General features: G+C 64.3%; 37 protein-coding genes and 1 pseudogene. 17 read left to right on the top strand and 21 right to left on the bottom strand.

Annotation, left to right across the window (positions count from 1 at the left end):
- Positions 1 to 351, bottom strand: a pseudogene (locus tag DL240_RS18910) (hypothetical protein); the annotation flags it as partial.
- A 481-nt stretch (positions 352 to 832) separates the two neighbouring features.
- On the opposite strand from DL240_RS18910, the gene DL240_RS18905 reads away from it, so the two are divergent.
- From DL240_RS18905 to DL240_RS18880, 6 genes are all read left to right on the top strand, one after another.
- Positions 833 to 2,305: a sensor histidine kinase gene (locus DL240_RS18905; protein WP_111731460.1), complete on the top strand. Its 1,473-nt coding sequence runs from the start codon at positions 833 to 835 to the stop codon at positions 2,303 to 2,305.
- Complete coding sequence (locus tag DL240_RS18900; protein WP_111731459.1) at positions 2,302 to 3,714, top strand: sigma-54-dependent transcriptional regulator; 1,413 nt, start codon at positions 2,302 to 2,304, stop codon at positions 3,712 to 3,714. Before DL240_RS18905 ends, DL240_RS18900 begins: the two co-directional genes overlap by 4 nt.
- Positions 3,714 to 4,232: a hypothetical protein gene (locus tag DL240_RS18895; RefSeq protein ID WP_111731458.1), complete on the top strand. Its 519-nt coding sequence runs from the start codon at positions 3,714 to 3,716 to the stop codon at positions 4,230 to 4,232. Before DL240_RS18900 ends, DL240_RS18895 begins: the two co-directional genes overlap by 1 nt.
- A gap of 62 nt (positions 4,233 to 4,294) precedes the next feature.
- On the top strand, positions 4,295 to 5,689 hold the full coding sequence (rimO, locus tag DL240_RS18890) for a 30S ribosomal protein S12 methylthiotransferase RimO (RefSeq protein ID WP_158542788.1): 1,395 nt from the start codon (positions 4,295 to 4,297) through the stop codon (positions 5,687 to 5,689).
- A gap of 41 nt (positions 5,690 to 5,730) precedes the next feature.
- Positions 5,731 to 6,045, top strand: coding sequence for a rhodanese-like domain-containing protein (locus DL240_RS18885; protein WP_111731456.1), 315 nt, complete (start codon positions 5,731 to 5,733; stop codon positions 6,043 to 6,045).
- Between the two features lie 341 nt (positions 6,046 to 6,386).
- Entirely contained in the window at positions 6,387 to 8,159 is a 1,773-nt protein-coding gene (locus DL240_RS18880; RefSeq protein WP_158542786.1) for an RCC1 domain-containing protein, read from the top strand.
- A gap of 185 nt (positions 8,160 to 8,344) precedes the next feature.
- Here the strand turns inward: DL240_RS18880 and DL240_RS18875 are convergent, their stop codons facing one another.
- The 8 genes from DL240_RS18875 to DL240_RS18845 all read right to left on the bottom strand — a co-directional run bounded on the left by DL240_RS18875 (position 8,345) and on the right by DL240_RS18845 (position 21,254).
- Complete coding sequence (locus DL240_RS18875; protein ID WP_111731454.1) at positions 8,345 to 9,622, bottom strand: polysaccharide pyruvyl transferase family protein; 1,278 nt, start codon at positions 9,620 to 9,622, stop codon at positions 8,345 to 8,347.
- A gap of 73 nt (positions 9,623 to 9,695) precedes the next feature.
- Positions 9,696 to 11,231: a lipopolysaccharide biosynthesis protein gene (locus DL240_RS18870; protein WP_111731453.1), complete on the bottom strand. Its 1,536-nt coding sequence runs from the start codon at positions 11,229 to 11,231 to the stop codon at positions 9,696 to 9,698.
- Positions 11,232 to 11,624: 393 nt separating this feature from the next.
- Positions 11,625 to 12,401 (bottom strand): hypothetical protein, encoded by a 777-nt coding sequence (locus DL240_RS19830; RefSeq protein ID WP_146618427.1) that lies wholly within the window; start codon positions 12,399 to 12,401, stop codon positions 11,625 to 11,627.
- Positions 12,402 to 12,442: 41 nt separating this feature from the next.
- Positions 12,443 to 13,975 carry a matrixin family metalloprotease gene (locus DL240_RS21025; RefSeq protein WP_430673513.1) on the bottom strand — a complete coding sequence of 511 codons (1,533 nt, stop codon included), beginning with the start codon at positions 13,973 to 13,975 and terminating at the stop codon, positions 12,443 to 12,445.
- A gap of 382 nt (positions 13,976 to 14,357) precedes the next feature.
- Positions 14,358 to 14,702, bottom strand: a complete 345-nt coding sequence (locus DL240_RS18860) for a hypothetical protein (RefSeq protein WP_111731451.1) — start codon at positions 14,700 to 14,702, stop codon at positions 14,358 to 14,360.
- A gap of 9 nt (positions 14,703 to 14,711) precedes the next feature.
- The gene (locus DL240_RS18855) at positions 14,712 to 14,924 is read right to left on the bottom strand and encodes a hypothetical protein (protein ID WP_111731450.1); all 213 of its coding nucleotides are present in this window, start codon (positions 14,922 to 14,924) and stop codon (positions 14,712 to 14,714) included.
- Between the two features lie 114 nt (positions 14,925 to 15,038).
- Positions 15,039 to 15,467 (bottom strand): hypothetical protein, encoded by a 429-nt coding sequence (locus tag DL240_RS18850; RefSeq protein ID WP_111731449.1) that lies wholly within the window; start codon positions 15,465 to 15,467, stop codon positions 15,039 to 15,041.
- Between the two features lie 216 nt (positions 15,468 to 15,683).
- Complete coding sequence (locus DL240_RS18845; protein ID WP_111731448.1) at positions 15,684 to 21,254, bottom strand: protein kinase domain-containing protein; 5,571 nt, start codon at positions 21,252 to 21,254, stop codon at positions 15,684 to 15,686.
- Positions 21,255 to 22,212: 958 nt separating this feature from the next.
- On the opposite strand from DL240_RS18845, the gene DL240_RS18835 reads away from it, so the two are divergent.
- Positions 22,213 to 23,037 carry a hypothetical protein gene (locus DL240_RS18835; RefSeq protein ID WP_111731446.1) on the top strand — a complete coding sequence of 275 codons (825 nt, stop codon included), beginning with the start codon at positions 22,213 to 22,215 and terminating at the stop codon, positions 23,035 to 23,037.
- Positions 23,038 to 23,270: 233 nt separating this feature from the next.
- Here the strand turns inward: DL240_RS18835 and DL240_RS18830 are convergent, their stop codons facing one another.
- The 3 genes from DL240_RS18830 to DL240_RS18820 all read right to left on the bottom strand — a co-directional run bounded on the left by DL240_RS18830 (position 23,271) and on the right by DL240_RS18820 (position 25,606).
- Entirely contained in the window at positions 23,271 to 23,477 is a 207-nt protein-coding gene (locus DL240_RS18830) for a hypothetical protein (RefSeq protein ID WP_111731445.1), read from the bottom strand.
- Between the two features lie 132 nt (positions 23,478 to 23,609).
- The gene (locus tag DL240_RS20150) at positions 23,610 to 23,762 is read right to left on the bottom strand and encodes a hypothetical protein (protein ID WP_158542784.1); all 153 of its coding nucleotides are present in this window, start codon (positions 23,760 to 23,762) and stop codon (positions 23,610 to 23,612) included.
- Between the two features lie 383 nt (positions 23,763 to 24,145).
- Complete coding sequence (locus DL240_RS18820; protein WP_111731443.1) at positions 24,146 to 25,606, bottom strand: restriction endonuclease; 1,461 nt, start codon at positions 25,604 to 25,606, stop codon at positions 24,146 to 24,148.
- A 558-nt stretch (positions 25,607 to 26,164) separates the two neighbouring features.
- On the opposite strand from DL240_RS18820, the gene DL240_RS21020 reads away from it, so the two are divergent.
- The 3 genes from DL240_RS21020 to DL240_RS18805 all read left to right on the top strand — a co-directional run bounded on the left by DL240_RS21020 (position 26,165) and on the right by DL240_RS18805 (position 28,266).
- On the top strand, positions 26,165 to 26,710 hold the full coding sequence (locus DL240_RS21020; protein ID WP_199589869.1) for a hypothetical protein: 546 nt from the start codon (positions 26,165 to 26,167) through the stop codon (positions 26,708 to 26,710).
- 233 nt (positions 26,711 to 26,943) lie between these two features.
- Positions 26,944 to 27,828 (top strand): hypothetical protein, encoded by an 885-nt coding sequence (locus DL240_RS18810; protein WP_146618426.1) that lies wholly within the window; start codon positions 26,944 to 26,946, stop codon positions 27,826 to 27,828.
- A gap of 42 nt (positions 27,829 to 27,870) precedes the next feature.
- Positions 27,871 to 28,266, top strand: a complete 396-nt coding sequence (locus DL240_RS18805; protein ID WP_111731441.1) for a hypothetical protein — start codon at positions 27,871 to 27,873, stop codon at positions 28,264 to 28,266.
- Between the two features lie 724 nt (positions 28,267 to 28,990).
- On the opposite strand, the gene DL240_RS18800 is transcribed toward DL240_RS18805, so the two are convergent.
- The gene (locus DL240_RS18800) at positions 28,991 to 29,494 is read right to left on the bottom strand and encodes a helix-turn-helix domain-containing protein (RefSeq protein WP_199589868.1); all 504 of its coding nucleotides are present in this window, start codon (positions 29,492 to 29,494) and stop codon (positions 28,991 to 28,993) included.
- Positions 29,495 to 30,869: 1,375 nt separating this feature from the next.
- Here DL240_RS18800 and DL240_RS18790 point away from each other — a divergent pair.
- The 3 genes from DL240_RS18790 (at position 30,870) to DL240_RS18780 (ending at position 33,646) form a co-directional block, all read left to right on the top strand.
- Entirely contained in the window at positions 30,870 to 32,117 is a 1,248-nt protein-coding gene (locus DL240_RS18790) for a hypothetical protein (protein WP_146618424.1), read from the top strand.
- A gap of 26 nt (positions 32,118 to 32,143) precedes the next feature.
- Entirely contained in the window at positions 32,144 to 32,779 is a 636-nt protein-coding gene (locus DL240_RS18785) for a hypothetical protein (protein ID WP_111731439.1), read from the top strand.
- A gap of 153 nt (positions 32,780 to 32,932) precedes the next feature.
- Positions 32,933 to 33,646 carry an MOSC domain-containing protein gene (locus DL240_RS18780; RefSeq protein WP_111731438.1) on the top strand — a complete coding sequence of 238 codons (714 nt, stop codon included), beginning with the start codon at positions 32,933 to 32,935 and terminating at the stop codon, positions 33,644 to 33,646.
- Positions 33,647 to 33,948: 302 nt separating this feature from the next.
- Here DL240_RS18780 and DL240_RS18775 read toward each other — a convergent pair whose 3' ends face one another.
- Positions 33,949 to 34,332, bottom strand: coding sequence for a nuclear transport factor 2 family protein (locus DL240_RS18775; protein WP_111731437.1), 384 nt, complete (start codon positions 34,330 to 34,332; stop codon positions 33,949 to 33,951).
- 355 nt (positions 34,333 to 34,687) lie between these two features.
- Between DL240_RS18775 and DL240_RS18770 the strand changes: the two genes are divergently transcribed.
- From DL240_RS18770 to DL240_RS18760, 3 genes are all read left to right on the top strand, one after another.
- On the top strand, positions 34,688 to 35,383 hold the full coding sequence (locus tag DL240_RS18770; RefSeq protein WP_146618423.1) for an alpha/beta fold hydrolase: 696 nt from the start codon (positions 34,688 to 34,690) through the stop codon (positions 35,381 to 35,383).
- The gene (locus DL240_RS18765; RefSeq protein WP_199589867.1) at positions 35,383 to 36,345 is read left to right on the top strand and encodes a DNA cytosine methyltransferase; all 963 of its coding nucleotides are present in this window, start codon (positions 35,383 to 35,385) and stop codon (positions 36,343 to 36,345) included. Before DL240_RS18770 ends, DL240_RS18765 begins: the two co-directional genes overlap by 1 nt.
- A 101-nt stretch (positions 36,346 to 36,446) precedes the next feature.
- Entirely contained in the window at positions 36,447 to 36,893 is a 447-nt protein-coding gene (locus tag DL240_RS18760; protein WP_111731435.1) for an uL4 family ribosomal protein, read from the top strand.
- A 14-nt stretch (positions 36,894 to 36,907) separates the two neighbouring features.
- On the opposite strand, the gene DL240_RS18755 is transcribed toward DL240_RS18760, so the two are convergent.
- The 7 genes from DL240_RS18755 to nikR form a co-directional block, all read right to left on the bottom strand.
- Positions 36,908 to 37,816 carry a PfkB family carbohydrate kinase gene (locus tag DL240_RS18755; RefSeq protein WP_111731434.1) on the bottom strand — a complete coding sequence of 303 codons (909 nt, stop codon included), beginning with the start codon at positions 37,814 to 37,816 and terminating at the stop codon, positions 36,908 to 36,910.
- Positions 37,816 to 38,580, bottom strand: a complete 765-nt coding sequence (locus DL240_RS18750) for an SDR family NAD(P)-dependent oxidoreductase (RefSeq protein ID WP_111731433.1) — start codon at positions 38,578 to 38,580, stop codon at positions 37,816 to 37,818. Before DL240_RS18750 ends, DL240_RS18755 begins: the two co-directional genes overlap by 1 nt.
- A gap of 89 nt (positions 38,581 to 38,669) precedes the next feature.
- Positions 38,670 to 40,535 (bottom strand): iron-containing alcohol dehydrogenase, encoded by a 1,866-nt coding sequence (locus DL240_RS18745; RefSeq protein ID WP_111731432.1) that lies wholly within the window; start codon positions 40,533 to 40,535, stop codon positions 38,670 to 38,672.
- A gap of 132 nt (positions 40,536 to 40,667) precedes the next feature.
- Complete coding sequence (locus DL240_RS18740) at positions 40,668 to 42,797, bottom strand: TonB-dependent receptor (protein WP_111731431.1); 2,130 nt, start codon at positions 42,795 to 42,797, stop codon at positions 40,668 to 40,670.
- Complete coding sequence (locus tag DL240_RS18735; RefSeq protein WP_111731430.1) at positions 42,797 to 43,543, bottom strand: hypothetical protein; 747 nt, start codon at positions 43,541 to 43,543, stop codon at positions 42,797 to 42,799. Before DL240_RS18735 ends, DL240_RS18740 begins: the two co-directional genes overlap by 1 nt.
- 1 nt (position 43,544) lies before the next feature.
- Positions 43,545 to 44,312: a hypothetical protein gene (locus DL240_RS18730; protein ID WP_111731429.1), complete on the bottom strand. Its 768-nt coding sequence runs from the start codon at positions 44,310 to 44,312 to the stop codon at positions 43,545 to 43,547.
- A complete protein-coding gene (nikR, locus tag DL240_RS18725) occupies positions 44,312 to 44,737 on the bottom strand; it encodes a nickel-responsive transcriptional regulator NikR (RefSeq protein WP_111731428.1) in 426 nt (141 codons plus the stop codon). The genes DL240_RS18730 and nikR overlap by 1 nt, the downstream gene beginning before the upstream one ends.
- A 259-nt stretch (positions 44,738 to 44,996) precedes the next feature.
- On the opposite strand from nikR, the gene DL240_RS18720 reads away from it, so the two are divergent.
- On the top strand, positions 44,997 to 45,892 hold an 896-nt coding region (locus DL240_RS18720; protein ID WP_199589866.1), incomplete at its 3' end, for a cytochrome c oxidase assembly factor Coa1 family protein.

Raw genomic sequence — 45,892 nt, 5'->3', positions numbered from 1 at the left:
TTCGTCGCCTTCGTCGTCGTCGCCGTCTTCTTCAGCGAAGGTGGAGTCGTCTTCGCCCTCACCTTCGTCGTCGTCGCCGTCGTGTCCTTCGCAGGCGAGTTCTTCTTCGTCGCCTTCGCCTTCTTCGTCGCCGTCGTGTCCTTCGCAGGCGAGTTCTTCTTCGTCGCCTTCACCTTCGTCGTCGTCGCCATCTTCTTCGGCGAGGGAGTCGTCGCCCTCGTCACCGCCGTGTCCGTCGCAGGCGATGGTGGTGGGGGCTTCGGGGGAGGCGGCGAAGGCCGAGGTGGCGGGAAGCGCCAGGGCAAGAGCACAGAGGGCAGCGGTCAGGCGGGTCGAGAGCTTGGTAGACATGATAAAATCTCCTGCGTTTCTCTTTGGGGAGCCGCACCAACTGGGCTCCGCTGAATAAGGTGTGCGGTGACGATGTGTGGGCGTTCGGGAACCACAGTGTTGTCGATACGTCGTCACCGGCACATTTGAGGAGAAGCCCCGGGAGGAACCTCTCGAAACATCGGCCAGCGGGTGGCGTCGCCGGAACTGGCGAGCGTCGTGGCTGACGGGATGTGGGTTATACAAGCGCTGTGCCAGCGCACAAAAAACGACAAAAAAAGACGTCTGTTTTTCGTATCATGTTGCGGTGTAAGGGTTTTTTGTGTCGAGGCCGCGGGGGCGGCGAGTTTCGGAGTGGTGCCGAGCGGGCGAAAAGAGCGTGGAGATGGGCCACATGTATCAAAATGCCACACTTTCTAAGGGGAGGTGACGAGGGCGTTTGCGCCGGAAGGGGGCGTGGGGGAGAATGGCCCGGTTCGGGACGCGCGCTTTCGAGGACGGAATGCGTCTTACTTTTAAGATCACGCTGCTCTTCATCGGCGGGATCTGTCTGATCATGGCCTGGCAGGGCTACTCTCGGATCGACCGGGAGTCGGGGCTCTTTGAGGCACAGATGCGGCGGGACCATTATGCGCTGGGGCAACCTCTGGCGGTGATGGTGGGGTATGCGCGCGAGGAGTTCGGGGAGGATTTCGCGTTGGAGCTGGTGGAGCGCTCCAACCAGGCCAGCGAGCGATTGCGGGTGCGCTGGGTCTGGGCGCAGCGGGGGACGCTGGAGCGATTGCGGCCGGAGGCGCCCCTGGAGCTCAACGGACTTTTAGAGCAGGGCCGCGCGGTGAGCTGGATCGATCGCGATCAGGTCGAGGCCGGGCGTCTCTACACCTATGTGCCGGTGGTGGTGGAGGGGGGGCGGATCGGGGCGGTAGAGCTCTCGGAGTCCTTTGAGCGGGAGCAGGCCTATGTGCGCGCCTCGAAGTGGCGGATTATGTGGACGACGCTCTTGATGCTCCTGATGGCCGCGGGGCTGGCCACGGTGACCGGGCTGCTCTTTATCGCCCGGCCGGTCGATAGGCTGGTGGCGCGGGCTCGGGCCATTGGTCAGGGGGATCTGAAGAGCCCGCTGGTGTTGGAGGGGCATGGCGAACTCAGCGTGCTGGCCCGGGAGATGAACCTGATGAGCGGGCAGCTGGCTGAGGCCAGCGAGAAGCTTGAAGATGAGACGGCGGCGCGGATCGCGGCGTTGCAGCAGCTGCGCCACGTGGATCGCCTTAAGACCGTGGGGACGCTGGCGGCGGGGCTGGCCCATGAGCTGGGCACGCCGCTCAACGTGATTTCGATGCGTTCGGCGATGATTGAAGACGGGGAGGTGGAGGGCGATGAGGTCACGCGCAACGCGCGGATCATCAGCGAGCAGACCGAGCGCATCACCCGGATCATTCGTCAGCTGATGGATTTTGCCCGGGTGCGTCACCTGAGCAAGACCCGGCTGGAGGTGGGGCCGGTGGTGGAGCAGGCCATCGAGTTGATCCGGCCGCTGGCCGAGAAGGCGCAGGTGCAGATGGCGTTGCAGGCTGAGGCGCAGGCGTTTGCCAGCGATGTGGACGCCGATCAGCTCACGCAGGTGTTGACCAACCTGCTGGTCAACGCGCTGCACGCCTGCCGGGGGCAGGGCGGCGGAGAGGTGAGGGTGGATCTGGGCGCGGTGCGCCGTCGTCACCCGGAGTTGGAGGATGCCCCGGAGCGCGATTTTGTGCGGGTGGAGGTCAGTGACGACGGGGTGGGGATGAGCCCGGAGGCGTTGGAGCAGATTTTTGAGCCCTTTTTCACGACCAAGGCCGTGGGTGAGGGCAGCGGGCTGGGGTTGTCGGTATCGTACGGGATCGTGCGGGAGCACGGCGGCTGGATTGAGGTCACAAGCATCGAGGGGCAGGGGAGCACCTTTGGGGTGTATCTGCCGATTGAGGAGCGCGAATGAGTCAACGAGACGTAGTGATCGTGGATGATGATGCCAACATGGCTCAGGTGTTGATGGAGCGCCTGAACAAGCGCGGCTATCGGGCACGTTTTTACACCAGCGCCGAAGAGGCCTTTGGCGGGCTGGAGGTGGAAGATGCCCAGGTGGTGCTCACCGACCTGAACATGCCCGGGGTCAACGGCATCGAGTTCTGCCGTCGGCTGGTGGATCACCGGCCGAACCTGCCGGTGATTGTGATCACGGCGTTTGGCACGTTGGAGACGGCGGTGGCGGCGATTCGCGCCGGGGCCTACGACTTTTTGACCAAGCCGGTGGACATTGAGGCGCTGACCATCGCGTTGAATCGCGCGTTGGAGCACCGGGAGCTGCGCGACGAGGTCAAGCGTCTGCGCGAGCAGGTCGACGGGGAGCGCGGTGGCGATCAGGCGATGATTGGCGAGAGCGCGCCGATGCGGGAGCTCTTCGGGATGATCGACCGGGTGGCGCGTTCGCCGGCCTCGGTGCTGATCACCGGGGAGAGTGGCACCGGCAAGGAGCTGGTGGCCGGGGCTCTGCACCAGCGGAGCGAGCGCAGCGAGCGGCCTTTTGTGGCGGTGAACTGCGCGGCGCTGCCCGATTCGCTGCTGGAGAGCGAGCTCTTTGGTCACGTGAAAGGGGCGTTTACCGATGCCCGTGAGGATAAAGACGGGCTCTTTGTGCGGGCCCACGGCGGGACGCTCTTCTTAGATGAGGTGGGGGATCTGCCGCTCTCGTTGCAGCCGAAGTTGTTGCGCGTGCTGGAGGAGCGCAAGGTGCGCCCGGTGGGCGGGAGCCAGGAGGTGGAGGTGGATGTGCGCCTGGTGGCCGCGACCCACCGCAACCTGGAGGAGCGGGTCAAGGGCGGGGAGTTTCGCGAAGATCTCTACTTTCGATTCAACGTCATTGAGATGGCGCTGCCACCGCTGCGGGATCGGGGCAAGGATGTGCTCTTGCTGGCGCAGCATTTCATTGAGCGTTTTGCCCGGCGTAGCGATAAAGCGATTCGGGGGCTCTCGGCCGAGGCCGGGCGCGCGCTGATGCAGTACGGCTGGCCGGGCAATGTGCGGGAGCTTCGCAACTACATTGAGCGGGCGGTGGTGCTGGCCCTGCAGGAAGAGATCACCCCTGAAGATCTGCCGCCCCGGGTGCGGGGGGCGGGCAGCGATGGTCGCGCCTCGGCGGATCTGGACCTCTTGACCTGGCAGGCGATTCTGGGGCTCGACGGGCTGCCCTCGATGGAAGAGCTGGAGGCGCGCTACATCGCCCACGTGCTGGGACGCACCAGGGGCAATAAGTCGAAGGCGGCCGAGATCTTGGGCATGGATCGGACCACGCTCTACCGGCGTATTGAACGCTACGAGATTGTGCCCGAATCCCTGGAGGAGTCGTGATGCGAGGGGAATGGCTGGCGAGTGTGGGGGTGTGGGCCACGCTGCTGGGCTGTGCGCCGGAGCGGGAATCGGCCGAGGCCACACTCGAAGCCTACCCTGTGGTCTCTCCGGCCCACTCGCCGCAGGCGTTGGCGGATGAGTCGCGGGGGCTGGAGCGCTTTCTGCCGGCGACGCAGCGCGCCGAGAGCGAGGCGCAGTGCGTGACGGTGCTCAAAGAGGTGGCGTTTTGCAGTGAGGAAGATGTGTTTCTGGCCACGCTGGGCCAGACCCGGGCGCTTTCCCGGGAGGCGGCCCGGGAGGCTTTTCTGGGGCAGGCCGAGCGCTGGTTCGATCCGGGCGAGGCGCGCCGGGATTGTCAGCGCATCGTGCAGGCCACCGGCGGCTCCACGGGCCCGGGGCGCGCGCTCTGGGGGGCGGCCTCGGTCGGTAGCGCGCGGGTCTGCTCGGAGTTTGCGCGCACGCTGGTCGAGGTGAGTTTTTTTGACCACGTGGGCCAGGAGATCTGGGGAGCGCGTTGATTTATCGAGGGGATTGGCCTATGAGGCCAGCGGCAGACTTACCCTTAGAAGAAGAGCCACCGATGGTAAAAAAAGTACATATGATCTCGTTGGGGTGTCCCAAGAACCGGGTCGACTCCGAGGTGATGGTCGGCATGATTCAGGGCGATGGCGCCTTTGAGATGGTCGCCGATGTCGAGGACGCTGAGATCGTGGTGGTCAACACCTGCGGTTTTATCGACGCGGCCAAAGAGGAATCGGTCGATACGATCATGGAGATGGTCGACCTGAAAAAGCGCGGCAAGCTGGGCAAGGTGGTCGTCACCGGGTGCCTCTCGCAGCGCTACTCCGGGGATCTGGAGCGGGAGATTCCCGAAGTCGACGCGATTCTGGGCACGCAGACCTTCACCGCGATCAATGAGGCCCTGCACGGTCGTCTCTCGGAGAAGACCTACATTCGGCCGGGCAGCTTCATCATGGACCACGAGGTCGCCCGCACCAACACGGTGCGCGGAGGCACGGCGTATTTGAAGATCGCCGAGGGGTGCTCGCGCTCGTGCAGCTTCTGCATCATCCCCTCGATTCGCGGTACGCAGAAGAGCCGCACGATCGACGACGTGGTGGCCGAGGCGCGCAAGCTGGGGCGTTCCGGGGTTAACGAGATCATTCTGGTTGCGCAGGACATGACCAGCTACGGCATCGATCTCAACCCGCGGGAGAATCGCGATTACCTGCTGCGCCTGCTGCGTCGGCTGGATGAAGAGGCCGAGGAGATCAGCTGGGTGCGGCCGCTCTACATGTACCCGTGGAACTTCACCGATGAGCTCGTGGAGTTTTTCCAGACCTCGGAGAAACTCCTGCCCTATGTGGACATGCCGCTGCAGCACATCAACCGGCGCATCCTCAAGTCGATGAAGCGCAACATCCAGCGCGATGCCCAGGCCCGGCTGATCGAGCGGCTGCGGGGGATCGATGATCTGGTGCTGCGTACCAGCCTGATCGCGGGTTACCCCGGGGAGACCGACGCCGAGTTCCAGGAACTCTACGACTGGGTCAAAGAGGTGGAGTTCGACCGGGTGGGCGTGTTTGTGTACAGCCCGGAAGAAGGTACCGCGGCCGGGGCGATGGAGGATCAGGTTGAGGAACACGTCAAGATTGAGCGTCGCGATGCGTTGATGGAACTGCAGCAGGGCATCAGCGAACGCAAGAACGCCGAGTGGGTCGGACAGACCACCGAGGTGATCGTCGATGGCGTGAGCGAGGAGCACGAGCTGGTGCTCGAAGGCCGCCACTACGGGCAGGCTCCGGATATTGACGGGGTGGTTTACCTCTCGTTTGATTACGGCGGAGAGATGCCGGTGCCCGGGGAGTTTGTGGAGGTGGAGATTCAGCAGGCCGGCGCCTACGACCTGACCGGTGTGGTGATCCCCAGAGATCCCCTGGGGCTTGCCGAGGGTAAGCTGAACCTGCGATCCTGAACCTGAAACCTTTTGCGATCTGAGCCACAAGGGAGAGCACGATGAAAGAGCTGAGTTTTCGGGAGTTTGTCGAGTGTCGTCAGGCTGAGAACCTGCGCCTGATCGATGTGCGCGAAAGCGATGAGTTTGCGGCGGTGCATGTGCGGGGGGCGGAGCTCTTTCCGCTCTCCGAGATTCGGGCCGGCGAGCTGCCCGCGGAGGATGAGCGGGTGATCGCCGTGATCTGCCGCTCGGGCGGGCGTAGCGCGATGGCTGCCCAGATCTTCGAGGCGGCGGGGTTTAAGGAATGCATCAACGTGGCCGGCGGCACGCTGGCCGCGGTGGAGGCTGGCGAGGAGCATGTAGAGCGGGGGTAGCGCCCGGGTAAGGGGAGGGGATTACCCGTGAGGCCGGCGCGTCATGCGCCGGCCTCACTGCGTTTTTAGCGGGGGAAAGGGGCGCGTGGCGGCGAGGGGCGCGGTTGCGTCAGCGGGGCAAATCCTTCATCATCGTGGCCTTCTTTCGATCAAAAAGCGGCGTCACGCGGCGCCCACTTCAACGCGCGCTTAGGTCCAGGGTTTGGGGACGACGCCCGGGGTCAGGTCTACGCTCGATGTCACCTGTGAAGGCGGAGGGAACAGCTATGAGTCGTGCATTCAACGTTACAATCGTGTTTTTGCTCACCTCAACGGGCTGTATTTTTGGTGTCGACACATCGGTGTGTGAAGACTCTGAGCCCGGCTGCGTGAACGGCGTCTGGGTGGACTTGAGCGACGCCGAGGGGGGAGACACCGATCCCGATGTGGGGCTTGATGCCGATGTCGATCCGCATCCCGACACCGACACCGGGGAGCTTTCGCTGACGATCACCGCCACCCCGGAGAGCGGGGGAGAGGCGTCGGTGTTTGCCGGGGAGACGACCTCGGTGGAGGTGCGCTTTGAGTGCGGGCCGGCCGAATGCGTGACGGAGTGCTCGCATAACGACGGGGCCTTTGTGGCCTGCCCCGACGGGCGTTTTGAGCTGGAGGTGGGGGAGGGCGAGCATCAGGTGGTGGTGCGCGCGTCGTTGGGAGAGGAGCGCGTGGAGGAGAGCACGTCCTTTGTGCGAGTGCGCGACTTTGGGGTGAGTCTGGAGGCACCCCTGAGTGGGGAGCGTTACTACAGGGACCTGGGCCTGGTGCGTGGTGCGTGCGATCGAGAGGATTGCGTCTTGAGCTGCGAGTTCTGCGCGGTGGTGGACGGCACCGAGAGCTGCGTGGCGGTGGAGAGCTGCGAGCAGGGCGCCGCGCTGGAGCTCAGCGCGGTGGAGAGTCGCCTGAAGGTGCAGGGGTGCGTGGAGGTGGCTGGCGAGTCGTACTGTCGGGAGGAGGTGCGAAGCTACGCGATGGTCGACCCGGTCTGGACGCAGCTCAGCGTGGGCGGTGCTCACAGCTGCGGGATCCTCGCTGACCAGAGCCTGTGGTGCTGGGGAAGCAACAGCGCGGGGCAGCTGGGGCAGGGGGCAAGCGGGGGCTCGGAGTCTCAGGCGCAGCGTGTGGGTGGGGCGTGGGAGGAGGTCAGCGCCGGCAGAGAGCATACCTGCGGGATTCAGGTCGATGGGAGCCTGTGGTGCTGGGGGCAGCAAGAATATGGTCGGGTAGGGAATGGAAACGCTGAGTATGGAAGCGTCGCCGCGCCGCAGCGTGTGGGAAGCGCGACGGACTGGGTTGAAGTGAGCGCCGGCGGGCAGCATAGCTGCGGGCGTCGGGGGACGAATCTCTTCTGCTGGGGGCACAACACGGGGGAGCGTCTGGGGGTGGAGAGCAATGAGTCAGAGGTGACGACGCCCTTACTGGTGGGCGGTGGGCTGAGCTGGGAGCAGGTGAGCGCGGGCGGGGAGCATGTCTGCGGGATCAGCACGCAGGGCAAGGCGTATTGCTGGGGCCGGGGAGATTCGGGGAGGTTGGGCAATGGGGCCGATGAGGCAATCAGGACGAGTCCGACGGAGGTGGACGCGTTATCTTCCTGGAGTTTTCTGCAGATCTCCGCAGGTGGGGAGCATACCTGTGCGGTGGTACATACCGGGAGTGCCGGACGGGCGTACTGCTGGGGAGCGGGGTCTTATGGGCGCCTGGGAACCGAAGTGACGGACCATGATGCGCACTACCACGAGCGCAGCCCGGCGTTGGTGGACGGCGGTGCGGAGTATTCGCAGGTATCCGCTGGCGTACGACATAGTTGTGGTGTGGATGCAGAGGGCCGAGGTCAATGTTGGGGGAGTAACTCCGATCGTCAGCTTGGAGATGGAAGGACGGGGGACGCGGCTTCCCCTTCGGCCGTGAATCAGGGCGATGGTTTTGCGTGGATAGGCACCGGCGAGATGCACTCCTGTGCGCTCACGCAGGTGGGCGAAGCGTGGTGCTGGGGACAGGTGGTAGACGGCCGTCTGGGGCGCGAGAGCGACGCGGCACCGGGGCCCATCGCCTGGCCGCATGGCCTCGCTCAGGATTGAGCGGCCCGCGAGGGTGAGTAGAGCTAGTTCGTTGAGCTGCGCGCGGGCCCCTTCGGGGCCCGCTTTTTTGTGGGGCCGGGGGCGCTGGCGAGTGACAGGCCCCTCCGGCCCGAGGAGAGGAGGCATCGCTGGCAGGAGCCCGATGATGCGGGACCTCGCCGCTCAAGCCGACGCTTACCCCGGCGTCAGGAGCGGATGAGCTCACCGACCTTGCGCGCTCCTTCCAGAGCGATCTCGCGCTCTTCGGCGACGCCCTTTGCGAGCAGCGCTTTGACGCCGTCGAGGTCGGCGAGCAGGGCGTCGAGCTTCTGAATGAAGGCGTCGGCTTCGATGGTGTTGATGTCTTCCACCCACTGCCCGGCGCCCAGGCGTTCGAAGAGCTCAGTGGTCTTGAACTCGTAGGAGACGGGCAAGACGGCGGCGCGGGCGATGAGCGCGAGAATCGCCATGTGCATGCGGGTGGCGATGACGGCGTCGAAGGTGGCCAGCGTCGCGACGAGCTCTTGAGGGGAGTGGAAGGCCTCGTCGACCTTGACGTGCTCCCGTATCGCTTCGGGGAGGGTGTCGACGATGGCGTGGGCGGTTTTGCTGTCGTGGGTCCAGTACTCGGGGATGCCCTGGCAGGTGGAGAGGAAGGTCACCTCGGCCTGATGCTGCTCGACCAGGTGGGTGACGCCGGCGGCGATGGCGTCGCAGTAGCGCTTCATGCCCTCGTCGGTCGAGAGCGCTTCAAAATGGCTCCAGTGGCGCACGGAGACGGCGACCTGGAGCGGGCGTTCTTCGGCGCTCGTTTTCGGGGGGGCGGCCGTCTTTGCCGCGGGGAGTGCGTCGGTATCAAGGGCGAAGACGGCGTCGGCGCAGACGTGGAGATGGTCAGGGCGCACGCCGATCTCAAGGAGGTGCTCCTTTGAGCGGGCATCGCGCAGGAGGACGAGTCTTGCCTGATTAAAAATATCGCGCACGCGCTGCTGGTTTTTGGGCTCGCGGAAGGGCCCCAGCGACTGGGTGTAAAAGACAAGGGGGCGGCCCAGTGCCAGCGCGATCTGAAAGTCGAAGAGGCGCGGCTCAATGTCGTAGTTTTCCACGAGGTAGGTGCCGCCGGTGCTCACGATGAGGTCGGCCTCGGCGTAGGTCTGGAGCGCGGCGGCCTCGGCGCGGCTTAAGAGCAGCCGGGCGGCGGCCTCTTTGCCCTGGCCCCAGAGCCTGGCCGCTGTCTCAAAGCGGCGGCGCTGCAGGGGGCGGATCAGGGGCCCGAGGCCGTTGGGGGCGCGGGAAACCAGGAGGTAGAGGAGCTTTTGAAAGTCGAAGGCCGGGTAATAACGCCGGGCGATCTCGGGCTGACTGTCGAAGACGCTAAAACAGGTGTCCTCGCCGAGCACATCGGTGAGGGCGTCGACGATGGCCTGCAAGATCGCGGCGTCGCCGCCGTTGAGGGCGACGGTGTTGGAGATGATGACGTTCAACGAGAAACCTCAAACGATGCGGTGCTTTGTGAGAATCGAGGGGGCCGGGGCGCCAGGCGCCTGACCTACCACATCAGGACAAGGGCTCTCCAGTGGATTCGCTGATGTCGCGGCCGGCGCGCAGGTAGCCGACAAGCGCGATGAGGTCGCGCATGGCGAGTCGGCCTTTGGGGAGCGAAGCCAGGGTGAGGAGCGCGCCGATCAGGCAGGTGGGGACGGCCAGGGCGAACATGGCCACTGGCGAGTTAAGCGGGAGGTAGATGCGCAGCGCGAGCATGGCGGTGGCGCCGCCGAGCGCGGCGATAAAGGGGATGAAGGCGGTGCGGTAGAAGTCGCCCATCTGGATCGGACCGCGACGGGTCACAAACCACAACAGCAGCGGGGTGCGCAGGACGATGCCCAGCGCGGTGTAGGCAATCGCCACACCCAGCGCGCCCCAGTAAATGCCCAGGGCAAAGGAGATGGCGACCAGCCCCGAGCTCAAGAGCCCCCAGTGCAAGAGCTCCCGGGTGCGGTCTTGAGAGACGAAGAGCCAGCCGGTGGTGTTGCCAATGGTCTGCGTAAAGATCGACAAGCCCAGCGCCGCGAAGATTGGGATAGCCGGGGCCCAGGCGTCACCGAGTACGCTGAGAATGATCCAGTCGGCGCCGGCCACCAAAATGGCCCCCAGGGGCATGGTGACGAGGAGGAGCTTTTCGAGCACGCGCAAATACATCTGGCGGTAGCGCACCGGGTCGCTGACCACGCGGCTGAGCGCGGGGATGGCGATCTGCCCCACGGGGTGGTTGATCTGGCGCAGCGGGATCATCAGGATCTTGTAGGCCATCTGATAAAAGCCCAGCTGCGCGGCGCCGTGAAAGCGCCCGATGAGGAAGTCGTCAAAGTTGCGCGCGAAGTAGTTGACGAAGTTAAAGCCGGTCATATCCGCGCCAAAGGCCAGCATGGAGCGCAGGCCCTCGGCCCGGGCCGGGCGCGCGGGGCGCCAGCCGCAGGCGATCCATACGCCCAGGCAGCTGGCCACGGCCAGCGCCACCGAGTTGACGACCAGCGCCCAGTAGCCGCCGCCGGCCAGGGCCACCGCCACGGCCAGGCCCACGCTGATGGCCATCGCCGTGACCTCGACGGCGGCCAGGCGCCCAAAGCGCATCTGGCGGCGCAGCAGCGCCTCGTGCTGGACGGTCAGCCCCCCGAAGAAAAAGGCCCCGGCCAGCCCTAAGGCGATGGGCACCAGCCTCGGTTCGTCAAAGACCCAGGCCAGCACCCAGGAGGAGCCGGCGGTGACCAGGGAGATCAGCGCGCCCAAAAGCAGGTTGATCCAGAAAAGCGCGCTGACCTGGGCGTGGGTGATCTCTTCGCGCTGGATGGTGGCCATCGCCAGGCCCAGGTCTTTGAACATCGTCAGAAAGCCGGTGACGATGATGACCATGCCGAAGAGGCCAAAATCTTCGGGAGAGATGAGCCTGGCGAGCAGAAAGGTCGAGCCCATCTCCAGGAGCGATTTGAGGATCTGGGCCAGCGCGGTCAGGGTGCCGCCGCGCACCGATTGGCCCTCGAGGTCGTGCTCAAGATGCTCGGTGCTGATGTAGGCGTCGGGGTTAGAAGGGGCCATGGTGTGCTGCGGGGCGGGGAGGGAGAGAAATGCGAACTTCTTTCTCCGCTGTTTAGCAGGACGCCTTGGCCGACACCAGCTTCGATTGGTCAGTGTTAAATAATGTTGGAGGTGTTGTTATATGTGCAATGGTGTTGCCGATGTTTCGTCTTTTTTGTGGTAAAATGCATGGCGAATGACAGGTTTAAAGTATGCCTTATGGCTTTGCCTCTAATGCGTAAATCTTAAATTGGGTGTGTGTGGAAGGTTTGAGTGGAATGGTGTTATGTGAATGTAGGGGTTTGGCGGTTTAAAGGAAATGGTATTTTAGTTGAGTGTTTTGCGGAGGAGGGCCTAAACAGGTCCTCCTCCGCTGTTGCAGGTTACAACAAACCCGCGAATTACAGTGCCTGATTAAGGCTGAACAGAGGGAAGGTATCCTTTAAGAGACGGATCATTTGAAACCTCGCAGTTTGCTTGTGACTTGCGTGCCTCTAATAAACTATTTCTGAGAGAGGTTATTGGCGTTCCTTCGGGGAAGAAATGCTGACCGTTGGAGTACAGGTTGTCCGAAACCTCGCGGAAGATCTGTAGATGGTTTGTGAGTTGATGGTAACCGTTATTATAAAAACCATGCTTCTCAGAACGCTCTACATCGTAAAAGAAAGCGGCTATCACTTCACCTTTCTCTAATGAAACCCTCGGCGGCAGATATCGCCCATCTGGAAAGTAACCTCCAGAGATACGGGCGACCACCGTTTGGGGGCTGTTGTTAAACCAATCACTGATAAGTTTGAATGTAATATACGTGGAAGGTGCTTCTTTTGATGACTTTTTGTCCGATTCATATGAAGAGCGAATCTCGACAACCTCAAACTCACCTCCAATATCGTAAAGTTGAGAATATTCACACAGAGAAACTTCTCGGACCATTGCGTGTGCGCCCACAATCTCTGTCATATTCATGGAGTCGACAATTAAACGATTGCTCGCTTGAGCTTGCATAAAGTCTGAAGATTCAGACTTAACCTCGTTATGTGGCGGGTGGTCTTCGTGAATATTTGAAGACTCTAGTGCGAGCTGGCTAGAACTGTCTGAGTTTTCCTCCGGCAAACACCCGCTCAGCGCAACCAGCATGAGTGACGTCGTTAATATGAAGTAACTCGGGAAAACGTGTTTTGCTTTTGACATCTATGGGCCTCGGTTTAAAGGTCGTGTTAGAACTATAGGTTTTAGTGGATATATAGAAGGTAAGAGTCAAGATACTCATAACCTCCCGCGAGCGATGCGTTGTGAAACACATCTCCAGCGGTTGCGTAGTCCCATAAGAACCCATCAAAATAAACGGGATTGGAGGAGCTGTTGTGATAGCGAATTCGACCATGCCCGTTTGCTCTATTTTGATTCGTGCCTGGATTATGTATCGTCGTCATCCATTCATTGATACCTCTAGAAATGGTAGTTGGACGTTTTTGAAGTCTGGTAAACTCTTGTGTATAGTTTCCGAGCGAAACGTAACCAGTAGTTGGGTTTACGTTGATTTTTCTGGAAACTAGCCAGGGGTCGGATCCACTCGCGCGCATATAGGACATGGTGCAAGAGGTTGCGTCGCATGCTATGCTGGGAGTGTCGAGCGAGGATATAGATAAGGTTTGGGGGGATGTCCACGAAGCGCCGCCATTGTTTGATGTCCTGAGTACAATGCGATTTTGAATTCCGCTTGGTGTGGCTCCTTCGATGTAAGCAAGGATGAAACGGTCAGAGTTATGGTCATAAGCAAGCTCTGGTGAAATATTTGTACAGTGAAATAACCTCGAATAGGTGCCTGATACAAGTGCGTCGGATGAGCTGTGCAATATATCGATGTATCCACAATCATTATAGTCGTTTTGGGCAACGGTCCATGCGCTGACCCACTGCTGGGTCACATAACCACTACTCGCGACTGCGGGACGATGCCATGTAGGATGATTGACTACTGTAGTTGTCCATGTTGGCGCTACAGTGGGGTCGGTTGTTGCTCGAGTAAAGTGTATGGCATCTCCGTTCTTCGTATTAGATGCTACGACTAATCGATCAAGATGAGGTAGAGTCTCATTGGGAATATATGAATAACCAACAGCTCCCGACGGTTCGAGCCAATAAGATGTCCCGGGAATTGACTGCCAGTTGTCCCAAGAGTTAGTTGCATGATCATATCGTCTGTATCGCCGGTCACGTTCCACAGGAGCGTTTCCTGGAAAAGCGGCTCTTACTGCTTTAATGTCATCGCCATACAGGTTTCGTAGAAATCGATTCCCAGGGTGCATAACTGAATATACGTTAGAGTCGTCAATTCCTAACGCGTGGCCAAACTCATGTACTAGAACTGAAACGAGATCGAGTTCGTTAGTGCCAAGGCTTGTCCCTGCCAGCGTCCAAGACGGGGAGGAAGTCGAGAGTCCTAATATACAAATATCAGCTTCAGTCCTGTTGCCAAAAATAGAGATGATAGGCGAGGTGTATGCTAACGTGGTACATCCAGGCTCTTCACAGCCATATCCGCCTCCAATTACGCTATGCCCGTCGCCGTGAGCAGATCCAGCACATGGGCTGAGCGAAGTTGTTCCGTTGTATTGGTGGTCCCATCCTGTTCCCGACTGAGCGGACCATTGGGCAAGCGCGTAAAGAGTCCAGTTTTCATACTGGGTCTGAGAAAGGGATAGATTAGAGTTGTTTTGAGAGGAAGCGTTTAGCCGTGAAGTGAAGGAGCTTGTGTTGATCATGAAAGTGAATGAGTTGTGTGATGGCCAAGGGGTAGATTGGAGGTTATAGCTCCATGCATGAGAGGATAGTGTTATCAACAGGGTGAATGTGGTCGCGACGACGACCCCTAAGGGCATTCTTTTCATTTGGACTTACTCCTTGTGCGAGTCTTTTGCTGTATGTGGATATGATTACGCTATTTTAGAAATTTTAATCGCGCAAGAGGGGTAGGTTTTTGTTTCAAATGTTTACAGATGATGGGTCCAGGTGGTAAATCTAAGGTTTGTGTTGCTAGTGTGCTTGGTGTGAACGTAGGACGGTTAGGGGAGATGACTATCGTGAGCGCCGGTATATCACGAGCATCCATCCGTGCTCGCGTAAGCCTCAAATCCGCATAAACACTCATTCTCCAACACCTCGCAAATCCAAAAGAATGTCGCTGGAACGCCCTCGTATCAGGTTTGGATCGACAGCCTCGTAAAGCAGCATCGCAAAGATTTCGATGTCTTCCTGACGCCAGTGAGCGGTGAGTTCTAGAAGAAGCAGGTACGAAACCGTGCGGTAAACCTCCGCAAATCGGGTCGTCGGCATCGCTCGTCCGCGAGCTTTTTTACCCAGATATTCGAGTAGGCGGTTGGAGAGTGCCAGCGCCAGAATCGCCCCGTAAGTCAAGGCTTTAACGATATGTTCTTTGCTCGAAGGAATTTCGCCGAGGCGCCCGATCTGATGGAGTTGTTTGAAGAGCAACTCGACCTGCTAGCGCAGCGCGTAGACGTCGGTGATGTCCCCGGCGGTGATCTGCTCGGCGTCGGTATTGGTCACATAGACGTGGTAGGTGTTGGCCTCCTTGTTGCGCACCGCGATTAACCCGAAACGGCGGCGCATAAAGCGTTTTTGACTTTTGTAGGAGCGCTTAAAGAACCCGATTTCGACAATCGCTTCAAAGGTCTTGCGTCGAAGCCTTCGCAAAACCTCCTGAAGCCGTTTTCCGGCAACATCGATGCGATGGCGCGCGCCACCGCCCAGATCTTTTATGACCCGCGGGTTGGCATTGGTCTTTAAGCGGTTGAGAAAGTAGCCCCTTTACCGCGTGATCCGGTGGAAAAAATGGAAGGGGTAGTAGCCCAGTTCGAAGCTCAGCAGCGAGCCTTTCACCCACGAGCCGATGCGCCTCCAGAACACAACATCGCCGGTGCGCTCATCGGTGAGCTGGATGTGGTTGGGCGAGCCATCGACGACGTTCATCACCATATGGAGCTTAGCCGAAGTCGGGCTGTGGTTGGTGCGGCAGACCGGGAAGGCGTCCCTGCGCAGTTGATGCAGTCGCAGCACGGTGGCATCTATCGTCAGGATGCGCTGAAAGCCGCGCATGCGCTCGCCAAAGACTCTGGGCAGCTTTTCGCGCAGCTGACGAAGCACTTCGTTAAGCGGGAGCGAGAGCGGCTCTGTCAGCTGCCGGGTGAAGCGATCGAAGAACGCCGCGCGTGTGTGAAGTGCTCCAGACGAACTCAAGGTAGCTCGGGAGCATTATTTTTTGGTCTGGTACCAACGTAAGGGAGCTCGTGAGCATCAAATTTTAGTATCAGACCATCGTGGGAGACCCTGGGAGGTGGATGAGGATGGTCCAGACTACCTCAGAGGACCTCTGGGAGGTGGATGAGACTGCTCGGGACAACCCGCGAGGACCTCTGGGAGGTGGGATGAGTCGGGGCGCCTGGGGCAAAAGGATCATTCGACCATGCTTTGCAGGGCCAGGAGATCGGGGTCGAGGGTGGGATCGATGCGGATGGGGAGCTTGATGGTGAAGGAGGTGCCTTTGCCGGGGGTGCTTTCGACGTGGATGGATCCGCCCATCAGGTCGCAGAATCGGCGAGTGATGGTGAGGCCCAGGCCGGTGCCGCCGTGGCGGGAGATGGAGCGTTGGTCGGCCTGGTAAAAGGCTTCGAAGAGGCGTTCGAGCTGGTCGGGAGTCATGCCGATGCCGGAGTCGGAGACGGTGATGGCGAGCCAGTCGTGTGAGGGGGCGTTGTTGGCGTTGTCGGCGCGCGTGGGGGCGTCGATGAGGGTGATGGTGAGGGCGACGTCGCCGTCTTCGGTGAATTTGGCGGCGTTGCCCAGAAGGTTGAGGAGGATCTGGCGCAGGCGAGTTTCGTCGTTGAAGAGGGTGACGTCGGGGATGGGGGAGAGGGAGAGGGTGTTGTGGTTGCTTTCGACGAGTTGACGGGCGGTGGCGGCGACGTCGTCGATCATGGCGCGCAGATTGAAGGTGTGGGGGGCGAGTTCGATGTGGCCGGCTTCGATTTTGGAGAGGTCGAGGATGTCGCTGACCAGGCGCAGCAGGTGTTTGCCGGCGACCTGGATGCGGTCGAGGTCGGCGACCAGGTCGGGGAACTCGTCGGGGGAGTGCTCTTCCAGGAGCATTTCGGCGTAGCCGATGATGGCGTTGAGCGGGGTGCGCAACTCGTGGCTCATGTTGGCCAGAAAGGTGCTCTTGGCGCGGTTGGCGCTTAAGGCCTCTTCGGTGGCGAGTTCGAGGTCCTGGTTGAGGCGCGCCCGCTCTTCGCTGGCCAGGATATGGGAGGTGACGTCGCGGATTAAGAAGACGTGATGCTGGTCGTATTCGTGGAGCTGGTGTTGGGCGCCGGTGTCGGTGAGTTCAAAGACGCGGCGCTGGTTGTCGGGGGTGCGGATGTCGGCCAGGGCGCTCTTAAGGTTGAGGCCGGAGGCCAGGCCGGAGTCGCGGTTTTTCCAGTTGGAGGCGTCAAAGGCCCGGGCCCACCAGCGGGAGAGCGAGCCCCAGGGCTCGGCCATGGCGTGGAGGGTGGGGGTGGCGGTGGAGAGGTTTCCGTGGGCATCGACGATGGCCATGCCGAGTTGCACGGCGCTGGTGGCGTGTTCCAAAAGTGAGGCGCTGCGTTCGGAGGCGCGGGCGACCTCGGCCTCCAGGCGAGTGGTGCGGGCAGCCTCCAGGAGGATGGCCAGGGAGTTGGTCAGGCCCTGGAGGGTGCGCAGGTCGCTTTGCGCGAAGACGCCCTCGGAGAGGGAGGAGTCGAGGTAGACGACGCCGCGGGGTTTGCCGCGGGAGATCATGGGGACGGCGATGGCGCTGCGCAGGTGATTGCTAAAGGCCTCCTGATCCCAGCGGGCGCCCTCGCGCACGTTGTGCACGACCAGGGGGCGGCCGGTGGCGAAGACCTGTTGAACCAGGCCCTCGGCCCAGTCGTGGTGGAGGGGGACCAGGTCGGCGTCGTCGTGCTGGCGATGCTCCACATGGCGGGAGGCCTCCAGCAGCAGGTGGGAGTCGTCGTCGGGGTTGACGTGAAAGAAGAAGCCGCGTTGGGCGCCGAAGATGGCGATGAGTTCGTCGAGGACCTGGTTGAGTTTGGTCTGCGGGGTGCCCAGATCGCTCAAGACCTGGTGGATGCGCAGCAGGGCCTCAAAATGCTGCTGCGTGCGCGCGCTCATGGTCTGCGAGGAGGTCAGGGAGTTGCGGGTGCCGGTGTGGGAGGAGCGGGGCAGCGAGGAGCTGGTGGCTTCGCGGAGTTCTTCGGAGAAGTCGGCGCGCAGGCGGCGCAGGCGCGGCGCCCAGCCCTGGTCCTGGGCGAGCTGGAGGGCGTGGCGGAGGTAGCGCAGGGTGACATCGGGGGAGTTCTGCCGGCGGTGCAGGAGGGCGAAGCAGCGGGCGATCTCGAAGTGGACCAGGGGGATATCGGCCTGGTCGGCCAGGTGTCGGGCCTGGTCGAGGAGGGGGGGGACCTCCTGGAGGCGGCCGCGGTGGAGTGCGGCGAAGGCGCTAAAGAGGGCGTGGTAGGCGCGGTAGAGCGGGACGCTGGCGGCCTGGTCGAGCTCCGCCAGGGCGTGGTCGAGGTTGGCAAAGGAGGGGAGCGCGCCCTGGTCGAGGGCCTCTTCCACGCGCAGCAGGTAGAGCCAGGTCTTCCAGATGTAGAAGGAGCGCAGGTAGAAGGGGATGCGGGGGAAGTTCATCGGGAGGGATTCAAAGCCCTCGATGTGGCGGTCGACCTCGGCGTCGAGGAGGTGGCGCTCAACGCTGTACACGAGGAGCGCGTGGTGGAAGAGCGCGTGGTAGTAGAGGCGATCGCTGGTGTGCTCAAAGTAGCGCTGGATGGCGTCTTCGTGGGCGCGGCGGTCGCCGGGGTCGGCGGTGGCGACCATGCCAACCAGGGCGGTGGCGGCCAGGGGGGTGGTGGCGAACTGGCGGTCGGCGTTGTCTTCGCCCAGGCGGGCGCGCAGGGCGCGGATGGCCTGGCGAGCCACCGAGAGGGAGCGGCGGTGATGGCCGCGCAGGGCGTAGGTCTGCGCCAGGAGGGTGGCGCCGGAGGCGTACTCCCAGGCGTCGAGCCACTGGCCCTGTTCCATGACGGAGGCCTCAAAGGTCTTGGCGGCCTCCAGGGGGCGTCCGGAGAGGTCGTCGACCATGGCGTTCATGAAGTTGACCATGGTGATGGTGGTGCGGTCCCGGGTGGTGCGGGCGTGGTCGATGGCGCGTTGGGCGTGGTCTTTGCTCCAGTAGGGGCGCCCGGCGGCCGCGGCGATAAAGCCCAGCAGGCTGTGGGTGCGAGCCAGCAGGGCGTGGTCCTGGAGTTTGACGGCGACGTCGTGCTGGCGCAGGCCGATCTGGAGGAGGAGGTCGTCTTCGAAGGTGAAGTAGCCGATGCGCGAGCCGAAATCGTAGAGATCGGAGAGGACGCGCATGTGTCGGCGCTGAGCTTCGCTCAAAGGTTTGCGCAGCAGGCGGCCCAGGCGAGGCTGGCGCGTGGCGAGTTCGCCCAGGGCCCAGGCGCCCAGGCTGGTGGCCAGGTCGGCGGGGCGGGGGCGAGGGATGGTTTCGCCGATTTCGGCCAGGGCCTTCTGGAGTTGCTGGCGCGCCCGGGCGATGTCGAGGTTAGTGATGTCGACGTTGGCCAGTTCTCCGCGGAGTTCGGCGCGCAGGTAGGGGTCGGAGGCCTGTTCAATGGCGCGGGTCAAGTGGGTCTGGGCCAGGACCAGGTTTCCGGTGCGCGCGGCGATGCGCCCCAGGTCGGCGTCGAGGGTGGGGTGCGGGACGTTGAATTCGTGGGCGATGCGGGCGGCGTCGCGCAGGAACTGGAAGGCCTGGAGGTAGGCGAAGCTGGCTTCGGCCAGCTTGCCAGCGCGGTGGTTGATCTCCAGGGCGCGGGCCGGGTTGAGGTGGGGCTGGCCCAGGGCGTAGTGACGGGCCAGGTCGAAGAGGCGCGCGTGGGCCTGGTCGTCGTCGAGGGTGCGGGCGATCTCCTGGTGGCGTCGGGCGCGCTCGTCGGGGTCGAGGTTCTGGAGGAGGCGCTGGCGCAGGGAGTTGTGGATCAGGGTGTAGCCCTGGTCGCTCAGGTTGCGGAGCAGGCCGGCCAGCGAGGCCTGGGCGAAGGCGTCTTCGACGCTGGCCAGGGCCAGGCCGGCGCAGCTGGCGAGCTGTTCGGGGTGGTCGACCACGCCGAAGAGGGCGATCCAGGAGAGGACCTCGCGGGTTTGTTCGGGGAGCTGGTCGAGCTGGAAGTGCAAGAGCTCGGCCATGTCGTCGGGGAGGTCGAGGCCCTGGAGGCGTTCGGCATCAAGGACCCAGCGTCCCCAGAAGGGGCGGAGCACGGCGGCGTCGAGGAGGGTGCGGATGAAGGACTCGACGGCGTAGGCGTTGCCGGCGCTCACGGCGAAGATGCGCTCGACGAGTTCGACGTCGACGTCGGCGCCGGCCAGGCGCGCGCGGATCAGGGCGTCGACCTCCCGCAGCGAGAGCTGGGCCAGGGTGATGCGGGTGTGGAGGATCGAGCGCAGGGAGCCGGCGAGTTGGTTGGTGCGGGGGGAGGCCTGTCGGGAGTCGTCGGCGCCCAGGAGGATGAGCAGCGGGGCCTGGTCGCGGGCCAGATCCAGGCGTTGGAGCACGCGCTCGGTGGCGTCGTCGAGCCACTGGGCGTTGTCGATGGCGATCAGCGCGCCCTTCATCACCCGGGCGATCTGGCGGAGGATGGCCGCCAGGGAGTCGTAGACCACGTCGGAGCGCAGGTCGAGCCCGGGGGAGGCTTCGGCCGCCGTGTTCTGATCGAGCTGGAGGGCCAGGCGAGGCACGGCCAGATGCAGGGCGTCGAGGCGGTGATCGACGATGTCGAGGAAGAAGGTGGTGGTGGCGCGGAGCTCGTCGCCTTCCAGGCGGTCGATGTAGTCGCAGATGGGGTCGAAGAGGCGTTGCAGGGGGGCGAAGGGGTGGGATTCTTCGGCCTGGATGGTGATGAAGAAGGTGCCGGCGCCTTCGGCGCCGGCGCGGGTGACGAGCTCGTGCATCAGGCGCGATTTTCCGCTGCCCGAGGGCCCCTCGAGCATGGCCAGGGTGGTGCGGTGTTGCTGGGAGCGGTCCCAGGCTTCCAGGAGCTGCTGGAGCTCGGCGCGGCGGCCCACGAGCTCATGGACGCCGTGGTCCAGGGGCATCGAGGTGGGGCGCTGCCCCAGGTGCTGGAGCTGGTTGAGCAGGGCGGCGGCCGAGCCCGGGCGGTCGGAGGGGTCTTTGGCCATCAGCCACCGAATGATCCCGGCGAACTCCGGGTCGAGGTCCACTCGCCGCGCCCGCGGATCGGGGATGGGGGCGGTGGCGTGCTGCGAGAGGATGGCGCGGGGGTCTTTGCCCTCGAAGGGAGGTTCGCCGGTGGCGGCGAAGTAGAGGAGGGCACCCAGGCTGTAGAGGTCGGAGCGGTGGTCGACCAGGCGCTCAAGCATGCCGCCCTGCTCGGGGGAGAGGTAGTGCAGGGTGCCCTCGAGGCGTTGGGCGTCGTCGACGTCGACGTCGGCGGCCAGGCCAAAGTCGATGAGGCGCGGGCGGTGGTCGTCGTCGAGGAGGACGTTGGCCGGGTGAATGTCGCGGTGAATCAGGCCGTGGTCGTGCACCTGGGCCAGGGCGTCGGCCAGCTCCGTGGCCAGCGCCAGCAAGAGCTCCCCACTCAAGGGCTCCCGGGTCACACGCTCCTGGAGCGTCTCGCCCTTCACATACTCCAGGACGATGTAAGGGGTTTTGTGGGACTCCCCGACCTCATAGATGCGCGGCAGCGCCGGGTGGGTGAGGCAGGCCAGCAGGCAGCCCTCGCGCAAAAAGCGTCGGCGGCGGTCGTCGCTTAAGTGGGCGCCGGGCTCCCGGGAGGTCTTGACCGCGACGGTGTCGACGCCGCGGCTGGCCAGAATCACGACCGAGTCGGCGCCGCGCCCGATGGGTTTGTGCAGGCGCACGCCTTCGATGGTGGGGGCGTGGGAGAGGGAGGCCAGCGAAGGGGGGAGCGTCTGCATATGTCGGGTCTGTGGCGAAGGCAGGTCAGGCGGCGGGCGGGGGGAGGGGCCTGGTGGAGCGCGAGGGGGAAGGTTGGGAGGTCGAGCGGGTCGGGGGGGGAGTGCCGGGAGGTCGAGCGGGTTGGGGGGGAGTGCCGGGAGGTCGAGCGGGTTGGGGTTGCAATTTTTAACGACGGAGGCCCGGTCGATCAAGGCGGGTGAGGGGGTGGGAGGGGAAAAAGATATAGGGAGGGTGAGGGGTTAGGGGGTGCCGAGCGCCCCCAGGACAAAGCCAGCGTCGTCGCTGCGTCGTCGCGGTAGCGTTGCTACAGCTTCCTCCTGGCTCCTTGCTGGACTTTGCCCTGGATTTCGCTCGGGTTTTTTGGTGTGCGGTGTGCCGAGCGCCCCAGGACAAAGCCAGCGTCGTCGCTGCGTCGTCGCGGTAGCTAAAGCTACAGCTTCCTCCTGGCTCCTTGTCAGGCGCCGCCCTGGATTTCGCTCGGGTTTTTTGGTGTGCGGGGGGAGGAGTACTTTAAAGCACTTATTACGCCGTGAACTCTCGTCGATGTCATGTCTGCTGCATCGAGAGCACCGCAGTCCGGGGGGCTGAATTTTAATGTTGCATCCGCTGGCATCAGTTTCTGCTCACTGCGTAGTACGGGGGGGCTTGTCTTGTCTCTTCGCAGGGACAAAAGGGACGAAGTGTGTCCTGCCCCGTGACTCTGTTGAGAGAAAAGAGAGGTGCTTGAAGCCGGCAGAGTTCTGGCGTAGAAGCTCAGCTCATGTGTACGCTGTAAGTTAACGTCGATGTCGCGCGTGTTTCGTTGAAAGCGCCTTGAACTGCGTTGCAAAGCCTGGACGATGCCTAAAGCATCGCCTGCGTTTGGTACGTTGCCCGAGGTGTTTTCCATGTCGCATCCATCGATGCCGACGTCTGCTCACTGTGTGGTAATATCACGCTGAAAATAAGGGAGAGCTCATGTGTCGAAACTATCGTTTGATTGTTGGTCGTGTGGCTATGCTGCTTGCGCTGGTGATTGGATTATCGTGCGGCGGCGAGGAGCCGAAGGGCATTGTCGCCGATGCCGGGAGTGATTCCGGGGGCAATGGCGAGGTGTCTGATGGGAGCGAGCGGGAGGGTTATACCTGGCGGAAAAGTTCGATGCGGGTTCAGGTGCGCCCTGATGATGATGCGTCGATGAACGGAAATATGGAGGTCGTCGATCCGGCCGAGGTGGACGTGATCTTTCACGCGGAATTTGCGCTGCGGCCCGATGAGGACTCGAGCGAAGACGATGAGATTCCGGTTGAAGACGGCACGGTGCTCGTGGGCGTTGGTGATGTGGGGGCGTCTGATGAAGAGGACTTTGACTGGATCGATCTCACCCATCAAGGGGGCGGTATCTACACTGGCTCTGCTCAAGGGGTGGCCGCCGTGTATCGGATGAAGATGGAAGCGCCCGGGGTCCCCTCGGCCCAAAAGACCACGGAGTTGATTCCTTTCGGTCGGCTTCTGTCGCCGGTTGAGGGTGAGTCCTACCCGCGCAATCAGGATCTTGCGATTGAGTTTGAGCCGATTGAGCAGGGCGTGATGGCCGAGGCGCTGCTTGATGGTCGCATGCTCTCTCGCGCCAACCGCGTTGGTGATCAGGAGGAGCTTGCGATTTCGTCGGCGTGGTTGGAGCGCGGTGCTACTCCGCGAATCGGTCTTAAACGCGTTGCCGGTGAGGTAAGTTTTGGTAGCGCGGGGGCGTCAGGGATCGTCGTCGAGATGTATCGTGAGGTGGATATTACGATTGAGTGATGTACTCGGTTTTTTTGGTGTGCGGTGTGGCGAGCGCCCCCAGGACGACGCTGACTGTGTCGCTGCGTCGTCGCGGTAGCTAAAGCTACAGCTTCCTCCTGGCTCCTTGTCAGGCGCCGCCCTGGATTTCGCTCGGGTTTTTTAGTGTGCGGTGTGGTGAGCGCCCCAGGACGACGCTGGCGGCTTTGCCCTGGATGCGCGCGGATCTTTTTAGTGTGCAGGGGGAGGCCGGCTCATACCTTGCGGGCGATGTAGAAGCCGTAGCTGTAGTAGGCCTGGTAGCGCTCGTAGAGTTCGATCTCGTGCTGGTGTTCGGCGACGCAGGCCCGGGCGTCGTCGGAGTGGTTGTGACGCTGAAGGAAGGCGTCGAAGTCGGCCTGGAGGGGGCGGTAGTAGGCGTCAAGCCAGCTTGAGGGGGGCCAGAACGCGAACCTCGCCATGGGTGACAATCGAAATAGCCGGGCGCACCGTCGAGCTTCGAAGTCCGAACTGGCTATCGATAAACTTCGCGAGCGTGTTTCCACGAACCAGCGTCAGGACAATGGTTGTGTCCAATACATAGAAGGGGTCGCTCATTCGATAGCCTGCGGCGCTTCGAGGAGCTCTTCCTCACTCTCATCCCCCGGCCAGGTACCAAAGAACGCAGTCACACCTGAGGACGCGTCCTGCGGCACCATCTGCACCACGGGGGCGTTTCGCAGCGCTACCGGTGCGGCTTCGAACATGCTGTCACCCTCGCTCGCGGCAGCGATGGATTCGACATCCAGCTTCAACAAACGTCCCGATGGGCGGTAATGCGCCATGCCTGAGACGAGGAGGTAAGGGGGCTGAGTTGCGGATCTGGGCGTCGAGATCGAGAGCTAAGGAGGCTGAGTGGCGGGACGTGGGCGTCCAGATCGCCAACTAAGCACGCTGAGTTGGGGATCTGGGTGTCCAGAATGGGGAGTTGAGCAGGCTGAGTTGGGGATCTGGATGGCGAGATCCGGAGCTAAGGGTGCTGAGTTGTGGATCTGGGCGTCCAGAATGGGGAGTTGAGCAGGCTGAGTTGGGGATCTGGGTGCCCAGGACGGTAGGTTGGAGAGCGCTACGCTTTTCGGCGGCGACTGCCTCACCCCAACCGCAACAAACTCAACTCATCCTTCTCCACCCCGATCCCATGCTCCACGAGCAGCTTCACAAGCTGCGTCCCATCCATCAGCCCGACCGGCGTGGCGTCGGGGCGTTCGGCCTCCTGACGGGCGCCGGAGCTGAAGTCGCTGGTGGTAATGATGAGTCCCTGTTCGTGGGAGCCGAGGCTGCCGCGGACCTGCTGGACGGTGGGGCTGCTGATGTTGTTCTTCCAGCGTTTGACCTGGACGGCCATGCGGGTGCGGATCACGTCGCCGACCACCAGGGTGCCGCGCACGTCGATGCCGCCGTCGTTGGAGCGGCTGGTGACGTCGACGTCGCCAAAGCCCAGCGCGATGAGAAGGCGGCCGACGAGCTCTTCGAATTCGGTGGGGTCCATCTCGAAGAGTTGGTCGTGGAGGCGCGTGCGGATTTTGTCGTTATGGGCCTGGATGTAGGCGGTCAGCCCGGTCTGGCTCCAGCGGGACAAGCCAATCATGCCCTCGCCCAGAAGCTCAAAGCGCGCGGTGTCGCCGCGCTCCTTTCGGCGCTGGGTCTCCTGATAGATGGAGGCGTACATGGTCGACGCGGGGCTCTGGCTCTCGGTCACGATGAGGCGCAGGTCCAGCGCGCGGCTGGTGATGTCGGCGTGGTGCATCGGTTCGCGTTCGGCGAAAACCTGGAGGATGCGTTCGGCGGCATCGGTGAAGGAGAGGGTTTCGGAGCGCTGCGTGGGGGTGACGGTCGTGCGTTTTGGAGGTGCATCGGGCTCGATCTCGACCTCGGAGGGGCTCTCCAGGCCATCGCGATTCAGCTCATAATGCCCGGGTGAGGAGCGGCGAAAGTCCGACGAGTCGCCCCTATTTTTAATATGTACAGCGAGCTGGGCGCCGATGGTTTCATGGGGCGTGGCGCCCGTGGTGGACCAGAGGCCGCGTTCTAAGACGCGGCGCGTGATCTCCCTGTAGTGGAGGGGACCATCGGCGTCGGCGAGTACAATTTTGGTGGCTTCGAGCGCCGTGAACGCGCCAGATGTGGTCTCAAAGTCGGCGTTGTCTCCGAGGTCGTCATCGGCTCGGACGGCGGCGAGTCCCGGGACGTGCTCTTCGAGCACGAGTTCATGAGCGTCGGGATGCACCAAGGCCGTCAGGATCACTTTCGGAAGCTCGCTGCCAAAATGCGCGGCGCATGCGCGACCGCGCTCGGTCAACGCCCACACCCCGTGCCTGACGCTCTCCGAGAGGTTCGCCCGCTTGAGGCGATGGTGCGCCCACCCGATGCGGTTCTGGTAAACGGGCTGGTTTCCACTGGGAAGGAGCTCCTCGACCTGAGCCTGGGAGAGATTCAAGCGCTCGGCCAACGCGGCGTAGACCTCGGAGGTGGTCAGGCCGTCGGGGTGCCTGGCGAGCAGGTCGAGCAGGGGGGTGATGTAGAGGGCGAAGGTGGGCTGATCGTTGGGCATGGTACGGCTACGGCTTGGGTGTGCAGAAGACCCCTGGGATGGTGAGGTGGTGGGGAGTATCGGCGGGGTGGCCAGGAGGCGTCAACGCAGTCTTTGCCATCCTCTATTTGAAAGGAGGTTGGTCGCTTAGCGCTAATCATCCAAAACGCGCACCCGGACAAAAATCGCGGTCGCTAATAACGAGTGCTTTATCAGGCCCAGCCGCTATGAAAGAAAACGTTAGTAGCCGAGGGACGGCCTCACTTAACCGGCTGATGAACGAAAACGCGGCTTCAATGTCGTGACGCCGTGCCGACGCGGTCCCGGCCGAAGCTCGGCGGGCGTTCCGGACTCAAGTCGTTTCGTGCCGGGCGATGAGAATAAGCGATCGCTTCTTCTCAAGGGCGCAAAAGAAGCGATCGCTTATTTTGCGCGACCCACACTCCTCCATTGTCCATGATCTCGTCGAGGGAGCGCTCGCTGCAGGCGCGCCGCGAAGATTGTGAACGCACCGCGTTCACAATCTCCGCTGAACGTTGTTTCCACCCCGCACCGCTCATCCCACCCCCCGGCCCCCCCATGCCCACCCACCCCTGGACCTTCCGCCCCCGCTTTCGCCGCAACGCCTTCGGCTGGCGCTCTCAGCCGGCGATGCAACGCATCAAGGAGGCGGTCGCCGAGATCAAGGATGTGGCCACCCACGACCCCGCGCTCGCTGCAGAAGGGGCGGTGCTTCTCATCGAAAAGCTCTCGCCAGCGCTGGAGCGGGTGGATAGCTCCTCGGGAGCCATCGGCGGGACCGTGAACCGGGCGATCGCGGAGCTGACGGCGATCATCGGGGCGGCGCGGGCCGAGACTTCAAAGCGGCCGAAGTTTGCGGTGCAGGCAGGGCTGGCGGCGCTGCGCTGGCAGGTGGAGGGGCACGGGTATAAGGCCGTGGCCAACGATGGGCGCCTGGCCTTTGCGATCACAATACGGGCCGCCGAGGCCGCCGGGGAGGTGGAGGCGGTGCGGGCGCAGGTGCGGGAGTGGGTGGAGAACCCGCCGCGGGGGAGAACAGGATGGTGCGGCTGTTTGAGGAGTGTCCGGGGGGATGTGGCGATAGAGCGCATATATAGTGGGTGATGTCCGTCTCTCGGACGGTTGTCTCACAGGCGAATTGCTGTCTGGCCAGGTCCGATGATCCGCATGGTTCGCAAGCGCTGGATAACTGTTGAAAAACTATCTAAGACCCTACACCAAGGTGGTGAACGAGGTGCTGGTGGAGGGCGGCCGGACGCACGCGGTCATGAATACCCAAAATTTGATCCTCGATTAGTTTTTGTAAAGGATGCGCTAAACCAACTTAAGGAGACGTAATGAGTTTTAATTATAAGAAAGCCAAAAGCATCTGTTTGTTCGTCGGGGGCATTGGCTTGTCGTTATCTTATGCTGCGGGATGTGGCCTCATTGATTCGTCTTCAGACTACGACATTTGCGATGGCAGTTCGGATCTTCGTCTTGTTTATAAAGGTGTAGGAACGGGCTTAATGTCGTCGGAGGACCGCTTGATGAACGAACATGGTTATGATTTTTTAATGATCGACGGCGAGTGTAATTATTGGAGTTATGAGACGTCCGGGTATATGGCACCTGTTGTCTCTGGCTCATTAACTGAAGAACAGGCCGCGGCGATTTCGGCAGATCTATCGGTTAATGACTGGGTCAATTATGATGATGATTTTTACCAGCAGCCGGAATATGCCCACGCGTCGGTACATGTGTTCTGGAGTCCGGATTCCTCATTTTCCTGCAGCGCCGATTGCACGCGTTGGTTTGGCAATCAGGATGCCACAGAAATTCGCGAGAACGCTCGCCAGTGGTTGCAGGAGCTGAATGAAAGTGGGGAGTCGAATCCGCAGGCTTTTCGAATCATGGTCATAGAAGCACCCCATGAGTTGCACTTTGACGCGCCGCCGGTGCCTGTGGGATTTGATTTGCAGTCTTACGTATTTAGCGAGGAAGAATACGGGCGCTACTGCGAAGGAGACTCCCATTATGTGACTGGCGAGGTGGCGGTTGAGCTTGCCCGTCTTCGCGAGGACTTCATAAATGGGATGTACGGCTCCGGGAGGTTTGGGATTGCGATGGAAGATGAGGATGGCAAAGTCTACGAAGTGTATCTTCGCGATGCGTTGCCTCAAGAGGATGAGAACGGGTTGATTCGGGTATTAAATGAGCATGATGTGCAGTGTCCGCAGTGAGCGGGCTTTCGGGCGCTGGGAGTCGACCGGACGGGTTCGGTGATGGGCACCGCGCTGGGTTATGCCGAAGAGGCGTTGGGCGCGGATCACCCCGTCGTGGTCGAGGCGCAGGGCGCGCAGGAGGCGTTCTCTCAGGCGCTTAAAGTCGCCGATTCTGAGAAGGCCGATTCCGTAAAAGCCATGCAGAGGCTCTTTGCCGCGCGCGCCCAGGCTCGCCAGGCCTACGTGGCGGCGCGTCAGTTCGTCGACGCGGCGCTCTCGCTGGATGCCGATGCGAGCATTCGCCAGCTCATGCCGGCCATCACCACCATGTACGACTCCCGCACCCTGGCCGACGCGGCGCTCGCCGACCCCGCGTCGCCCGTGGCGAGTGATGTGGTGGTGAACGACGGGCCTTCGGCCGACCCGGCGCCGGTGGTGGAGCCCGTCGACGCGTGATGGGTGGTGAGAACGCGTAAGCAGGTGTGAGCGAGAAAACCCTCCGGTGAGCCCGGAGGGTTTTTTTGTGGGTGGGTTGGGGAGCTAAGTGCGCCGGGTCGGCGAGTTCGGCGTCGAAGCGGGGGAGGTAAGCCGGCTTAGCCGTGGGACTTGGCACCCGAGAAGGGCCGGTAAGGGCGCTGAGTTGCGGATCTGGAGACCCAGAAGCGCAGCTAAGGGCACTGAGTCGCGGATCTGGGTGTCGAGATCGGGGAGCCGAGCGGGCTGAGTCGCGGATCTGGGTATCGAGAATGGGAGCTAAGGGGGCTGAGCTGGCGATCTGGGTGTCGAGAATGGGAGCTAAGGGGGCTGAGTTGGGGGACTCAGGTGCTGAGTGGGGCCGGTAAGGGTGCTGAGTAGGGAATCTGGGTAGCGAGATCGGGAGGTAAGGGGGCCGAGCGGGGGATCTGGGTGAGGAGCAAAAGAGCGATGAGGCGCATAGACACAGGCTGATGTCCGTCTCTCAGGCTGATGTCCGTCTCTCGGACGGTCGGTGTCGCGGAGTTGGGGATCTGGGTAGCGAGATCGGGAGGTAAGGGTGCTGAGCGGGGGATCTGGGTGAGGAGTAAAAGAGCGATGAGGCGCATAGACACAGGCTGATGTCCGTCTCTCGGACGGTCGGTGCGGATTGAGAAAGGAAAAAGCACGTTGGCGTCGAGAACAACACGAAAAGGTGTTGTCATGACTATCCCTCGTTGGGGATCTCATCATAGCCATCAAAATCCTGGCTGAGCTGAGAGAGGTCGTCGAGTGATGCGATGCGGTCGCGATCACGCTGGCGTTTGTAGGCCAGAAGATCCTCCATACGTACTCGCCGGTGGGTACCGATTTTGCGGAAGGGAATCCGTCCATCGTTGAGAAGGCGCACCAGGTACTGCCGCGACACGTTGAGAATGTTGGCGGCTTGCTGCGTCGTAAGCTCCTTGCCGACGGGGACCACCGTGATGGCGTCGCCGCTGGCGAGTACCTCAATGATTCGCTCGAGCAGCAAGAATACGGATTCGGGGAGGTCGATCACGTCGCCGGACGGACTGACCAACTTGTAGGCAGCTGGCTGTTGCGGGTGCGCCTCGACGTGAGTGAGAAGATCCAGCAGGGCAGCTACGCTCTCACGTTGATCGCGTGGTGCGGTGACGGGCGTCATCTGACGTACAGACTCTTCAAATGTATGTGCTGTGCTGCGAGCCATCGTTGACCTCATTGTTAAGTTCGAGGCGTGTATGACGCCGTGAGCTATCGTTGACGCGGTGTCTGCTGCATTAAGAGCACCGCGGGCTGCGTTGCAAAGCCTCGACGATGCTAAACTAAAGCATCGCCTGCGTTTTGCGCCTGTCCGGCTTCGTCACGCTCAATCTCGCATCCACCAGGGGCAACTTCGGCTCATGGCGTAGTAACGCTTTAAACGTAGGTACTATTCGACCTAAACACAACCTGAGGGAGAAGCGGATGGGGGATACGAGGATGCGTGATGCGCGGGGTTTCGAGACGTGCGCGTCCCCCTTACTCCGCCAACTCCGCCAGCAAGCCCTCAAGACTCAGCGGCTTTGTGAACATCACCAGGCCGCCCTCGGCGTCGGTGGGCCACTCATCCCGGGCTCGATCTCGATCTCGGGCTCGGGCTCGGGCTCGGGCTCGGGCTCGGGCTCGGGCTCGGGCTCGTACTCGTACTGGTAGCTCGTACTCGTACTGGTAGCTCGTACTCGTACTGGTAGCTCGTACTCGTACTGGTAGCTCGTACTCGTACTGGTAGCTCGTACTCGTACTGGTAGCTCGTACTCGTACTGGTAGCTCGTACTCGTACTCGGGCTCGTACTCGTACTCGTACTCGGGCTCGTACTCGGGCTCGGGCTCGGGCTCGATCTCGGGCTCGATCTCGGGCTCGACCTCGATCTCGTACTCGTACTGGTAGCTCGTACTCGTACTGGTAGCTCGTACTCGTACTCGGGCTCGTACTCGTACTCGTACTCGGGCTCGATCTCGGGCTCGGGCTCGGGCNGCTCGTACTCGTACTGGTAGCTCGTACTCGTACTGGTAGCTCGTACTCGTACTGGTAGCTCGTACTCGTACTGGTAGCTCGTACTCGTACTCGGGCTCGTACTCGTACTCGTACTCGGGCTCGTACTCGGGCTCGGGCTCGGGCTCGATCTCGGGCTCGATCTCGGGCTCGACCTCGATCTCGTACTCGTACTGGTAGCTCGTACTCGTACTGGTAGCTCGTACTCGTACTCGGGCTCGTACTCGTACTCGTACTCGGGCTCGATCTCGGGCTCGGGCTCGGGCGCGCCCCCTCCGAACGCGCGCACGAATCGACCACCATCGCGAACCCCGGTGCCCCACAACCACCCAACCACCCACCCCCCCAACCTCAACGCGCGCCCCTCCGAACGCGCGCACGAATCGACCACCATCGCGAACCCCGCTAGCGCTCAGATTTCCGCGTCCACCGAACCAGGATCCTCAGAAAACCCGCGTGCCTTGAGCAGTGATCCGGCTCAGCGCGCGGGTTTTCTGTGCTTTAAGCGTCTCAGGGGCGTGTGGCACGGTCGTTGCTAAATACTCCCTCTATGAAACGAGAACTCACCATACTGCTCGCCATGACCGCCCTCTGGATGGGATGCGGGGAGCTGGAGCAGGAGCCGGAGCCGGAGCCGGAGGTTGATCCCGGCGACACGCTGGCCTGGATGGAGGCTTACCAGGATCGCTACCTCGGCGATCGCGCGTGGCGTCGTACCCAGCTTGAGGCGACGCTCTGGAGCCCGGATCTGCCCTACGCGCGAAAGCGGCTCAAGAGCTATGCGCTCTCCGAAGGGGGCTGGGATTTGCTCCCGGAGTTACTGGCGCGCAGCGGGCCGGTGTTTCCCGAGCAAGCTGTGCCACAGGGGCTCGAAGAGGCGCTTCCCACCGTGTTTCCAACGAAGGCGCCGACAACGCGTGAGCAGTGGCTGGCGCTTGGCGAGCAGGTGTTCTGGCAGATGCCGATGCGGCGCGACAACTACCTGGAGTGGATCGCGACGAGGCCCGAGCTTCTTGAGGAGACGGGCTTTGAGCGAAACGCCGACGGCTCGTTGCGGGGCCTGGTGCGCTTTAAAGACGTGCGCGGTCAGATGCGGGTGGGCGTCACCTGCGGGCTCTGCCACGGGGGAGGTGGGGTGGCCGGGCGCACGAACACCGCGCTCGATCTGGGGCGGGCGCGCCAGCTGTTCAATGACTCCCACGGGATCGATGGATCGCGCTTTGCGTCCTGGGGGCCGGGGCGAGTGGATATTACCGATGACCCGGCCGACGACCCGCTGCGGGTGCCCGACCTCTGGGGCACGCGCCATCAGTCCTACCTCAACGCCAGCGGAATTGTGCGCGTGGTCAACCCGGCCTCGGTCGCGATTCGTTTTGAGACGCAGTACATCCCCGGCCATGGCCTGGAAGCCCGGCCCAACCGGGTGCTCTCCTGGGCGTTGGCGATGTACGTGCTCTCGCTGGAGTCGCCGACAAGCCCTGCGGTGGCGCCGGAGCATCCGGGCCGGGCGGTCTTCGAGCAACAATGTGCCAGCTGCCATAACCCCGAGCGGGGGTTTAGTGGCGATCTGATCCCGAGCTGGCTTTTGAGTGGGGGCGTCTCCGCGGCTGAGAGTCCGATGCGGGGGACGGGGATGATGAAAGTCCCCTCGCTCGTCGGCATCGGCCAGGGAGGCCCTTTTATGCACGACGGACGTCATGCTGAGCTGCGCGATGTCCTGGAAGAGCGCCACCCCACCGGGGCGGTGTTAAGCGCTGAGGAGCGCGACGATCTGTTGAGTTACCTTCAATCCCTTTAACTGTGTTTTTCACACGAGGTCACACCATGCGTATGCCATTTCACCTGTTGTTCGTCTTCGCCTGCTCGCTTCTTCTGCTGGGCACGGGCTGCCCGGAGTTGACTGGCGATCCCGAGCTTAAGGGCACGTTTATCTCGGGGCATCTGGGGAACTACGAGTCGTGTCCGGAGGATGGCTACAGCGATGAGGCTGAGGGCGATGCGCCCGCGGGGGCGCCGGCGGAGGATTTTGCCGCCGATTGCGCGGAGGACTCCGAGGATTGTGGCGGCGTCTTCTTGAATTGCGAGGACGCCCAGGTGACGTTGCGCCTGATCAACACGGGCGATGAGCCAGCGGTCGGCGTGCAGGTCACGCGCATTGAGCTCTTTGACACCAACGGCGTCTCGAAGGCGGTGCTGCCCTTGATGGGGGTCAGCGATGTGACGACCCCGGGCGCCACGGTGGACTTTGAGGGGGTGATTCCGGTGGGTGCCGAGCGCGCGCTGCGCGTGGACTTCCAGGGGCCGCAATCCCCCTGGGAGCTTCTGGCGACCGATGGCGAGGATAGCGGTCGCCACGCGAACCACGGGGGCATCATCGAGATCACCTTTAGGGCGGAGAATCGCCGCGGCGAGGTCGTGGTGCGCGGCGAAGTCTCGGCGCTGCCTTCGATGGCCACCTGAGCGTGGGAGCGCCCGGTCATAAGGTGGCGAGGTGAACGCGCCTGGATCGCGCGGGGGGGCGTCTGCGTGGTAGGAGGGGGGGGCTGCGCCTGAGCGGTTGGCGCAGAGGTCCTGAAAGAAGGCGGCGGAAGCCATGGCAGCTCTGGAGGTGTGATGGTCAACGAGGCGCGCATCGTTTCATTGCGGGTGGGGATGCCCCGGGAGTTGGGGCGAGCCGGGGCCCAGGACCCGCTGGAGCGTCCCTGGCGCACGGGGTTTGTGAAGGAGGAGGTGCGCGGAGCGCTGTGGCTGGACTGGGAGAATTTTGAGGGGGATGGTCAGGCCGATCGCAAGCACCACGGCGGGGTGGAGAAGGCGGTGTGTGTGTATTCGACCGCTCATCTGGCGTACTGGTCAAAGAGGCTGTGGCGAGCGATGGGGCCGGGGGCGTTTGGGGAGAACCTGAGTGTGGAGGGGCTGGTCGAGGAGGATGTGTGCGTGGGGGATGTCTACAGAGTGGGCAGCGCGCTTGTGCGCGTCACTCAGCCGCGCTCGCCATGCTGGAAACTCGCGCGGATGCATGGCGAGAAGAAGCTTGCGCTCTGGGTGCAGCAGACCGGCTTTTGCGGCTGGTATTTCGGGGTGGTGGAGCGGGGGCTGGTGGAGGCGGGACAGGCGCTCACACTGGTGGAGCGTCCCTTCCCGCAGTGGAGCATCGCCGAGGTGCATGCGGTGCGCTACCTGCGCCGAGAGGATCGGGAGGCGGCCTCGTTGCTTGCAGGGTGTTCGGCCCTGAGTCGAACCTGGCGTGAGGCGCTGGAGAAGCGCGCGGCGCGTGGCGAGGAGGGCGATGAGGCGCGGCGTTTGATCGGTCCGAATCAGGGGTAGATCGAGGAGGGAATGAGGGGGGGAAGTGGCGATGGGGCGCATGAATCAAGGAGGTTGCGCGTCTCTCGGTCGGTCCTTCTTCGCTTCGTTGTGGGGCCGGTCACCCAGAAGCGGAGGTTAGCTCACCTAGTCGCGGGGCTGGCCACCCAGCAAGGGGCGCTAAGCGAGCGGAGTCGGGGATCAGGGTGGCGAGAGCGGGAGCTAAGGGGGCAGAGTGGGGGATCTGGGAAGCCCGCAGGTCAGCGCGTTGAGACTCCCCAGAGCTCAACGCCTGCGCCCAGGAGGGTTCGCCTCCCCCCCCCTCAATCCTCAGATGGCGAGCCGGGGAGCACCGTGTAGTGAATGGTCATCGCGCGGATCTTTCCGTCTTCGATGAGGTAGGAGTCGGCGCCGTCTTCGACGCGGGCGCCGTTGGTGCCGACGCCGCTCCACTCCAAAAAGCCCAGGTGCCGCTCCACCATGATGGTGTGATAGGTCCACTCGCCCTCGGGGAGCTGCTCTTGCAGAAGGCGCACCTTCTGGCGCAGGCCCTCCACGCCGCGAAAGAGCCCGTAGGTGGTCATCAACACGATGTCGGGATCGAAGTTGCGCGCCAGGTCCGTCTCAAAATCCCAGCCTTTGGCCAGGTTTAAGTGGTCCTCCAGGACTTCGCGGGCCGAGCGTGTGGCGAGTGCTTTGGGGTTCATCGGGGGCTCCCTGTCGATCGGGGGGTGAGCAGGTCAGCGCCGGGAGGGGCGCTGTAGATCGAAGGTTGGCGCCGGGAGGGAAACACCAACAGGATGGCCCTCCGAGCGGGGCGGGCGGATGGATTCCGGGCGACTCTTTGCAGGTTTCGCCAGCCCTGACGAGCCCGAAGAATGCTCGTCAGCGTCGCCCCATCTCCGACGCGGTTGGCGCCCGGCGCTCGCCAGGGTTCGCTCGCCGCGTGCCCCCCCAGCCCTTGCCCCCAAGCGCCCTGTGACGTAGGAGGGGGGCGACGGCGGCCGGTGGAGCCGCGAGGGTTGATGAGCCGGGAGTTTGAAGGTGGAGAGCAGGCCGAGGGTGATGTTTGTGCACGGGCTGGAGAGCGGCCCGTCGGGGGAGAAGGTGCAGGGGCTGCGGGCGCAGGGGCTGGAGGTGGTCGCCGCCGATATGCAGATGTCGCTCAAGCGCCTGGACCGTTGTAATTCGGTGTCGCGCAACCTCTTGCGGACCCCGGAGGTGCAGGCGGCCGGGGTGGTGAGCGCGGCGCTGGTGGGCCTGGGGTTGGGGCGGCGTTCGGTGTGGCCGGTGGGACTGGCCGGGGTGGCGCTGGGGGCCTGGTGGTCGGGGCGCGGCGAGGCGCTGACCCGGCAGGCGATCATGGCGAGCTATCGGCGCTGCGTGGAGGTGCAGCGCGAGGCGATCGCGCGCTTTGAGCCCGACGTGGTGCTGGGGTCGAGCTGGGGCGGGGCCATCACCCTGGAGCTGATGCTGCGCGGGCACTGGCAGGGGCCGGCGGTGTTGCTGGCGCCGGCCTTTCATAAGGTGCATCGGGCCATGGGGCTCGACCCGGTGGGGCGTCTGGCGGGCTTGGAGCCCGGGTCGACGCTGATTTTTCACGATCCGAGCGACGACACCGTGCCGCTGGAGGATAGCCAGGCGCTCTCCGAACAGCTGGGGCTGCCCCTGCACGCGGTCGACGCCGGCGGCCACCGCCTGATGGGGCTGGTGGAGGATGGTCGCCTGCTGGAGAGCCTTTGCGAGGTCGCGGGTTGATGGAGTCTTCAAACCGCCAGGGAGCGTCGCTGCGCTGTCTGGAGCTCTTTTGCGGGATCGGCGGGTTTGCCGCGGCGGTGGCCGGGCACGCGCAGGTGGTGGGGGCGCTCGACCTCTCGGGGCACGCCATGGAGGTCTACCGCCATAATTTTGCGGATCACGGGGGGCGTCAGGCCCATCTGGAGCATCTCGGTGAAGAGGAACTCCTGGGCTACGAGGCCGACCTGTGGTGGATGTCGCCGCCCTGCCAGCCCTACACGACCCGGGGCAAGCAGCGGGATCTGGAAGACCACCGGGCCCGCAGCCTGGTGCGCCTGATGGAGATCATCGGGCGGCGCGGCCCGCAGGTGGTGGGGCTGGAGAACGTGCCGGGCTTTCGGGGCTCGCAGGCCCACGCGCTGGTGTTGGAGACGCTGCGGGAAGCCGGCTATCAGGTGGCCGAGCGCCTGCTCTGCCCCACGGAGCTGGGGATCCCCGCCCAGCGTGAGCGCTACTATCTGATCGCCAGCCGGCGAGGGCTTCACCCCTGGTCCGAGGGAACGTCGGGGCCGATGCGCCCGCTGGCGGACTTTCTCGCTGCCCCGACTGGCGAGGCGCTCACCCCCTATCTGGTGCCGGGGCCGATGCTGGAGAAACACGGCCCGGGGATGCGCATCTTTGATCTGGAGGCGGAGCCGGGCCTGGTGGCCAACACCTTTACCGGGGCTTACGGCAAGACCTGGCAGGCCGCCGGCGCCTACCTGCGCCTGGGCCAGGGGCGAGTGCGGCGCTTTACGCCGCCGGAGATCCTGAGGCTGATGGGCTTTGGCCCGGCGTTTGGGTTTCCGGAGCACGTGAGCCTGCGCCAGCGCTACAAGCTCATTGGCAACAGCCTCTCGGTGTGGGCGATGCGCGCGGTGCTCGCCGCGGTGCCCGGTCTGGAGGCCCTGGGGCAGGAGGCGGCCGGCCCGGTGCAGGGTTGACAGCGGGGGCGGTAAATCGCTTAGCTGCACGGCGTACTACGTCCAGACGATTCCCCCGATGAGCCGCGCTCGCCAGTGATGCTGAGCGCCGTGGAGCGGCGATGATTTGCAAAGCATGCGATGAGAAGAACCCTCCGGGAACCTACAACTGCCTGCACTGCCAGGAACCCCTGCCGCCGGAGAAGGACGCGGGGGTGGAGCGCCGGGCGTTGGGGGGGATGGTGATCCTGGGGCTCTTTGGGGTCGCGCTCGCGGCGCTGGGGCTGTGGGGCTGGCAGGAGTGGACGGAGAGCCGGGCGCGCAGCCAGGCGCTGGCCCAGGGCAAGACGGAGTACCTGGTGCACCGGGTCTGCCTGCACCAGGAGAACGCCATCCGCGACAACGAGCTGCGCGCGCAGGGCTACGTGTACACCCGGGCTCAGAGCGAGGCGCGCGGGGTGGTCTCGGGGGCCGAGAAGCCCCGGCACTGCTATCAAAAAGAACTCGGAAAAGCCGGACAAGCCGAAGAGCCTCCCCGCGGTGGCGAGCTGGTGCGGGTGTACCGCTGAGCGTCGCCTGAGCGTCAGTCGCGCAGGATCGGCACGTGGGCCGCGCGCGCCGGGGCCTCGTCGAGGCGGTGGAGCGCCTGAGGCCCCAGACCTTCGACGACGATGGAGGCCGCGGCGCTGGCCTGGCGTGCGGCCTCGACCGGGCTCAAGCCGGCGATGAGCTGGTGGGTGAAGGTGGCGGCGAAGACGTCGCCGGCGCCGGTGGGGTCGAGGGGGCGAGTGGGGTAGATGCCCACCTCGCTGATGCGCCCGTGGTGGTAGATGCGGCTGCCGGCTTCGCCCAGGGTCAGCGCGACGATGGGGATGGCGGCCAGCAGGCGTTCGAGGAGGTCGCCCTGATCGATGAGGTCTTCTTCGCTGAGGCAGGCGACGTCGACGCCTCGGAGCGCCTCGGGGGTGATGTCCCAGGGGCGCTGAACCACCTGGCGAGCCCCCGGCGCCACGCCCCGATCCTGAAGCTCCTCCAGCGCCCGGGCCTCCTGGACCGGCTCGCCGGGGACCTTAATCCAACCCTGCACATTGATGGCGACCAGGCGCGCGCGCGAGGCGTGGAGCCAGGCTTCCAGGTCCACCTCTCCCAGGACCGGGGCCAGGTGGATGAGGTCGGCGTCGAGCCAGCCCGGGGGGGCATGTTCGGGGCCGACCGAGGGGGCCAGGGCCTCCAGCAGCTGCACCCGGGGGGCGTGCGGGGGGTAGTAGTTGGCAAAGACCGTGGTCTGGCCGCGGCGCACCCGGGTGTGCTCGATGGGGGCCAGCGCCGGGTCGCACTCAAAGTCCTCGCCGACCAGGCTTAAGAGGTGGGTGTGGCCCGGGAGACGGCGGTGGACCTCGGCGCCGTAATAGGCGCAGCCGCCGGCTTTAAAGCCCCCCTGGTAGCGATCGTGGGTGACGTGGCCCACCACCAATGTGCGCGGAAGACTCATCAGTTAAAAAACTCGCCATTGCTCACGTTGTAGCTCTGCCCGGTGATGGCGCTGGCGGCGTCGCTGGCCAGAAAGGCGATGAGCGCGGCGACCTCCCCGGGCTCGACCATGCGGCCCAGCGGGATCTGGGCGATGGCCCGGCGGCGGAACTCGTCGGGGGCCTGGCCCTGCTGCTCGGCGGTGTAGGCGGAGTCGGCCATGGCCATGGGGGTATTTACCCAGCCGGGGCACACGGCGTTGACCCGGATCTGGCGGCTGGCCAGCTCCAGGGCGACGCTCTTGGTCAGGCCGAGCACCGCGTGTTTGCTGGCGGTGTAGGCTTCGTAGCCGGCGCGGGCGTTTTTGCCCAGGTTGGACGAGACGGTGACGATGCGAGCGCCCTCGGGCATCGTTTTGGCGGCGGCTTTGATGCAGTGGTAGGCGCCGTGCACGTTGATGTCGAAGGTGGTCTTCCAGACCTGGTCGGAGTGCGGGTCGTCCAGGCGGGCCTGGCGGCAGATGCCGGCGTTGGCCACCAGCACATCGATGGGGCCCAGGCGCTCAAAGAGGGTCTCGACGGCCTGCTGGTCGACGACATCGAGCACGTGGGTTTCCACCCTCGCGCCGGCTTCGGTGGCCTCGGCGTGGAGTTGGGCCCGGGCGCTGGCGAGTTTCTCGGGGTCGCGGGCGCAGAGCACCACGCGGTGGCCCTGGCGCACAAACTGGCGAGCGCTCTCCAGGCCGATGCCGCTGGAGCCCCCGGTGATGACGACGGTCTGAGTCATGGCGAATGCCTTTGGGATCGAGAAAAGCCCCCCGGCCTCGCCAGGCGGCGAGGCGTCCTGGCGAGGCGGGGGGGCGGATGGGGAGGGGCTTAGAAGCTCTGGCGGATGGCTTCCACCAACACCTCGTCGGGCACCGGGATGGCCCAGTCGCCGTCGACCTGCCAGAGGCTGCCCGGGCCGTCGAGCAGGGCCATGCGGGTGCCCTCGGTGAGGTAGCGCTTGTTGTAGCGCATCGCCGCCAGGATATCGTCGACCTTAAGGTGGGCCGGGATGTGGGTGGGGAGCGTGAACTTTTCGATGACCTGGCGGTGAAGCTCGACCATCGCGTCGTCGCAGGCGCCGAGCAGGCGCGCGACCCGGGCGGCGACCATCATGCCGATGGCCACCGACTGGCCGTGATTCAAGTCATAGCCCGAGAGGTACTCCACCGGGTGCCCCACGCTGTGGCCGTACTGCAGGACCATGCCCTCGCGATGCTCTTTGGGGTCGATGGCCACCAGCTCGCATTTGAGCTCGATGTTTTTGCGCACGACGTACTCCAGGAAGTCCGGATCGTCGATGGCTCCCTGGTAGTCGAGGAGGTAGTCCAGGTAGGCGCGGTCCTGGCCCAGAGCGTGTTTGATGACCTCGCTCAACCCGTCGGGGATCAGCCAGTCTTCGAGCGTGGCGAGCACCTCGACGTCGACGGCGATGGCCAGGGGGGAGTAGTAGGAGCCGACCAGGTTCTTGCCGCGCGAGCCGTTGATGCCCTGCTTGTGGCTGATCGAGGCGTCGCACTGGGCCATCAGCGTGGTGGGCACGTGCACCAGGCCGATGCCGCGGTAGAGGGTCGAGGCGATGAAGCCGCAGATGTTGGCCACGGCGCCGCCGCCCAGCGAGATGAGCACGGAGCGCTCATCGATGCCCTCGGCCAGGATCTGATCGACGAGTTTGACGTAGTTGGCCATGGACTTGGACTCTTCGCCCTCGGCCATGACGATGCGGCGCACGTCGTAGCCCATGCGGTCGAGCCCGCCGACGAAGTCGTCGCCGTAGATGCTGTTCACCTTGGTGTCGGTGAACACGTAGATGGGCGAGGAGGCGCTCTCGTCGGGGATGAGCTGGAGACGCTCGGGGTTACGGACAAAGCCGCGCTGGACAAAGATCTCGGTCTTTACCGGCTTGCCGGCCACGAAATCGTAGGCGTGGGTGGTGTTGCCGTGGTCGAGCTCAAAATTGGGGCGGTGCACGGCGGCTTTGCGGATGCCGGCGCGGTGGGCCATCTCGGCGCGAATCAGCGACTGGGGCGTGTCGATGTCATGCCAGGGGCGCCCCTCGGTGGCCAGGGCGCGCACCTGCCCGCGCTCGCCAAGCAGCGCCAGGGCGTCGGTGAGGCTGGCCGGCTCATGGCTGACCAGCACCTCTTCCAGGGCTTCAAAGAGCGCCGGGGTGAACGCGAAGAGGCCGGCGTCGACCCCGTCGGCGTCGTTGAGGGTGCGCGAGGCGGTGGTGACCCGGTCGCCTTTGAGCTGCACTTTGACGGCCTGCTCCAGCTCGTACACCTGGTCGGGTTGGCGGTCGATCAGCGCCACGCCCTGATCCTCGCCAAGCTCGGCCTGCACGATGTCGTGGACCAGCGTCTGTTCAAAGACGTGATCGGGCATGGCGATGACGAAGTTTTCGGCGATGGCGGATTTGGCGGCCAGGAGCGTGGAGGCCAGGCCCTGCTGCCATCCGCGATGCTCGATGAACTCGACCTTGAGCGAGAGATCGGGGTGGTTGGTGAGCTCCCGGATCACGCGTTCGGAGCCAAACCCGGTGACCACCACGGCCCGCTCAATGCCGGCCTTTTCCAGGCGCTGCAGCAGCGAGAGGAGCAGGGGCTTGCCTCCCACGTGCACCAGGGGTTTGGGGGTGTCGGGGCGATCGAGGCGAGCGCCGCGGCCGGCGGCGGGGATAAGTGCGGTGGTGGGCATGGGGGACTTCCGGGGTACAGATGAGAGAAAAATCACCGGCGACTTCGGCGCACAACCTAATGCGAGCGCCGGTCAGAATCAACAAGGGCTTCGCATGTTTAGCGGGCCCCGGAGTCGGGGGAAGGCGGGGGTTTAGAAGTCGGCGCTCAAGGTCAGGCGCGCGCCCAGCGGGGGGCCGGCGCTGATATGCAGGGCGGGCAGCCGACTTATGGGGCGCTCGGGCAGCCAGTGGCTGGCGTAATGGTAGGTGCCCTCGCGCAGGCGCTGGTGGAGGAGGTTTTCCACCTCCAGCCCCAGATGCAGGGTGCGCCAGCGGTAGCCCAGGGTGGCGTCGAAGCGGGTGAGGGCGCCGGCGGTCGCTCCAAAGGGGAGGGGGCGGCTGGACACGCCCAAAAAGCGCAGCCCGGCGCTCCATCCCGCGGGGTGGTTGGCCACCCAGTGCATGCCGCCCACAAGCCAGGGCACGTTGGGCACCTGGTCGCCCGAGCCCACGAAGCGGGCGTGGGTATAGGTGGCGTCAAAGCTCAGGTGCATCCAGCTGGTCGGGTGGATGTCAAAAAAGACCTCGGCGCCGGCCCGACGCGTGGCGTTGAGTTGAAGGGTGATGCCGGAGAGGTGGTCGAAGACCGCCTCGTTGTCGAGGTGGGTGCCAAAGGCCGAGAGGGTGATGCCCAGCCAGTCGGTGGCAAAGAAGCGCACGCCCAGCTCGGCGGCGTCGGATTGGGTGAGCGCCGGGGCGTTGCCGGCCAGCTCGCTGGCCAGGCTCTCATGCTCGGGCTCAAAGCTGGAGAAGGCGCGGGCCTCGGGGGGGCGGACGCCGCGCCCGTAGGTGGCGAAGAGCATCCAGCGATCGTGGGGCTGGTAGCGTGCGCTCAGGCGCGGGGAGAAGGCCGTCAAAAGCGGAGAGGAGGCTTTGGGGGATTCGGGGGCCAGGTGATCGCGGGTGTTAAAGTGCAGGGCGTCCTGGCGCGCGCCCAGGTCCAGGCGGAGCGCCGGGGTGGGTTGCAGGCGCAGGCTCGCGCGCAGCCCGGCGATGCTCTGGGTGGCGTCGAGCCGGCGCGTGGGGGCGCCCGGGGTCAGGGCGTCATCCACCGGCGCCTCGCTCTGCCTCAACACCTCCGAGCCCACGTGCCCCCCCGCCACCAGGCTCACTCGCCGGGTCAGCGGCGTTAAGTAAAAGAGGTCCGCGCCGCCGCCGAAGGTGCGGTGGGCCTGGCGGGTGCGGTCGCCCTGGAGGGGGTCGAAGAGGGCGCCGGTGAAGTTTTCAAAGAGCACCAGGTCGCGCAGCGAGGCGCTCAGGCGCACGCGCAGCAGGTCGCCTGAGCGGCGCAGGTTGCGGCCGCGCCAGGTGGCCGCGCCGATGGCGCGGGCGGAGCTCCCCCGGCCGCTGGCGCTGTAGGCATCGTAGAAGCCGATGCGCCCGGCGTTGACGTCGTCCAGGCGCAGGGTGGCCGGCAGCTCAAAGCGCGCGGCGCCGGTGGCCACCCAGGCCTCCAGGGTGCCGCCGGCCAGCGCCAGCTCCCGGGCGGCGGCGTTGAAGGTGAGGCGGTCGATGCCGCGCTGCTGGCCGTAGCCCGGGTCGGTCAGGGCTTCGGCCGCCGCGAAGCGGCGGCCCTCCGGGTCGCTGCGGCGCGCAAAGAGGCGCAGGCGCCCGGAGGTGCCCAGGGTCGTTGAGACGCGATGAGGACGCACCCGGGAGGCCACGACCTCGGGGCGGATCCCCAGCTTAAAGTCCACGGAGCCGGCCATCCCGAAGAGCCCCTGGTCGATGGAGAAGGGCCCCTTGGTCACCCGCATGCTCTCCACGGCCTCGGGCAGGATCACCCCCAGATCGATGTAGCCCTGGGCGTGAATGTTGGAGAGCTCGTTGAGCCCCACGCCGCCCAGGGTCAGCTCCAGATCGGCGCCGTGAATGGCGTCAAACCCCCGCAAAAAGAACTGGTGGCCTTTGCCCTCGCTGCCGTGCTGGGTGAGGGTGAGCCCGGGCACCTGGCGCAGCAGCTCCTCGGCGTTGCGGGCCGGGGCGGCCTCCAGCTCCTGACGCCCCAGGGTCATGGCGCTGGAGGTGGGCGTGGTGCGCACGGTGGCGGTCACCCGCACCCGGAGCGTGTCCGGCTCGGCGTCCGGGGTCTCGGCAGCGGGTGCCGGGGCCGGGGCCGCGGCGGCGGTGGTGGGAGGAGGGGGCGGCTCCTGGGCGCGGGGCGCCGGGGCGCTCCAGAGCACCCCGATGCCCACAAGCACCCCGGCCAGCGCCCGATGCATCAGTGGCAATGGGCTTCGCCGTTGACGTGGCCGACCTGCATGCTCTGCGCGTCGAGCCAGTTCCAGAGATCGTCGATGGCGTAGTTGCCCACATCCAGCGCGCCCACCCCGGTGGCTTCCAGCTCGGCCCGGGTGATGTCGCCATCGTCGTTGGCGTCGGCGCCGGCCAGGTGATCAAAGATCAGCGAGGGGGCCTCGGCGCCCGTGGCCAGGCTGTCAAAGAAGAGGTGGTCGCCGTGGATCGTCAGCTCCACGGCGGCCGTCTCCCCCGGATAGATTTCAAAGGGGCTGTCGCAGGACTCGTAGTCGGTGGGCAGCTCGAAGGTCCAGGCAAAGGTCTTGGTCACGCCATCTTTCTCGGCCTGGCCGACCACCTCCAGCGTGCCCAGCTGGTAGTCGAGCCCGGAGAAGGCGCCCTGATCCAGCTCCAGGGTGGTGACCTGCTGGCCCTGGCCCTCGGAGGCCTGGCTCAGGTCGAAGCTCTGCCCCACCTCGGTGGTGTCGCCCATGATCGTCAGCGAGTTCAGCGTGACCTCAAAGCGCTCAAAGCTCACGCTCCAGCCGTCGCTGAACTCATCGGCCGGGATGCCCTCTTCGATGAAGGATTCGCCGTAGATGTGCACCTGGAGCGAGCCCGGCCCCTTTGGGGTGTCGACGTCAGGGCCAGCGTCGCCGCCGCAGGCGGCGGTCAGGGGGAGTAGGAGCAGAGCGCTCAGGGCGCGGTGACGCAGCAGGGTGGTAGGCATCTCAGTGGTCCTCCAGGTGAAGTTCGTAATGGTCATGAGAAAGCAGGCGACGGCGCACGCTGAAATAGGTGTCGTCGTCGGTGTCTGCCGAAAAGGAGAGGGTGGCGTCGGTGGCCAGGGCCTCAAAGTCCACGCCGTCAAAGAGGTGATCGCCCTCGGAGGGGTCGACGAGCGTGAGGCGAAAGCCCAGCTCGCCACGGGTCTCGGCGCGGACCGTGGCCTCAAAGGGCGCCCCGGTGAGCCGGCGCCCCGGGGGAGCGGCGATCTCAAAGGTGAAGTCCACGCTCTGGCCCTGGCGCGTGGCCGTGCCGGCCAGGCGAGCGCTCAGGTGCGGGGCGTCGGCCAGGCGATGAAAGGTAAAGTCGGCCGAGCGGTAGTCGCCCGGCAGGAGCGTGGCGCGCCCCATCTCCCGGCCCTGCTCGCTGGCCCAGTCCACCTCATGGCTGCCCTCCAGCTCGCCAGTGACCTCGCCGCCCTCAAAATGGCCGGGATGCGCGTGGGCTAAGGGGATGAGGAGATCGCCCACGCGTCGACCGAGCGAGGCCATATGGGCATCGCCGGCCACCGTGAAGTGCAGCTCACCCGGGGCCAGGCGCGCCTCGCGCAGCTCGATGGTGTAGCCCAGATCGGTGGTGGTGCCGGTCAGGCCCTGGCCATCGACCACCACGCCCAGGTCGACCCGGGGAGCTTCCTCGGGTTCGCCGCACCCGCCCAGGAGCAGGAGCGCGGCCAGCATGGGGAGCGAGAAGGAGCGTTTGCCATACGACATCATGGGGCCTCCGCGAGGGCTTGAGGCATCGCGCTGAAGACGGCCTGGCCGTGGAGCACGCCCTTGAGCCCGATGAGGTGGTCGGAGACGTGGCGAAGCTCGGCCGGCGTCCCGCGCAGCGTGACGACCTCCAGGCAGTGATCGGCATCTAAGTGCACGTGCATCGAGGCGATGATGCTGTGGTGGTGCACGTGGCCCACGTCTTCGACCTGCTTGCTCAGGCCGCGTTTGTGGTGGTCGTAGAGCAGGGTGACGGTGGCCACCGCCTCCTCGGCCTGCTCCCAGTCATCTTCGGCCAGGTGGGTGCGAATCAGGTCGCGGAGCGCCTCGGAGCGGTTGGAATGACCGCCCTCGGCGATTCGACGATCGAAGCGCTCCATCAACTCGGCGTCGACGGCGATGCTGGCGCGGGTGAGTTCAGACATGGTTCAGACTCCGGAAGGCCCCTCACTCAAAAGGGGGTCGTGTTACGTTCTGGCGGGTTCGTAACACCGAGGTTTCCCCTCCGCAACATGTTTTGTGAAAAAGCTCGCCAAAAACACGTTGGGAGGCCGGGGCCCGGGCGTTACTCTCCCGCCCCTCAGGGCGCGGCGCTCCCGGCGTAAGATCGCCAGAGCACGCCCCGACGCTGGTGCGCGCCGGCCCTGAAGTCCGGGCGCCGAACGACGCGAGGGAGTCGGGTAGATGTATGACGTAGAAGCGAGCCTCCACGAACTCAACCGCCTGCTGCTCGGGCGCTACCGCGTGCTGCGGGTGCTCAAGGAGGGCGACCAGGGCACGACCTATCTGGCCCAAAACTCCGAGGGCCGCTCGGTGGCGCTCCGGGAACTCACCCTGCCGGCGGGGGAGCCGGAGCGGGCCCGCGAGCTCTTTGAGCAAGAGCGCCGGGCGCTCGCCAGGGGGGGAGCTTCGGCCACCACGGAGGCCTTCTCGCTGGATGATGGGTGGGGCGGCGAACGCTTTTTTCTGGTGGAGCCCTACGCCCGGGGCCTCGACCCCGGCGGCGGGCCCGCCCCCCTGAGCCCCGGGCCCGCCGCCCGGCACTTCGATACGCCGGAGGAAGTGCAGCAGGAGCGCCAGGCGCTGGTGGAGCTGCTGACCGCCCGGGCCCTGGTGCTCTCGCTGGAACGCCTTAAGCGCGCCGGGCTTCTCGAGCCCACGTCATCCTCGTCGGTGTCGATGTCGGTGACGAGCTCGGTGAGCTCGAAGTCCTCGCCGAGCCCCTCGCGCTCGGGGTGGGGGCTCTTGCCGACGGTGATCGGGGTGCTGGCCATGGCGCTCTTGATCAGCAACTGCGGGCGCTTCAGCGCGAAAGTCGCGGGTTACGAAGCGACCGTGTTTGAGCCTCTGCGCCAGTGCGCCGAGGCCCGGGCGCTCCTTGGCGAGGCGATTGAGCTGCCGGTGCTCGGCTGCCAGAAGGGCTCGACCTCGTTTGCGAGCGCCAGCGGTCACGCCAACTGGACCATACCCGTGGCCGGCAGCCGGGCCCGGGGCACCTACATCTTTCACGCCTCCAAATCGCACGGCGGATGGACGCTGCATAACGGGATTTTGAAGGTGGACGATCAGGTGATCAACGT

The sequence above is a fragment of the Lujinxingia litoralis genome (assembly GCF_003260125.1).
GTDB lineage: Bacteria > Myxococcota_A > Bradymonadia > Bradymonadales > Bradymonadaceae > Lujinxingia > Lujinxingia litoralis.
This window is presented reverse-complemented; position numbering and strand designations above follow the sequence as displayed.

What these genes read in the sequence shown, in the direction of transcription:
- DL240_RS18775 (WP_111731437.1), bottom strand. Translation starts at nt 34,332, where the DNA reads ATGAACCCCAAAGCACTCGCCACACGCTCGGCCCGCGAAGTCCTGGAG.
- DL240_RS20150 (WP_158542784.1), bottom strand. Translation starts at nt 23,762, where the DNA reads ATGTTCGAAGCCGCACCGGTAGCGCTGCGAAACGCCCCCGTGGTGCAG.
- nikR (WP_111731428.1), bottom strand. Translation starts at nt 44,737, where the DNA reads ATGTCTGAACTCACCCGCGCCAGCATCGCCGTCGACGCCGAGTTGATG.
- DL240_RS18820 (WP_111731443.1), bottom strand. Translation starts at nt 25,606, where the DNA reads ATGCCCAACGATCAGCCCACCTTCGCCCTCTACATCACCCCCCTGCTC.
- DL240_RS18765 (WP_199589867.1), top strand. Translation starts at nt 35,383, where the DNA reads ATGGAGTCTTCAAACCGCCAGGGAGCGTCGCTGCGCTGTCTGGAGCTC.
- DL240_RS19830 (WP_146618427.1), bottom strand. Translation starts at nt 12,401, where the DNA reads ATGTCAAAAGCAAAACACGTTTTCCCGAGTTACTTCATATTAACGACG.
- DL240_RS18745 (WP_111731432.1), bottom strand. Translation starts at nt 40,535, where the DNA reads ATGCCCACCACCGCACTTATCCCCGCCGCCGGCCGCGGCGCTCGCCTC.
- DL240_RS18870 (WP_111731453.1), bottom strand. Translation starts at nt 11,231, where the DNA reads ATGGCCCCTTCTAACCCCGACGCCTACATCAGCACCGAGCATCTTGAG.
- rimO (WP_158542788.1), top strand. Translation starts at nt 4,295, where the DNA reads ATGGTAAAAAAAGTACATATGATCTCGTTGGGGTGTCCCAAGAACCGG.
- DL240_RS18785 (WP_111731439.1), top strand. Translation starts at nt 32,144, where the DNA reads ATGCGTATGCCATTTCACCTGTTGTTCGTCTTCGCCTGCTCGCTTCTT.
- DL240_RS18800 (WP_199589868.1), bottom strand. Translation starts at nt 29,494, where the DNA reads ATGGCTCGCAGCACAGCACATACATTTGAAGAGTCTGTACGTCAGATG.
- DL240_RS18810 (WP_146618426.1), top strand. Translation starts at nt 26,944, where the DNA reads ATGAGTTTTAATTATAAGAAAGCCAAAAGCATCTGTTTGTTCGTCGGG.
- DL240_RS18780 (WP_111731438.1), top strand. Translation starts at nt 32,933, where the DNA reads ATGGTCAACGAGGCGCGCATCGTTTCATTGCGGGTGGGGATGCCCCGG.
- DL240_RS18790 (WP_146618424.1), top strand. Translation starts at nt 30,870, where the DNA reads ATGAAACGAGAACTCACCATACTGCTCGCCATGACCGCCCTCTGGATG.
- DL240_RS18895 (WP_111731458.1), top strand. Translation starts at nt 3,714, where the DNA reads ATGCGAGGGGAATGGCTGGCGAGTGTGGGGGTGTGGGCCACGCTGCTG.
- DL240_RS18730 (WP_111731429.1), bottom strand. Translation starts at nt 44,312, where the DNA reads ATGTCGTATGGCAAACGCTCCTTCTCGCTCCCCATGCTGGCCGCGCTC.
- DL240_RS18735 (WP_111731430.1), bottom strand. Translation starts at nt 43,543, where the DNA reads ATGCCTACCACCCTGCTGCGTCACCGCGCCCTGAGCGCTCTGCTCCTA.
- DL240_RS18835 (WP_111731446.1), top strand. Translation starts at nt 22,213, where the DNA reads ATGTGTCGAAACTATCGTTTGATTGTTGGTCGTGTGGCTATGCTGCTT.
- DL240_RS18905 (WP_111731460.1), top strand. Translation starts at nt 833, where the DNA reads ATGCGTCTTACTTTTAAGATCACGCTGCTCTTCATCGGCGGGATCTGT.
- DL240_RS18885 (WP_111731456.1), top strand. Translation starts at nt 5,731, where the DNA reads ATGAAAGAGCTGAGTTTTCGGGAGTTTGTCGAGTGTCGTCAGGCTGAG.
- DL240_RS18845 (WP_111731448.1), bottom strand. Translation starts at nt 21,254, where the DNA reads ATGCAGACGCTCCCCCCTTCGCTGGCCTCCCTCTCCCACGCCCCCACC.
- DL240_RS21020 (WP_199589869.1), top strand. Translation starts at nt 26,165, where the DNA reads ATGCCCACCCACCCCTGGACCTTCCGCCCCCGCTTTCGCCGCAACGCC.
- DL240_RS18750 (WP_111731433.1), bottom strand. Translation starts at nt 38,580, where the DNA reads ATGACTCAGACCGTCGTCATCACCGGGGGCTCCAGCGGCATCGGCCTG.
- DL240_RS18755 (WP_111731434.1), bottom strand. Translation starts at nt 37,816, where the DNA reads ATGAGTCTTCCGCGCACATTGGTGGTGGGCCACGTCACCCACGATCGC.
- DL240_RS18760 (WP_111731435.1), top strand. Translation starts at nt 36,447, where the DNA reads ATGATTTGCAAAGCATGCGATGAGAAGAACCCTCCGGGAACCTACAAC.
- DL240_RS21025 (WP_430673513.1), bottom strand. Translation starts at nt 13,975, where the DNA reads ATGATCAACACAAGCTCCTTCACTTCACGGCTAAACGCTTCCTCTCAA.
- DL240_RS18740 (WP_111731431.1), bottom strand. Translation starts at nt 42,797, where the DNA reads ATGCATCGGGCGCTGGCCGGGGTGCTTGTGGGCATCGGGGTGCTCTGG.
- DL240_RS18805 (WP_111731441.1), top strand. Translation starts at nt 27,871, where the DNA reads ATGGGCACCGCGCTGGGTTATGCCGAAGAGGCGTTGGGCGCGGATCAC.
- DL240_RS18900 (WP_111731459.1), top strand. Translation starts at nt 2,302, where the DNA reads ATGAGTCAACGAGACGTAGTGATCGTGGATGATGATGCCAACATGGCT.
- DL240_RS18830 (WP_111731445.1), bottom strand. Translation starts at nt 23,477, where the DNA reads ATGGCGAGGTTCGCGTTCTGGCCCCCCTCAAGCTGGCTTGACGCCTAC.